We start from the raw sequence: 53,666 nt of genomic DNA on the forward strand, positions 1-53,666 counted from the left end.
TAAGGTGCTTCGCTTCCTTCCGCCGCTGAATGTGGAGCAGGCGCATTTGGAAGAGGCTCTGGAGATAATCAAAAAGACATTATGAGAAGCTTTTTTAAGAGTTCATGATTTTTCGCGGGACGAAGCCTATGAGATATTCCGGCTCGCCAAGCAGTTCAAAGTGCAGCGGGGCCGGTTTCATGCCGATTTGCTGCGGGGCCAGACCTACGCCTTGATTTTTTCAAAAAGCTCGACGCGCACCCGCGTTTCATTCGAGGTCGGCATACGCGAGCTGGGCGGGCAGACGATTTTTTTGAATGCGGGCGACATCCAGTTGGGGCGGGGGGAACCGATCATCGATACCGCGCGTGTGCTGGGCCAAATGGTCCACGGCGCGGTGATCCGCACCTTCGCGCAGGAGGATGTGGATCTTTTTTCGACGTACTCGGGATTGACAACCATCAATGCGTTGACGGATGAAGAGCATCCCTGCCAGATCCTGACGGATATTTTCACCTACGAGGAAAAGCGCGGCACGATCCAGGGAAAAAAGGTGGCGTTTATCGGCGATGCGGATTGCAATGTGGCGCGCTCATTTGTACATGCGGCCAGGATTTTCGATTTCAATCTGGTTTGCGCGGCGCCGGAAGGCTATCAAACGCGAGTTACGAATTCGCACACCGGATTGACAGACGACGTGCATGAAGCGGCAAAGAATGCGGATCTGCTCTACACGGATGTGTGGATTTCCATGGGCAAGGAAAGCGAAGCCGAAAATCGGATCAAGGCCTTCCAAGGTTATCAAATCAACGAGGGCCTGTTGAAGCTCGCGAAGAAAGACTGCATGGTGCTGCATTGCCTGCCGGCGTACCGCGGCAAAGAGATCACGGAAGACGTACTGGAAAGCCACGCGACGGATATTTTCGAGCAGGCCGGAAATCGTCTCCCGGTCCAGCAGGGTATCATTGCCTATCTTAAAGGCGTCCGGCCTTAGCAAGTTTTGTTGTCCGAATGCCATAAAATCCATTTCGCGCCAAGGGCACAAAGCCCGCCAAGAAACAAAAACATTGGAAGTTGGCCACAAAAAGACGCAAAAATTAAAAAACTGGTTTTCAAACCACAAAATACACGAAAATCACGAACAAAAATGCGGATTAGTTCCAGTTTGAAGTCTTCCGCATTCTGCATTTCCCATCTGTGTTCTCCGTGGCTCCGTGAGAGAAACGTGCTCTGCCTTTCACCCGCGCTCATCTGTGTAATCTGCGGTTAAACCTTTCCGTTCTTTGCGAACTTTCTGTAAAACTGTGTTCATCCGTGGTTAAGGAAATGCGTTTTTTTGTGTCTTGGCGTCTTATTTGAATTTCTTGTAAAAACATTAAAAATGCCAATCCTTATCTTATGAAGATCGATCTCTCGGGAAAAACGGCCCTGGTCACGGGCTCTGCAGGTGAATTGGGCCGGGTTATTTCCCTGACCCTGGCTGAATGCGGGGCCGACGTGGTCCTCCATTACATGAGCAAAAAGGAACGGGCACTCGAAGTGCAGAAAAAGATCAGGAAGCTGAGACGCCGCGCCTGGATCGTGCAGGCCGACCTGGGTCAGCCTGACGGTGTGAAATCCTTGCACGCCCAACTGAAAAAGGCCGGTGTTTTTCCCGACATCCTTGTCAATAACGCTGTGAGCCAATATCCGTGGAAACCGGTCTTGAAGCAGTCGCCGGAAGATTACGAGAGCCAGTTCCGTACCTGTGTGATGCAAAATGTACTCATGGCGCAGGCGTTCGCGCCCTCGATGATCAAAAAGAAATGGGGCCGCATCATCGCGATTTCAACCGAGTGCGCGATGCAGTGCCTGCCGACCCAATCGGCGTATGTCGCGGGCAAGCGCGGATCCGACGGGGTCTTGCGGGTGCTGGCGCGCGAAATCGGAAAGCACGGAGTGACTGTCAACCAGGTGGCGCCCGGTTGGACGATCAGTGAGCGCGACCGCCTGAGCGGAACGGAAAGGCAGAAGGCTTATGAACGAAATGTTCCGCTGAACCGGCGGGGTGAAGACCGGGAAATCGCACAGGCTGTCGCCTTTCTCGCGTCCGATCTGGCCTCGTTCATCACCGGGGCTTGGCTTCCGGTCTGCGGCGGGAATGTCATGCCGGCGATTTAGCAGGACATTGGAGGAGTGGACCGAGCATTTCTGTCAATGTCAAGCCGCCTGCTCGCGACGGATGTCGGAGTTGACTCCATTAAACTCAGCAGATCTTACCATCGTTCACCGCGTCCTCTGCTCCCCTCTGTCCTCCCCCGAAGAAAGTAAAACCGCATGAAAAAACGGAATACCAGAAGTGTCTCAACCCTTGACAATAGCAGCCATATCAACGAAAAAAGCTGAGCCACCGCCGACCCGCGGCGTGAACCGCGACCGCGGAACTGACCGCGCCAACGGCGGTTGGCTCCGGCGACTTGTTATGTGGCATCGTCATGCTTGGTCATCTTTCGGTTCAGTGGGAAGCTGCGTATAAAAGCTAACGCTACCCAAATGATAACAATGTCAAAAATGATATGAGCCAGACTGCGTGGGCCGACCCAAAGCCGATACCCGGTATCCACAAGCATAACTACGCCAATGCAAGCAAAGAAAAGCTGACACCACCTCGACCCACGACTTAAAGCAAATATCGCGCAGAAAGTAAACGACCATCCCAAAATGCTCAAGATGTAGCTCATCGTGGAAACGTGGTAAGGCAAATCTCCACGAAGCTGGCTAGGCAGTCCAGCCAACAACATCAACACCGGAATCAGAAGCAGCCAAGGTGTGAATGATTTCATAAGCGTGTGCTGCCGCCTAACGATGGAACTCACACACGCCGGGCCAAATGACGCTGCCCGCGAAGCGGAACTGCGACGGCCATCCGGCGTTGTGTGCAGTGATCTGGTTAGGCCACATTTGGCGTCTCCACATAGTATGGTGGAAATAATCTTCCGACTGGCTTCTTCGGTAAACGCCCTCGCTGCTGTATGGACTCAATGTGATGGTCACGACAAAACACACTAAGTCGTAATGCACGCTGCTGGCAACCTTCGATTCGGCATGGTGAGTCGCCAACCTCGAACTTGGAACGAGCGAACAAATCGCGCATGACGGCTGAATAAATCATCATGGCTGCGGGTTGCTGATACGGTTCGCGCTCCCACTCCGCGACCTCAATCGGTGGAACCTGAAACAAATACTCCTGATCCGCGAAATTCCACTCATGACCGCTCTGCCAAAGCTGGCCGCAATCAGGGCAGCGAAACAGATAAATCCGCAGCTCGGTGTTCTCTGCAATCTGGGTAAGACGCTTGCGAATTGCCGGCGACTGTTTGATGCGCCGAGTGATGCTCTGGCGATCAAGCTCGATGGGCTGAAATTGGGCGCAATCGCAAGGCATGGTGTGTTTTGTGGCCTAACGACATCGATGACTCAAGACCACTTGGTTCTGGCACTGGCCATGCTTCCGCATGGACTGTGACAGAACTTCGAGCGTAGCGAGAATGGTCTTTGAGTCCATCGACTGGTTCGGTGTTTTATTTCAAGGCTTCCCCTTTTGCATTGACCTTCGACAGTGATAAAACAATAGAAAGGCCGTCGCCCAAATCCGTTTTTACATCCTTTCCGGCTTCACTCAAGCCGGACAACATAAATTCTTGTGTTTTAAAGAAAGAAACGGATTGGGTTGCCTCATCCTTTGTCTTTTGACGCTCCCGAAGAGTCAAGAGACATGAGTACTTTATCTTTCCGTCTTTGAAATCGGCAATGGAATCAAAAATGATGCCAACGGGTAAAGATCGGTTTCCTGGATCTTTATAATCCTGGGTCACGGCGAGCTGACTGGCCTTCCCGGGAAGCACAATCACAGAAGGTGTTTGCATGGTATTGCCGTCACGAAGGACCTTTAGGGCAATACGAATGTGGTCAACTTCGGCATGTGCTGTGACAAGCGAAAGGGATGCCAAAACAATGGTTAGTATAATTTTCATATTTTACACCGAACGACCAGGATGAGCCATGACGAGGAGAGCGTCACTGGCGTTCGATTGAAACCGTGACCTGACCGCGCTCCTCGTAATTGGCTCGATCCGCTGGTTAGCTTTTTTTCCGAATACCTCATCATAAACTTTCGCCTGGTAGATGTCGTGCAACATCTCCCCGTGGGTGTTGTTCAGGCGTACAACGCCACTGGCATCTTCGAAACTCAAGACAAGCTGCCCCTTTTCTTCGCGGCTCTCGATAGCACGCACACCGTCGAGAACTCCCAACATCCCGAAAATGGCCGCATGGACAGATCGCGTGACAATCGTCCGAACAATCTCTTGCTCTTCTTGCTTAAGGCCGCCGAACCATTGAGACGCCGCAACAAGGCTAGCTCTCGGCTGCCGCCCACTTGGCTTTCGCAGCGACGACTCGATACCGATGATGGCGGAATCGTGAACCACGATCTTGAGGGCGTCGATGAACTCGTCAGCGTTCATTTCTTTTGGCTAACAGTTTTATTGAACCACCGGTGCTTGTATCCTGATCAAGCGCACTAGTGCTGTATCACGGATCAAGGCAACCTGTAAGGGCAGGCTTTGCTTATGGCATTGCATTCCTGAAACTTACACCCGCATGCACCTCCAAAACAAGGTGAAATTGGGTGTAAACTCCAGGTTTAAAGTTCGCTCTGGCGAATCCGTCCGGTGCCGGATTTTCAGTGTTGAGTTTCAAGTTGGCTGTCAGTTATCTGCATGAATCCGCGTTCAGCTGCGGTTGAAACGGATTCCTTTGCGGGGTGGGCGAGCTTGGCGCGAAACCCAATCCCTTTTTCTTCCCACTTGTCAGTTTTGATGGTGCAAACGCTCTGCCGGGTGGTAAAACGGAGCGGGTGTAAAATGCAGATCCTGAGAAAAATACTGAACCACGTTCCAGGTCTGAAACGCCTGTTGAGGCCGCTGTATTACCATCTGCACTGCCTTTTTTATGGAATACCACCCGTGTCCGACTCCGGAATCAGCAGGGAACTGATTCGGGACTGCGTCGGCAGGGAAGACCCCACGATTCTTGAGATTGGCTGCAATGACGGGACCGACACCCTCAGGTTTCTTGAGATGTTCAAAAACCCGAAAATTTATTGCTTCGAACCCGATCCGCGCGCAATCGCCCGCTTCAAGGCGAAGGTCGGAGAGCGTTCCAATGTCCACCTCTATGAGATGGCCTTGAGCGACCGCAATGGTGAGGCCACATTTTACCAAAGCGGCGGCCGGAAAAACGTGGAATCGGCCCAGGCAATGCCCGAAGGATGGGACATGTCAGGATCAATCCGCCCACCCAAGGAACATCTCAAGGTAAACCCATGGGTTACATTTGACCGGAAAATATCCGTTCGCACATCGACTTTGGATTCCTGGCTCAGAACGCAGGGCATCGCGACTGTTGATTTCATCTGGCTGGATGTCCAGGGTGCGGAGATGGACGTATTTCGCGGCGGCAGCAACACCCTGGCAAGCACGCGTTTTATTTACACCGAATACAGCAATCAGGAATTATACAAGGGCCAGCCGAATTTGAGGCAGTTGATGAAGTATCTAAGGGAATTTAATTTTGATATCCTGGCCCGATACCGCAATGACGTGCTGTTTGTGAACAAGCGATTTGCGTGAGACCCTGTGTTAGTGCGCCAGCCATGCCGCGTGGGCGGCTTCCTTGACAACTTCCGACATGGTCGGATGCGTGTGAATGGTGCGGGCCAGGTCTTCGGCACTGCCACCGAATTCCATGAGCAACACGCACTCAGCGATCAATTCCGACGCGTTGCTCGCCAGGATGTGGGCGCCCAATACCTTGTCCGTCTTGGCGTCGGTGATGATTTTGGCGAAGCCTTCCTTCGTGTCGCCTGCCAGGGCGCGGCCATTGGCCATGAAGGGGTATTTGCCCGTCTTGATCTCCCGGCCTTGCTCCCTGGCCTGTTCCTCGCTCAAGCCGACGCTTGCGCCCTCCGGCGCGGTGTAGATCACACCCGGGATGGCGTTGTAGTTGACCTGTCCGGCCTGCCCGGCGATATGTTCCACGATGGCATTGGCCTCGGCCTCCGCCTTATGGGCCAGCATGGGCCCTTCGATGACGTCGCCCGCCGCATAAATGTTGGGCATAACGGTCTGCCAGTTTTTATTGACGGGGATGCGCCCTTTTTCTGATAGTTTGATGCCGGCATTTTCCAGCCCCAGGCCCGCGGTGTAGGGCTTGCGGCCGACGGCCACCAAAACTTTTTCAGCTTCCAGCGTGATTTTCTTTCCGTCCTGTTGCGCTGTGAGAGTGACGCTGCCTTTACCGGCCTGTGCCGACTGCACCTGGGTGCTGAGGAAAAACTTGAGACCCTGCTTTTCCAGGGAGCGCTGGAGTTGTGTGGCCAGTTCCAGGTCAAAACCGGTGGCGATGCGCGGCAAAAATTCGACAATGGTGACTTCCGAACCCAGGCGCGACCAAACGGAGCCCAGCTCCAGGCCGATTGCGCCGGCACCGATGACGAGCAAGGATTTTGGGACCTCTGAAAAAGCAATGGCATGGTCGCTGGATACGACGCTCCTGCCGTCGAATTTGAGGAAGGGCAGTTCGATGGGAACGCTGCCGGTTGCGATGAGAATGTTTTTCGTCTCGAGAACCTGTTCCTTGCCGTCGTTGCCGGTTACCACCACCTGCTTGGGGGAACGAAGCGTGCCGGTTCCCTCAAAGCGGTCCACCTTGTTCTTCTTGAACAGGAACTCAATGCCCTTGCCGAGTTGGGAAACGACGTCGTTTTTCCGCTTCATCAACGCGGCCAGGTCGAGTGAGATATTGGAGGCAACGATGCCGTGGGAGGCAAAGCGGTGTTTTGCAAAATGATAGTGTTCGCTGGAAGCCAGCAGGGCTTTGCTGGGGATGCAGCCGACATTCAGGCAGGTGCCGCCGAGGGGTTTTGATTTTTCAATGCAGGCGGTTTTGAGGCCGAGCTGCCCGGCGCGCGCGGCGGCGACGTAGCCCGCAGGTCCGGAACCGATGACTATCAGGTCGTAGTTCATGATGGTATTAAGTTTTAAGTCTTTCTGATGCCGTCAGCTTTCAGCTTCTGAATCCTGAATTCCTCAGTTTTCCCCTGCGCGCGGTACTACGTTAGATTAAGATTAAGATTAGGATTAAGAGTTAGAGATAGAGTTTGAGCGGGAGGTTTAAGCTAGACTTCAAGCTGGAGGAGGGCGGGATTTTCAATGAATTCCTTGATCCGCACGAGGAAGGTGACGGCGCCCTTGCCATCCACGAGCCGGTGATCATAGGACAGCGCAAGATACATCATGGGCCGGATCACGACCTGGCCGTTGAGGGCGACCGGACGTTCCTGGATGGCGTGCATCCCAAGAATGGCGCTTTGCGGTGGGTTGAGAATCGGCGTGGAGAGCAGGGAACCAAATGTTCCGCCATTGGTGATGGTGAATACGCCGCCTTCCAGATCGGGCAATGTGATTTTGCCTTCGCGCGATTTTTTGGAGTAATTGATGATGGCTTGTTCGATGGCGGCAAGGCTGAGCTGCTCGACACCGCGCAGAACGGGAACCAGCAGGCCCTTTTCGGTCGAGATGGCGATGCCGATGTCGTAAAAATGATTTTCAACGATCTCATCGCCCTCGATCCGGGCATTGACGGAGGGAACCTGCTGCAGGGCATGGACGGCGGCTTTGACGAAAAAGGACATGAAGCCGAGCTTGATGCCGTGTTTGGCCTGGAAACGTTCCTGAAACTTGGAGCGCAGCGACATGATATTCGACATATCCACCTCGTTGAAGGTGGTCAACATCGCGGTTTCCTGCTTGGCGCTCAGAAGTCGGTCGGCGATTTTTTTGCGCAACGGGCTCATGCGCTTGCGCGTGACCGACGTTCCAGACTGGGTTGTGGCCGGCGCAGGAATGGTTTCCTTTTCGACCACGGAGGCAATGCGTTTGGGCTGGCTTTCCAGGTGGGTAATGATGTCTTCTTTCAAAATACGCCCGCCTTTGCCTGTGCCCGAGATTTGGGCGGGAGTAAGGCCTTTTTCCTCAATCAGCTTGCGTACCGCCGGGGACAATTCCCCGGCTGCGGGTTCCGGCTTGGCTGCCGCAGGTTGGGGTTGCGGGGCAATGGCAGGAGCGGAAGCGGCAGGCGCTTTCGCTTTATCATCAATCCTGCCGACGACCTGGCCGATTTTGACCTCAGCGCCTTCCTGGGCCATTTGCTGCAAAGTTCCGGAGGCCTCGGCAAAGACTTCGGAGGTTACCTTGTCGGTTTCAATTTCCAGCAGGGAATCGCCTTCCTTGACATATTCGCCGGATTTTTTACGCCAGGCGCCGAGAACACCGGAAGTGATGGATTCGCCGACAGAGGGGACTTTGATTTCAATCATGGAGAGTTATGAGTTGCCAGCGAGTATTCAGCAATCAGTTGGGGCACAGATCAAGCCTTAAATGCCTGCAAAACCAAATCGGCTTGTTCGAGGTTGTGGATGGCGCTGGAACCGGTGGCGGGGCTGGCGGAGGCATCGCGCCCTGCGTACTGGATTTCCCGGCTGAAAGCCTTGCGCAGCACCGGCTCGATGTAGGTCCATGCGCCCATGTTTTGGGATTCCTCCTGGCACCAGACGATACTGGAGGCGTGTTTGTAGGCGTCGCAGAGGGCGCTGAGTTGCTTTACATGCATCGGGTAGAGCTGTTCCACGCGGGCGATATGGGTGTCCGTGATCTTTTCCTTTTGGCGGTAGGCGTCGAGATCGTAATAAACCTTCCCCGAGCAAAGAATAAGGCGCTTGGCCGCTTGCGGCCTGGACGCGTCCGGGATGATCTCCTGGAAGCTGCCGTTTGCGAGGTCCTCGAGAGTGGACGCGCATTCCTTAAGGCGCAGCAATTTCTTGGGCGACATGTGCACCAACGGTTTCCGGATCGGGCGCAAAACCTGGCGGCGAAGCATGTGAAAATAATTGGCCGGCGTGGTGCAGTTGGCCACCTGGATGTTGTCCTCGGCGCAGGACTGCAAAAAGCGTTCCAGGCGCGCGCTGCTGTGTTCGGGGCCCTGGCCCTCCATGCCGTGCGGCAACAGCAGGACGATGCGGGAGGTGACGCCCCATTTGGATTCGGAACTGGTGATGTATTGGTCGATCATGACCTGGGCGCCGTTGGCGAAGTCGCCGAACTGGGCCTCCCACAGGCAGAGCATGTCGGTGAAATCGAGGGAATACCCGAAATCAAAGCCGAGGATTGCATTTTCTGACAGCGGGCTGTTATAGACGCAAAAGGTGGACTGTTTGTTGGAAATATTTCGCAGGGGGATGTACCGCTCGCGCGTTTCCAGGTCGTAGAGCACCGAGTGCCGGTGGCTGAACGTGCCGCGGCGGCTGTCCTGCCCGGAAAGGCGGATGGGGATCCCCTGATCAAGAATGGTTCCAAAAGCGAGGGCTTCCGCGACGGCCCAGTCGATGGGGACTTTTCCTTCGATCATGTGGCGCCGGTTTTCCATCATTTTGGCGACCTTGGGATTGAGTTTGAAATTTTTCGGTTGCTCTGTGATTGCGAGGCCGACCCGTTTCAGCTCTTTCATGGGCAGGCTGGTCTGGACGGGTTCCTGCAGGGCGGGGGTGGAGAGGGGGGGCTTGATTTTCGGGGCCAGAACCTTGGCGGCTGCGCGGGATTCCACCAGGGCGGCGTTCAGGGTTTCCTCGAATTTTTTGACATACGAATCCGCCTTTTCCTGCGTGATGTCGCCTGCTGTTATAAGTTTGGGAATCAGCAGCTCGCTGACAAGCGGATGTTCGTCAATGGTCGAGTACAGGGTGGGCTGGGTGAAATTGGGTTCGTCGCCTTCGTTGTGGCCATGGCGGCGGTAGCAGGACAGATCGATGATGATGTCGCGGCTGAAGTGCTGGCGGTATTCAAGCGCCAGTTCGATGCAAAGCACGGCCGAGACCGGGTCGTCTCCGTTGACGTGGAGAACGGGGATGCCGTTCATTTTGCCGATGGATGTGCAATAGATGCTGGACCGGGCGTCAGCCGGGACAGTGGTGAAACCGATCTGGTTGTTGACGATGATGTGCAGTGTGCCGCCGGTTTTATAGCCGGGCAACTGCGACATGTTGATGGTTTCCTGCACGATGCCCTGCGCGATAAACGCGGCGTCGCCATGAATCAATATGGGTACCACCTTTTTCCTCTCGTCCATGTCGTTGAGAATGCGCTGCCAGGCGCGGACCTTGCCTTCGACGACGGGGTTGACGGCTTCCAAATGGCTCGGGTTTGGAGCCAGTGAGACGTTTATTTTTTCGCCGGAGCAGGTCGCAACGGTGGCCTCGTAGCCGAGGTGGTATTTGACATCACCGTCGCCTTGCACGGTGTCAGGGGCGTAGTTGTCGGCAAATTTGTCGAAAAGCGATTTGTAGCTCATTCTCAGGATGTTCGCCAGCACGTTGAGGCGCCCGCGGTGGGTCATGCCCATCACAATCCGCTGTATGCCGTTTTTCGGGCAGTCTTCGACGATGGCGTCGAGCATCGGGATCAGGCTTTCGCCGCCTTCAAGGCCGAAACGCTTTTGCCCGACGTAGCGGGTATGGAGGAATTTTTCAAACATCTCCGCCGAGAGGATGCGGTTGAGGATGCGCCGCTTTTTCCGGCTTTCAAAATTCGGAGTGTTCTGGGTGGTTTCGAATTTATCCCGAAGCCAGCGGCGGATTTCAAAATTCTGAATGTGCATGTACTCGACGCCGATATTGCTGCAATAGGTCCGGCGCAGGATGGCGAGGATTTCGCGAAGGCTGCGTTGGCCGCCTCCGGCCAGCTTGCCCGAGTCAAATACGGTATCGAGGTCTTCCTCGCCCAGTTTGAAATATTTCAAGTCGAGTTCGGTCTGGATGGGCTTGGCAATTTCCAAGGGGTCCAGATGCGCCAGGTGATGGCCGAGCGTACGATACGCGAAGAGGAGATTGTAGATGGCAGCTTGCTTGAGACGATAGATGCGTTCGTTCCCATCCGTTGAACCTGATGTCTGGGGAAGACCTGCGGCATGTCTGATTTCCGGGACTTGCTGGCAACCGAGTTCGAAGCCTTCAAAAAACGCGCGCCAGACGGGATCGACGGTGAGCGGATCTATTTTCCATTGCTCATAATATTCTTCCAGGACGGGAGCATTGTCGGCATGTGCAAGTGAACCACGGGGCTGGGCGCCATTTTTTTGGATTTTTCCCAGTTCGGAGGGATCGATTGAAGGGAGAGTGGAATGTTGGTGCATGGGAAGTTAAGAGCATTTAATAACTTTGCCGCCTATCTGTCAAACCACCACCAAGAGAAGCATGAATTTCGGCATCCTAGGATTAGAAATACTAATGATATGTAAGTCGTTTGCTTAAAATTGGATAGCTAGAGGTTCAGAAAAACAAGAGCCGTACTTTATCAGTTTTATGCTGGCGTGAAATAATAGTTCAGCCGGTATGAAATAAGCCGACTGAAATGAACACCGCTTCCGGCGGGGGCAGGCATTTCGAATTATTTCGAAAATGATTCGGCAAATCTTCGGGCGAAATAAGTGAAAATCAAATCCGCCCCGGCCCGGCGTATGGCCAGCAGGGATTCCAGCATTGTGGCACCCAGATCGAGCCAGCCATTTTGCGCGGCGGCGTGGATCTGGGCGTATTCGCCGGAAACCTGGTAGGCGGCGAGAGGCAGCAGGGTGCGCTTGCGCAATTCACACAGAATATCGAGATAAACGCCCGCAGGCTTGACCATAAGGATATCGGCGCCTTCCTCCTCGTCGAGCAGCGCATCCAGGATGGCTTCGCGCGGATTGGTGTAATTGAGTTGATAGGTGCGTTTGTCCAGATAGGTTCCGGCGGGGAGCCGGCTGCCCACGGCGTCCCGGAACGGACCGTAATACGCGGAGGCAAACTTAGCGGAATAGGCCAGAATGCCGGTGTCGGTCAGATTTTCGCTGTCGAGCGCCTTTCGGATCGCGAGCACGCGCCCGTCCATCATGTCGGACGGGGCAACGTAATCCACACCGGCGCGAGCCTGCAGAACGGACATCTGGGCCAGGACATCGACGGTGCGGTCATTTTCCACATCGCCTTTTTCATTGAGCAGGCCGTCGTGGCCGTGGGTGGTGTAGGGGTCGAGGGCGACATCCGTGATGACGGCCAGTTCCGGCAGGCGTCCTTTGAGCTTCCGGACGGCGGTGTTTAGCAGGTTGTCAGGTTTCAGGGCTTCGGTCCCGCTGTTGTTTTTAAGAGCCGCGTCGATGCAGGGGAACAGGGCGACGGCGTTGACGCCCAGTTTCAGCAATTGCTCGCATTCGCGGAGGAGATCGTCCGGATTGAGTCTGCGGTTGCCGGGAAGGGACTCGATGTCTTCCGGAGGGCCGTTTTCCTTGACGAAGAGCGGCGCGACCAAATGTTTTGTCGAAAGCGCGGTTTCGGCCAGCAGAGCGCGGATGCCTTTGCTTCGGCGGTTGCGGCGCGGGCGGCGAATTGGGCCGACGAGGTGGCTTGTTTTTGTCATGTGCTTGGGATCAATGGTGGCCCATGGCCGCCATTTGGGTCATGATGTTCCCCATGCTAAGGATTAGGGCGAGTCCGATATTCAAGACCATAATCACGATCGAGAACCAGACGGCATGGCGCTGGGGCTTAAAGTAACGGCTTTCATTGCGCAGATGCATGAACAGCGGATAAAACACAGCCATGCAGCAAATCAATCCGAGGGTCATCAGGGCAGGATGGATGTCCGAGTAGGAAGAACGCGCCAGGGCGCCCTCGCTTATTTTTTTTCTCACGGCCACGAGTTCCAGGATGTGAAAGACGATCAGCGTGATAAACGCGCCGATGCCGAGGCAGGGGATCATGATGAGAGCAATGCCCCAGCACAGGAAGTCGCCGTAGTCGGGCAATGCGGAGGATTCTGACGAAACATCGCCAGGCAGGGTGGAGCTTGGTGAGCCGGAGGTGGTTACGGTGAACACGGTGCCTGCGGTAATCCACTCGGGCATGCCTTCTTCCCACACAAGGTCTGATGGCGCCAATTCGCCCTTGCGATAAAGTTCTTCGAGGATCGGGCGGTCAATCGGGCCATTCTGCTGGCCGTTTTTTGCATAATACCATTGTTTCATATATTGTCTTTCATGTTAAAGCAGGTGTCTGTGCCCTGTGAAGAGGGGATTTTTTAATGACCATCCGAGCCAACCCAACAGGGCAATGGCGATGACCAAATAGCCGATAATCATTCCAGCCAGCGCAATTTCGCGGCCTTTCAGGTTTGGGTTTTGGCTGAGGCGGTAAAGTGAGAGGTGTCCCAAAATCACTCCTGGAATCGCAAGGATGGGAGCGCCGCAGCAGCAGGCAAGACCGATGAAGGAACAGCAAAGGGAAAGAATGGCCAATCCACAGGTTTCGGCCGCAGTGCCGGGAGCGGGGGTTGATGCAGGAGCGGGAGATGGGGGTGATGGAGCAGTTTCAAGCACAGCACCAGCCTCCAGCCACTCGGGTGTGCCTTGTTCCCAAACAAGGTCTTTGGCCTTGAGTTTGCCTTCGCGGTAGAGTTTTTCAACCGCTTCGCGTGTTGTCGGGCCGTAGCGGCGGCCTGCCTTTGCGTAGTACCAAATCTTCATCTGGATTGGGAGTTGGGTTGGGTGAGGCTGGATGCGTGTGCGACGCCGGGGAGCGGTTGTTTCAAGACCGGACTGTATCGTTTTTCAGGAAAACTGACAAATTGGAAGAACAAGCCGCGGGGGTTCAGGAGTTCAGGCTTGGGCGTGAAGAGCGCCTGGCCAATCTGCAAGCCCCAAAGCAGCACCAAGGCGGCTGCGAAGACGGAAATCCTGCGCGGGTTTATGTTGATCCATTTTAAAATCCGGCGGTTGGAGGCCAGCTCATAAATAATGATGGCCACCAGCGGCCCTCCCAGAAACAGTACCGGAAAAACGATCCAGTTGAAATAAAGAGCCCCGTGCCAGTCGCCATGCAGCAGGCAGGACATGGCGCGGGTACCGCCGCAAAAGGGGCAGGGCAAGCCCACCAGATCACGCATGGCGTCGGAACTTGGAAGGCCGGGCAAGTGCGGCAAAAGCCAGGCCTTCAGCGCCAGCAGGGAGGTAATGGACAGAAAGATCAGGCGGAACGTTTTGCCGTCAGGAGCGAGTGGCAGAAACGGCTTTTGCATGATCTGTTTTAGCGGCAACCGGGAAGGCCGCACAATGGAAAAAGCAGGGGAAGCCTTTAACGGCGGATGCCAGATTTAGGCCAAATACATTTTGTTGGCCGCAAAAGGTCACAAAATACGCAAAGAGAACTTTCATCAATAACGCATAAAAATTTAAAACCTGGAGTGTCTGCGTTTTAATCGGAGAAGTATTCCTCCTTTTTGCGGTTCCTTGTGCTCTTTTGTGGCGAATCCATTTGCCTTGGATGCCGTTCCCCTCACTCTTGACCCGTCCTGTCCTTTCCATAAGATGATTCCTTCGCATTATGAAAAAAATGACCCCCTTGGAGGAGCTGCGCCACTCGGCTTCGCACATTCTCGCCACTGCCGTTTTGAGGCTTTTTCCCGACACACAACTGGACATCGGCCCGCCGACCGACACGGGATTTTATTACGACTTTGACACGGAGCATCCCTTCACCCGCGAGGACCTGGACAAGCTGGAACGCGAGATGGAAAAGATTGCGTCTGAAAAGCAGGCTTTCGAGCGCAGCGAATGCAGCCGGGCGGAAGCCGAGGCGCTGATCAAAAAGATCGGCCAGGACCGTTACAAACTGGGGCGGTTGAAGGACATTCCGGAAGGGGAGGCCATCAGCTTTTACCGCAACGGCGAATTTGTGGACCTTTGCGCGGGCACGCATTTATCGAGCACTGCGGAACTCAAGGCTTTCAAGCTGTTGAGCGTGGCGGGCGCCTATCATCGCGGTGATGAGAAAAACAAGCAGCTCCAGCGCATTTACGGGACCGCATTCCCCAGCGCCGAGGAATTGAAGCTTCACCTGGAACAGTTGGAGTTGGCCAAACAACGCGACCACCGCAAGCTCGGCAAGGAACTGCAACTTTTTACCTTTGAAGCGGAAGAGGTCGGCCCGGGACTGCCGCTCTGGCTGCCCAACGGAACCGTTCTTATCGAAGAGTTGGAAAAGCTGGCCAAGGAGACCGAATTTGCGGCGGGTTACCAGCGCGTCCGCACGCCACACATCGCGCGCGACAGCCTGTATCACCGGAGCGGCCACCTGCCGTATTATGCCGAGTCGATGTTCCCGCCGATGGAATTTGAGGAGGAGGCGGGCGGCGAAAAAGTCCGCTACTATCTCAAGGCGATGAATTGCCCCCATCACCACAAACTGTTTGGGGCCGTGCCGCGCAGCTACCGCGACCTGCCGTTGCGCTTCGCCGAGTACGGCACCTGTTACCGTTACGAGCAGTCGGGCGAATTGTTCGGGCTGATGCGCGTGCGTTCGATGCAGATGAACGATGCGCATATTTACTGCAGCGAGGAGCAGTTTGCCGCGGAGTTCAAGGCGGTGAACGAGATGTATTTGAAATACTTCAAAATCTTCGGCTTCGAAAAATACCGGATGCGTTATTCCACCCATGACCCCGCGCAACTGGGCAAAAAATTCGTGGACCAGGCGGAGTTATGGAAAAAGACGGAAACGATGGTGCGTGAGGTGCTGGTGGCTTCGGGCATCGACTTTGTTGAAGTGGCCAATGAAGCGGCGTTTTACGGTCCCAAAATTGACGTGCAGGTCTGGAGCGCCATCGGGCGGGAATTTACCATCGCCACCAACCAGGTGGATTTTGCCGTGCCCGCCCGTTTTGGACTGGAATATACAACCGCGCAAAACAGCAAGGCGACGCCGCTTTGCATTCATCGCGCGCCCCTGGGTACGCACGAACGGTTCATCGGATTTTTGATCGAACATTTTGGCGGGGCGTTTCCGGTCTGGCTTTCGCCGGAGCAGGTTCGTTTGATTCCGATCACCGACAACCAACTTGCCTACGCACATGGCTTGCGAGCGAAACTGCATGACTTGGGAATTCGCTGTGCTGTGGACGATCATCCGGACAAAATGGGCGCCAAGATACGCCGGGCCCAGGTTGAAAAGGTGCCGTACATGCTGGTGATTGGCGCCAGGGAAATGGATGCCGGGAAAGTTGCGGTCCGCTCGCGCGGAAAGGGTGACGAGGGATCTGTTTCCTTCGAGGAATTCCTGGCGCGGATCCAGCGTGAAATCCAGGGCCGCGAACTCGCGCCGGTTGCGACGACTCCATAAGGTTGAACCACGAAAAGCACGAAAGACACGAAATGAAGTCTATCTGCAGATTCAGGGGATGGACGCGGATTTTGGGAGCAAAGGATTGGCCGCGAAAAGGCGCAAAATACGCAAAAAGTGACAAGAATGTTTAATCGCAAGTAACGCAAATAACCATGTATAACGCAGATGGGTGTAGATGTTCGGATTTATGAGGAAGCATAAAAAATTTGAACCTCTGCGCTCTCGGCGGTGAAAACTGTCTTTAAAGCTTTTTGAGGACTTCCTGGATCGCGGTAAAATTGGGCAGGTCTTTGGGGGTCGGGGTCTGCTCGCTGTATTTGATGAGGCCCTGTTTATCGACCACAAAAGCCGCGCGGGCGCTGACTGAGCCCAGACCGATGAGGTCCGGCAGCAACACGCCGTAGGCTTCGGCGGTCTTTTTGTTCAGGTCGCTCAGGATCGGGATCGTGATGTGCTCTTTCTGCGCCCAGGCTTCCTGCGCGAACGGGCTGTCCACGCTGATGGCATAGACTTCCGCATTCAGGCTGCTGTAAGCGCTGATGCCCTGGGTGATGTCGCACATTTCCTGGGTGCAAACGCCGGTGAAGGCGAGCGGGAAAAAGAGAATGACGGTGTTCTTCTTCGAAAAATTGTCGCTTAATTTAACGTCCACAATCCCATCGCTGGTCTTGCGTTTCAGGGTGAAGTCAGGGGCTTTGGAACCGGCTGCAATGGCCATATTTTCTCCTAGGTTGGTTGATATCCGTAAGGATTTAAAATGTTTCTCGAGACTCTGATTTGTCAACTCCCGGCCGGGCCGGAACTCCAGGAGTCCCGGCTACAGCCAGAAAATGTTTATTCCTTCGTAGCGGCAGCCTCTTCGCCCTGTGGGGCCTGGGGTTGCTCGCCCCGGTCGCGCATGGCGGCTTTGCGGGAAAGTTTCACACGACCCTTGTCATCGACGCCGATGCACTTGACCCAAAGTTCCTCGCCCATGCGGACGACGTCCTCGGTCCTGCGCACGCGGGTGTCTGACAATTCGGAGATGTGCACCAAGCCGTCCTGGCCGGGGAATATCTGCACAAACGCGCCAAATTCCTTGATGCTGACAACCTTGCCGCGATAGAGCTTGTCCACTTCGATCTCGCCGGTCATGCCGGAGATGATTTCCAGCGCGCGCGCCATGCCATCGCCGCTGTTGCAGTAAATCCGAACCGTGCCGTCGTCGTCGATATTGATCTCGGCGCCGGTCTCGGCGCTGATGCCCTTGATCGTCTTTCCGCCGGGCCCGATGAGCAGGCCGATCTTGTCGGGGTTGATCTTCAGGACTTCGATGCGCGGGGCGTATTCCGAAAGTTTTTCGCGGGGCTGTTGGATGACGCCCTGCATGAAATCCAGAATGCGCTGGCGGGCCGCAGCGGCCTGCAATACTGCGCGCTGGAGGGTTTCGAGCGGAACGCCGGCGAGTTTGAGGTCCAACTGGAAGCCGGTGATGCCGTCGCGGGTGCCGCAGAGTTTGAAATCCATGTCGCCGAAATGATCTTCGCTGCCGAGAATGTCGGTGATCAACATGTGGCGTTTGAGCGCACCCGTGTTGTCGTCGAATTCGGTCACCAAGCCGACGGAAATGCCCGCCACCGGTTTGGAGATCGGCACACCGGCATCCATGAGGGCGAGACAGCCGCCGCAGACGGAGGCCATCGAGGTCGAGCCGTTGGATTCCATCACTTCGGAGGAAATACGGATCGCGTAGGGGAACTTGGTTTCCGGCGGGACAACAGCGAGCAGGGAACGCTCGGCGAGCGCGCCGTGGCCGATTTCGCGGCGGTTCAAGCCGCCGGTGCGGCCGGTTTCGCCCACGCTGAAGGGCGGGAAGTTGTAATGCAGGATGAAGCGCTTGGTGTCCTCGCCGCCGGTGTAGGCGTCGAGAGTCTGGGCTTCATCGACCGGGGCCAGTGTGGCGTAGCACAGGGCCTGGGTTTCGCCGCGGGCGAAGAGGGACGAGCCGTGCGAGCGCGGGATGAGGCCCACTTCGCCGGTGAGGGGGCGGATTTCATCCGCGCCGCGTCCGTCGCAGCGCTGTTTTTTGTCGAGAATGCTGAGGCGGAAGGCTTTCTTTTGGAGGTAATCAAAAGCCTGGCTGATTTCAAAGCCGGTGGCTTCGGGAAATTTTTCAACGATCTTGGCGCGGACTTCATCCTTCAGGAGGCCGACGGCCTTTTGGCGGTCCACTTTGCCGGGGGTGTAAATCGCGGCCTCGATCCGGTCACCGGCGACTTGATAGGCAATTTCCAGCAACTCCTGCTTGGCCAGCATCAATGGGGCCTGGCGCTTGGTTTTGTTGACGCGGGCAGCCAGATCTTTTTGGGCGGCGACCAGGAGCTTGACCTGGGCTTGGGCGAACTCGAGGGCTTTGTTGAATTCGTCCTCGGTCAATTCCAGCGCGCTGCCTTCGATCATGATCGGCTCGGTCTCCGTGCCGGCATAAACGAGGTCGAGGTCTGAAACTTCGATTTGCGCATGGGTGGGATTGGCGACCCACTGGCCGTCCACGCGGGCGACACGGACTGCGCCGACGGGACCGGCGAAGGGGATGTCGGAGACCATCAGGGCGGCTGACGCGCCGTTGATCGTCAGGATGTCGGGTTCATGCACGCCATCGGCGGAAAGCAGGGTGGCGATGATCTGGGTGTCGTAGAAATAACCTTTCGGGAACAGCGGGCGCAGCGGGCGGTCCGTCATGCGCGCGGTGAGGATTTCCTTTTCGCTGGGTCGGCCTTCGCGTTTGAAGTAACCGCCGGGGAAGCGTCCGACCGAGGCGGCTTTTTCACGGTAATCGACCGTCAGGGGGAAGAAATCCTGCCCTTCCTTGACCGTCGTGGCCGAAACAGCGGTGACGAGCATGATGGTTTCACCGATGCGGACCGTGACGGCGCCGTCGGCGAGTTTTGCGAGTTTGCCGGTTTCGAAGACGACGTTCTGGTTTCCGACGAGGGCCGGGACTGTGTGAATGGACATGATAGGTACTCCTTTAATTCAATCCTGAGATTGAAGGGTGGCGGCGTGCCGGGAGATTCCGAAAGGACAGAGTACAAAACAAATTTCCGCGTGAGACCTTTGTTTTGTTCTCTGGTGCCTTCGGGTGTTCCGGCCTGCCTTGTTTATTATTTTCTGATTTTCAATTTCTTGATCAGGGAATCATACCGGCCTTTGTCGGTCCGGTTGAGGTAATCAAGAAGGCGTCTGCGTTTGCTGACCATGAGGATGAGGCCGCGGCGCGAGCTGTGGTCCTTCGTCGCTATCTTCAGGTGTTCCGTCAGGTAGTTGATCCGTTGGGTCAAAAGTGCGATTTGAACGTCTGCGGAGCCGGTATCCTTGTCGTGCAGACGATTTTCCGTAATAGTGGGTGTTTTCTCGATCAATGCCATAAATGAGTTGAAGAATCTGCCGTTGCTGCGGCGGATCGTCAATCCTTTTTTCGAAAGGCGGATTTCTGGCTTTGTGTGGGCCAGTTCACGGTCAAGTATAGGGAACCGAATAGCCAGAGGGCCAGCAGGGGGGCGGAGAGGGAAAATTGCATGCGCAGACCCAGAAGTGCGACCACGCCGACGCACCAATACAGGCTCAGGAGGAGTATCTCTGACCAACGCCACTGAAAACGAACCAGCAATGTCATCCACCAGGGCAGGCCGAGAAGCAGTTCATAGTGTCCGACATAAGGTGATGCCAAAATCCACGCCACAGCGGCGATATAAAGAGCGTATGCGGGCTTCCATTCGATTTTCTTTTCTCCGACGCGCAGCCACAATGGGGAGAGGGTAACGGTGGCGAGGCTGAAAAGCAGGGGCAAAGCCTCCGCCCAATTTTTGACAGGAATGATGCCGGGCAGAAAACCGCGCCACGACTGGTTGAGGCCGGGTTTTTGGAACTGCCGCCCGGCGGCCATGTCTTGCAGGCTTTCGAACCAGAGTCGGTTCGCTTCCCAGCCCGTTGCGAGGATGCCGACGCCGAATATCCAGAAAATGCCGCCCAGGGCCAGTGCCATGCAGAAACGCCAGTTGCCGGTGAGCAGCATGAAAAAGCCGATGTAGGGCATGAGTTGAGGTTTGTAAAAAGTCAGGCTCATGACAAATCCGGCGGCCCAGTCGCGCCGGAGGTTCAGCAAATGTCCGGCGGCAAGCAGGATGGCCAGCGTGATGACCGTATTTTGGCCGGGGATGAGCGTGTAATAAAAACTGTGAAACCCGGCAAACCAGAGGAGGGGAAGGACGGCTAAATAACCCGGATGCGGATCAGAGCGGTATAACAGCCAGCCGCAGAAGGCGTAGAGCGCAAAGCTGGAATAAAACCAGAAAGAGACCCAGGTGCCGTAGGAATAACCGGTGAACCAGGATGCAATTTTTGCGATCAACGGGCTGTACACATAATTAAACCGCTCCATTTTGGTTTTGCCCTGCTTGGGATCGACGCTTTTGTTCCAGTCATTCATCCAGTCGCCGAGCTTGTAATCGCGATAGAGCGGTTGGACCCAGCCTTTTTTCCAGAAAATCCCGCCGGCGTAGTGCTGGCTCAGGTCGCCGGCTTTCAGTCCGCCCCATTTCCAGGTGGGGCCGTGTCCGAGCCAGTAGTTCGCGCCCACGATTCCGAAAAACAAGACAAAGGCCAGCAAGGCCCAGAATCGCGCGAGCAGGGAAAGCGGGCGTCGCCACTGCAGCGTGACTGTGCCGGTAGCGGTGGGGGTGGATTCCTGCGGCATTGATTGGATACAAGCGCGCAGTTGGAGTGCTGTCGAGCCGGAGTTGGCAGGTAGGAAGCATTACCGCAGTCGCTGAGAGCGCGGAGGAGCACATTTTAACGCGAAGTCACAATGCGCCTGCGGCGCACGCAAAGGGGCAAGGGAAAATGAGGAATGTGGAATGCAGGATTCAGAAACTCCCCCCTCAAACTCGATCTCTCACTCTAACTCTTGCTCATAATCATAATCATAATCTGACCATGTATTTCACACGAGGCGCGAACTTAAGATTCGAACTGAACCACGGATAAACACGGACTGACACGGATAAGAAACCAGTTTTCGAGCCAAGATCGCCCGCCAGAGGAGGGATTTGTCCGGAGTGCGAACAAAGCTACACCAGCGAAGGCGAAAAGATCTTTTTATTTGACATAACTGTATTTTCAGTATTTATTGAAAATATGGACACAAAGACCAAAACCCTTGATCCTTTGGCCGCTGCGCGGGACGAGTTTATTTCACAGTGGGGTGCAATGGGCGGCGCCTGGGGAATTAACCGTACCATGGCTCAGGTCCATGCGCTCTTAATGACCAGTGAGAAGGCCCTTACAACGGACGAGGTCATGGCCGAACTCAGGATCAGCCGTGGCAATGCCCATCAAAATCTCAGGGAACTCGTCGGGTGGGGCCTCGTTCGCAATGTCATTCGCAAGGGCGAGCGCAAGGAATACTATGAATCGGAAAAGGATGTCTGGCGGATGTTCTGCACAATTGCCCGTGAACGCAAACGTCGCGAAATTGAGCCTGCGCTTCGTGCCTTGCGGGCCTGTGAGGCGCTGACCCGTTCATTGCGCGGGGAGAAGGCTGCTGCCTTTAATCGCCAGATCAAGTCGCTTTCGGAATTTCTTGCGCAGATGGATGCTGTCATGGATCGGATGTCAAAGTCGGAGCAAAGCGCCATCATGCCGCTTTTGCTGAAAATGTTTGCCAAAACCTCGAAACAACCCAGGGAACATTCATGAAAAGCCGCAGAGGAAATACCCGCCGCAAGGCATTCAATTTGTCGTCGGCCATTTCTTTTTGATGGCGTTGTTTATGGCGCTGGCAGCGACTTATTGGGGCGTATTAATCTGGAGCTTTGTGAAATGAAGTCATTAGACCAATGGCCGTATTTCTGCTGGGGCTGCGTTTTGATCGCCGTTAAGTACAACCTTGACCGGGCCATAGCCTGGTTCGGATTCCATCATACATGGTACTTTTGGAACTATATCAAGCCGCATGGCTTTGCGAGGATCGATGCCATCCCGCCAAATGAGCAAGCCTTCTATGTTGTGCTTTTGCTGACTGCGTTACCGTTTTTGATTCTCGGCATTGTTTTGACCCTGCGCCGACTCCGTTCGGCAGGTTTGCCGACGGGACTATGCCTGCTGTTTTTCGTGCCGCTCATCAATCTGCTCTTCTTTGCCACTCTCAGTCTTCTTCCGGCCAAACAAGCCGCGTCGCCTCAACCAGGCAAATCCACCTGGATTTCATGGCTCCCGATCAGTGCGGTCGGAAGTGCCCTGGCCAGCATGGCCATCGTGGGCTTGACCGGAGTGGGGCTCGCTTATTTCTCGATTAAAGCGCTGGGTACTTATGGCTGGGGTCTTTTCGTCGCACTCCCATTCGCCATGGGTTTGGTTTCAGTCTTGATCTACGCGGGACGCGAAAAACGGAGCTTCGCCAGTTGTATGTTGGTTGCGATTCTCCCGATCCTCTTTGCCGGGCTTTGCCTGTTTGTCATGGCAGTGGAAGGGATCATCTGCCTTATCATGGCCACTCCCATCGGACTTGCGCTGGCATTTTTTGGTGGAATTGTGGGCTATTTCATTCTCCGCAGTCGAACGATGCCTCTCAATTCGACATACATGATGCTGGTGCTTGCAGCCGCCATCGCCACGATGGGCATGGAGAAACAAGCCGATGAAGCCCCGCCGCTTCTTTCCGTCACGACTTCACTGGTGATCGACGCGCCGCCGGAAAAGGTCTGGCCCAATGTGATTTCGTTTTCACCCATTCCATCTGAACGCGACTGGATTCTGCATACCGGAGTGGCTTATCCCACTCAAGCGCGGATCGTGGGGCACGGTGTCGGAGCGGTGCGTCATTGCATTTTTACCACAGGCGAATTCATTGAACCCATCGAGGTCTGGGATGCGCCGCACCGGTTGCGCTTTTCCGTTGCAGATCAGCCGGAGCCGATGGTGGAACTTTCACCCTATCCACGCCTCGAGACGCCTCATTTGCACGGTTACCTTCAATCCCACGAAGGCGAATTGCGGCTCACTGCCATGCCGGGAGGGAAGACCCTGCTCGAAGGGACGACTTGGTACACCGATCGGATCTGGCCGAACCACTATTGGCAGGTCTGGTCGGATCTCATGATCCATCACATCCATCTTCGCGTTCTCAATCACATCAAGAATCTCTCTGAGCAGAACAGTAGTGAGGCTTTGCATTGAGAATCATTTTTATTGCTCGAAACCCGGGCTTCGGGTGTTAATGTTCAACCTCTCCATGCCGCCGGAAGATCGCTGGTGGACCGGAAGGAATTTTATCCTATGAAAATCGTATTGAGCTGGCTGCGCGAGTATTGCTCCTGGAACTGGAGTGAGGACGAACTCGTCGAAAAACTGACCCTGAGCGGCACCGAGGTGGAGTCGGTCTCCCGGACCGGCTTTTCGCGCGAAAATTTCGTGGCGGCCAAAGTTTTGGTCCGCGACAAGCACCCCAATGCCGACCGCCTCAGCGTTTGCCAGGTGGATGACGGCAGCGGCTCGCGCCAGATCGTGTGCGGGGCGCAAAATTTCAAGGCGGGTGATATCGTGCCCCTGGCGTTGCCGGGCGCGAAAGTGCCCGCGGGATTTGAAATCAAGGAAAGCAAGCTGCGCGGCGAGAAGTCGAGCGGGATGTTATGCTCATCCAAGGAACTGGAATTGCCGGGCGACGAGGACGGACTGATGATCCTTTCGCCGGACACCAAGCCCGGCACGCCCTTGAGCGAATTGTTCAAAGGCGAAACGGTTTTTGAAGTTGAGGTGACACCGAACCGGCCCGACTTGCTGAGTTACACCGGCCTGGCCCGGGAATTGGTCGCGCTCGGGGCCAAGCCCATGGAGCGCAAGCCGGTCCGGCCCGAGGGTTTTGCCGCAAGCGGCGGCTTTACCGTTGAATCGCGTGATGCCGAAGCTTGCCCCCGTTACACAGCGCGGCTGCTGGAGCATGTGAAGGTCGGAGCCAGTCCGGCATGGTTGAAGGCAAGACTCGAAGCGCAGGGCCTGCGTCCGGTCAACAACGTGGTGGATATCACCAATTATGTTTTGTTCGAGCTGGGACAGCCGTTGCATGCGTTTGATGCGGATTTGTTGCAGGGCAAGACCGTTTATGCGCGCCGCGCGGCAACGGGTGAAAAAATCAAGGCTTTAAACGACAAGGAATACGAATTGCAGGCCGGGGACCTTGTGATCGCTGATGCGGGCGGTCCAGTGGCGATTGCGGGTGTCATGGGCGGCGAACGGAGCGGGGTGACGGAAAAGACGAGCCGGGTGCTGTTGGAGAGCGCGCGATTCAAGCCCGGAGACGTGCGCCGCACCTCGCGGCGTCTGGCATTGATCAGCGACTCCTCCTATCGCTTTGAGCGCGGGATTGATCCCGTGGCGGTGGATTTGGCGATGCAGCGCGCGGTGGAATTGCTGGTTGAACTGGCAGGTGCGAAACCCGCGGAGTTGGCTGTCCAGACAAGCGCAGATGTTGAGAAGCAGAATGTTGTGCCGTTGCGCGCCACGGCCATTCCACGCTTGTTGGGGTACGATGTGGCGGAGTCGCGTGTGGCGGAAATCCTGCAGGCCTTGGGTTGCCGGAAGACGCAGCAGGGCTGGGAAGTGCCGAGTTACCGGCCAGACCTGACCCGTGAAGTGGATCTGATTGAGGAAATCGCGCGGATTGAAGGAATGGAAAAGGTGAGGGGACGGCTTCCCGGCGGAGTGGCGCCGGCTTCTCCGGCGGATGAGCGCCATGACCGCGAACGCAAAATTGCGTCGGCGCTGGCGCAATGGGGTTATTATGAAATGTCCACCAATAGTTTGTTAGCAAAACAGGAAGACATTGAGACGGGCGTGAACCTGTTGAATCCGCTCACGGCCGACCATGCGGCCCTGCGCGCGGATTTGTTGGCCACGGTGCTTCCGTGCGTGCGGCACAATCTGGCCTACGGGGTGGAGTCTGTGAAGGGATTTGAGATCGGAACGGTCTATCATCGCGAGAAGGGCCGGCTTGCTGAAGAGCGCCATTTGTTGATTGTCGGCGCGGGCGCGGACCGGCAGGCCCATTGGTCTCAGGCCGGGCAGGAGTATGATTATTTTTCGCTCAAAGGTGTGCTCGAATCCCTGGCGTCGCATTTTCCTGAAATCAAGGTGCCGGAGAAATTCGGCGCAGTGGATCCCACGCTTGCAAGGAATCACGGAATCAAGGTTCCGATTTATGCGGCGGAATTGGCGTTGTCGGCGTTGAAGCGCGGGGAGGACCGACCCTTTTCCGGATTACCGGCCTATCCGAGCGTCAAGCGCGACCTGGCGTTCGTGGTGGATCGCAAGGTGGCCCATGCGGAGCTGCTGCAGGCCATCCGTTCGGCGGGCGTTGCGGAGCTTGAGGCGGTGGAATGTTTTGACGTTTTTTCGGATGCCAAGGATGAAAAACTGGGAACAACCCGGAAGTCGCTGGCCTATGCCTTGACTTATCGCTCCCGGGAGCGAACATTGACTGAGAAGGATGTGAGCGGATGGGAGCGGCAGATTGTCGAAACAGTCCGCAAGCAAGTGGGGGCCGAGCTGAGGACCTAGAGTTTAAAGGTTGGGTTGCCTGGCCCGATAGAGACGGAAACGGTTCTTTGAAAGATTTCGGGGCCATGCCGATTCTCAAACCGGCGTGATCCAAAAAATTTCCCTGCAGTGTTCGTGTACCGGATGTTACGCTTTCGACCGATATAACAATAATGGGACACAAGCGCGGAACCTTCTCCGATGCCATGCCTTTACTGGAAGGCAGCACGGGAACGCGCCGTCCCCCCTTTAACGGAGGGTAGAAAGACCTCATCCTAACGGCACAGGCGGGGATTTTTTTTAGAGGTTCGTGGCGTCCTGGCCGTTGAGCTTTTCCGCGAGGTTGGTCACGGGCTGGTCCAGGCTGCCGTTGAGCTTGAACGTGATCGTGCGGCTGCCGTCGTCCAGCTTGCTGAAATGTTGCTCCGCCTCAGCCGGGATTTGCTTGGCCAGTTCGGGGCTGAGAATCAGCAAAATGTCAAAATCCAGGTTGCGGTCAAATTTGATCGAGCCGGTGCCTGTCATTTTTAAATTGGGTGAAATCGCCTCCAGGCTGTAAAAAGTCAGTTGTTCGTCCGATAGCTTGTAGGTTCCCTTGATGGAATCGAACTTGGTGTAGCGGAGTTCCGGCAGTTTCAGCATCGTTCCGAGCGCATCCAGGGCCTTGAGCCCCGTCAGTTGCGTGCCCTGGGATTCGAGAGATCCTTTGCCCGACATGACCCGCGGCTGTTTGAGGTTGCCTTCCATTTCACAAGACAGGTTGATCTTGCCCTGGATAAACTCGGGGTTTGCCTCGAAATCCTTCATCAGCGATCGCAGATCAAGGTCGGTTAGTTTTAATGAAATGTTGTAGGTGGGGTCGGTTGTCCCGTTCCCGGTATTGATCACGATTGCCCCCTCGGATTTTCCACCGTACGCGTCCCCCGTAAGATCCCGGAGCGTCAGGACATTGTCGCGAAATTCGATCTGCGAACGAATGTTACGCAGGCAGAGATGGGGGCCAAACCTGATTGCCTGGACGCGGATCGCGCCGTCGGCGGAGGCATTTTGATCAACCAGGTGAAGGCCGCCTTTTACACTGACGTCATCGGCGTGGAGAAGGATTTCGTTGGAAGCTGTTCGGACCTCCACACCGCCGTGCCGGAGGTCAAAGTCCCTCAACAGAACCTCGAATTTCAGAAAGCCGGTCTCAAACGTCAGGGTTTCCTTTGCGGCATCGGGACTGGGATGCGGAATGTTCCAGGTGCCGTCGTTTTGCTGGATGAACAGCAGCCGGGGGTCCTGGAGCCGGATGATGGTGAGTTCGATGCGATGGCGGAGGAGGCTGAGAGGCGCGTATTTTAATGTGGCGCTTTTCAAGGCTAAAAAGGGCGAGGCATCCTTGAGGGATGTGCTGAGCTTGAGATTTTGCAGCTTCATGCCGCTGAGCAGGTTGATCTCCGGCTTTTCAAAGTTAAGTTCTCCTCCAACGCGGCGGGAGATGAGAATGCGAATGTTCTCGATAATTTCCGGGCTGCCAATATATGACTGAACCCACCAATACGCGAAGCATCCAAAGAGCAACAGCCCCGCAAGTAAAATTGACAGCACCTTTTTCATTTCCATGAATCGAGCAAATTCAGAGATTTGTATCATACTGAACCCGTCTGCCAAGGGAGAACGTGCGCGTAATCTTGCGGACAAGCTCCGGCGCAGCCTCCCTGAGGCGCGGGTGCTGCTGACCCGCTACAGGGGCCACGCGGAGGAATTGGCGCGGCAGTCGGTCCGGGCTGAATATTCCAAAATCGTGGCAGCCGGCGGCGATGGGACCATTAATGAGGTGGTGAACGGCATCGCGGGCGCACGCGGGGTCGCGCTTGGAATCCTGCCGGTTGGCACGGTGAATGTTTTTGCCATGGAACTGGGGATCCCGTCGCGGATGGAGGCGGCGCTGGAAATTGTTACCAACGGGCATACCCGGAACCTGGATTTGGCGCGGGCGAACAACCGTTATTTTGTCCAGTTGGCCGGGGTTGGATTTGACGCGGAAGCGGTCAAGGCGACGGATCTCAATTTCAAAAAAGTGGCGGGCCCCTTGAGTTATTTGCTGGCTGCGACGCAGGTCGCGGCGCAGAAACCCCCGCTCCTGCAAATCCGCTGGGACCAGGGCCATGTGGTGGAGGGGTGTTTCATGCTGGTGGGCAACGGACGTTACTACGGCGGCCCGTTCCAATTTTTCCCGGAGGCGGACATGCAGGACGGGAAGCTGGACGTTTGCGTGTTCAAGAAGCGGACCCATTTCGACCTGCTGCGTTATTTTCAGGGGATTGTCAGTGGGACGCACACGAAGTTTGACGATGTGGCGTATTTCAAGGCGCGACATATCAGCGTGACGGCGGACCGGCGGGTTCCGCTGGAAGTGGACGGCGAACTGGCGGGCGAGATACCGGTGGAATTCAGCATCAAGAAGCAGGCGTTGAAGGTTCTTGTGCCGGAGTAGGAAGTCATTTTACAGAAAGATCGCGGAGAACGCGGAGAGAATTTTGCTGCCAATTTTCTGATTATGCCAAAATTCCTCATTCCACATCCCGCATTTTTATCTCCGTGCTCCCCGTGACTTGTGAGAGAAAAGTATTCTTTTGCGTCCTTTCGCGTCCTTCCTGTAAAAATGTGTCCTGTCTTAAATCCTTTTTTCTTCAGCTATCCGACTTGCCAGTTTTGATAAAAACAGGCATCACAGAGCCCCTGTGTTTGAACTTTTGGCGCAAGACCCCGGCAGCAAGGCCCGTTTGGGCCGCCTGACCACCCCGCATGGCGTGATTGAAACCCCCGTGTTCATGCCCGTCGGCACCCAGGCCACGGTCAAGGCCGTCTCTCCGGTCGAATTGAGGGAACTCAAGGCCTCGATCATCCTTTCCAATTCCTATCACATGCTGATCCGGCCCGGTCTTGAAGTGATCCGCGAAATGGGCGGGCTGCACCGTTTCATGGGCTGGGACGGGCCGGTTTTGACCGACAGCGGAGGGTACCAGGTTTTCAGCCTGGCCAAACTCCGGAAAATCACGCCGGACGGGGTGAAGTTTCAATCGCACATCGATGGCGCTAATTTATTCATCGGCCCGAAGGAGGCGGTGCAAATCCAGCGCACCCTGGGCTCGGACATCATGATGGCCTTTGACGAATGCCCGCCCTGGCCTGCGGAGAAGGAAAAGGTGCGCGCCGCCGTGGACCGGACGCTGCGATGGGCGGAGTTGTGCCGGCAGGAGCAGGAATTGCAGCCCCCGGGACCGACACCGGGGCAGAAGCTTTTTGCGATTGTCCAGGGCGGGGAACATGCGGACCTGCGGAGGGAATGCGCGGAACGGCTGACGGCGCTGGATTTTCCGGGTTATGCCATTGGCGGGGTCAGCGTTGGCGAGCCCGAGCCCGAGATGTTGAAAGCCATTGAAGTGACCGAGCCCTGGCTGCCCGCCCACAAACCGCGCTATGCGATGGGGCTGGGGCAACCGCACCAAATTGTCAAAATTGTCGCCCGCGGGGTGGACATGTTCGACTGTGTTTTGCCGACACGGGTGGCGCGCAACGGTACGGCCTACACCCGGCAGGGGACGTTGAATTTGAAGAGGTCGGGTTTGCGCTGCGAAAAGGGGCCGATTGAAAGCGCTTGCGGCTGTTATGCTTGCCAAAATTTCAGCCGGGCGTATATACGGCATTTGCTAAAAGCGGAGGAAATACTTGGCTTGCGCCTTGTAACACTCCATAATTTGCACTTTTACATCAATATGATGCGGGAAATGCGCGAAGCGATCGCCCTCGGCTCGTTTGGCGTGTGGTCCCGTGAGTTTTTAGAACAGTACAAACCAAGGGAAGAACATGAACATGTGGATGAGCAGTCTTGAACAGGTATTAATCACCGCCCAGGCGGCCGCACCCGGCGCCCCCGCGGACGCCGGCAATTTTTTCAGGCAGATGCAACCCATTGTCATGATGGGCCTGATGCTTGTGGTCCTGTATTTTTTAATGATCCGCCCGCAGATGAAACAGCAGAAGGAACACCGCAAACTGGTCGAAGCCGTGAAAAGCGGCGACAAGGTTGTGGCTGCCGGCGGCATTTACGGAATCATTTCCAATGTGAAGGACAAAACCGTCATCCTGAAAGTGGCGGACAATGTGAAATTTGAAGTCGATAAGGCCAGCATCACCGTGGTGATGAAGGACCCCGACGCAGGCCAGGCTTCCTAAACCGGCCTTATCCGCCAACTTCACCCACAGGATGTTATGAATCAAATGTTAGTCTTTGCGGCCTCGCTGGCCTTTCTCGTGTTTTTTGTCTGGTATCTTGCGACCACGCACGACAAGAACCGGCGCTGGGTCTCGTTGGCCCTGATCGGTACGATGCTGCTCATTTGCGCCCTTTCCCTGTTCGTTCCCAAGAACGGGAAATTCGGGGTTCCCATCGGCAGGAATTTTGGAATCAATATCAAGCCCGGCCTGGACTTGAAGGGCGGAACCCAGTTCACGGTACAACTGGCCGGAACCCCGTCCGCCTCCGCGCTCGACCAGGCGGTCGAAGTCATCCGCAAGCGCATTGACGCGCAGGGCGTCGCGGAACCCGTCATCCAACCCGCCGGCGGCAACCGCATCCTGGTACAGATTCCCGGCATCAACGAGGCTGACAAACTCAAATACCGCCAGCAACTGGAGCGGGTGGCCAAGCTCGAATTCAAGATGGTTCACCCTGAAAACCACGCGCTATTGCCCGACGTCCTCGCCGGAAAAGCCCAGCTTCCGTTTGACTATGAGATACTGCCGTTCAGGGACAACGAGGGCAACGGCGCGCCGAAAAAATCTTCCATTATCGTCAAGAAACGCGCTGGATTGTCCGGCAAACATGTGAAAAGCGCATGGGCCAGCGCCGATCAACTCGGGCGGCCCGAGGTGAACCTCGAGTTTGACGGTGAAGGCGCTCAGTTGTTTGAGAGGCTAACCTCCGTCAATGTCAACAACCAGATGGCGATTGTGCTCGATGGAGAGGTCTATTCCGCGCCGGTTATCCGCCAGGTTTTGAGTTCACGCTGCAGTATTTCCGGCGGGAACATGAACCGCGTCGAGGCAATCGAACTCGCCAGCGTCCTGGAAAATCCGCTGGAAACACCGGTCTCCATCGTGGATGAACGGGGAGTTGATCCGACACTCGGCGCCGCCTCCATCCAGAGTGGGTTTCACGCCGCATTGCTCGGCATTCTCTTCGTTGCCGTATTTACACTTCTTTACTATCGCATTGCCGGCGTCATCGCCGTTATTGCGCTGTTCATCAATTTGTTTGTCCTGCTAGGCCTGCTGGCCCAGTTCGGATTTACCCTGACCATGCCGGGCGTTGCGGGCATTATTCTGACCATCGGCATCGGCGTGGACGCCAACGTGCTGATCTTCGAGCGCATTCGTGAAGAACTCGATCTTGGCAAGCCCCTGCGGAATGCCATCCAGGCCGGGTTTGAAAAGGCCTTTTCCTCCATTCTGGACGCCAACGTCACTTCGCTGATCGCTTCAGTCATCCTCTTTTGGCAGGGAACCGGAGCCGTTCAGGGATTTGCCATTACGTTGTCGCTCGGCATTCTTTCCAGTTTGTTCGCGGCACTGGTTGTCACGCGCACCGGTTTCGACTGGCTGTTGAATGTCGTTTCGCTGGAAAATCTCAAGATGATGCGGCTCCTGCACCGGCCCACCTTTGATTTTATGAAGATCAAATGGCCGGCCATGGCGGTTTCTGCAGCGCTGATTTTGATTTCGATTTACGGCGTTCATTACAAGGGCGACAAGGCCTACGGCGTCGATTTTGTCGGCGGCGATCTGCTGACGCTCTCCTTCAAACAAAAAATTTCCGACGAAGCCGTGCGTGAAGCCGTGAAGGGAACCGGCGCCATCCCGCAGTATCAGCGGGGATCGGGCGACAATCCGGAAGTGCTCGGCATTCGCAGCGCCTTCGGGCAGGGCGAACGGATTGAGCAAACCCTGACGGAGAAATTCCCGCAGGCGGAATTCAAGCGCTTGCAACTTGATAAAGTCGATGCTGTCATTGGCGGCGAATTCAAGCAAAAGGCCGCCATCGCCCTTGGCCTCGGCATCATCGGCATCTTTATTTATGTGATGTTGCGCTTTGAAACTTCCTATGCCTTGGGAGCCATCATCGCACTGGTCCATGATGTGATCATCACCTTGGGGCTTTTTGTTTTGATGGGCAACGAGCTGTCGCTTGTGACCGTCGGCGCCATCCTCACCATTGCGGGTTATTCCATCAACGACACGATCATCGTTTTTGACCGGATTCGCGAGGGGTTGAAGCACGACAATCGCACCTCCTTGGCTGTGATTTTCAACCAGTGCATCAACGCGACGCTCAGCCGTACCCTGTTGACTTCCGGCACGACCCTGCTGGCCGTGTCGGCGCTGTACGGGTTTGGCGGAATGGTCATCCATGATTTTGCGTTGATGCTTTTGTTGGGCATCGTTGTGGGAACCTACTCGTCGATCTTCATTGCCAGCCCTGTGGTGTTGCTGTTTGGCGACAAGGCCCGCCAGACCGCATCAGCCTCGGCGCCCGCTTCCGCTGCGAATTAGCAACTTGTGAAAAAATAACATGGCGATAATCCGGGAAAAGCATTGGAAAGTCGCAGTCGGCGATCACATCAATGCGGAACGCCCGGATGAAATCATCGGACACCTTCTGTCGCGCCGCGGGCTGGACACTGACGCGGAGCGCCAGCGTTTTCTGAACCCGCGCCTGCAGGATCTGGCTGATCCCCTACGCCTTCAGGATATGGACCGCGCCGTCGAACGCGCGCAACAGGCGCTTTTAAAGCGCGAAAAAATCCTCATCTACAGCGATTACGATGTGGATGGAATGTCGAGCAGCGCGCTTTTGTACCGGTTTTGGGCCGGGCTCAACGGCGAGGCTCGTGTTTTTATTCCGGAGCGCAAGTCAGAAGGCTACGGGCTTTCGATCCAGGGTTTGCAGAGGGCGCTTTCGGACGGGCCGGTCTCCCTTTTGTTTGCCTTGGATTGCGGCACCACCAGTTGCGAAGAGGTTGCCTGGCTCAACAGCCGGGGCATTGACGTCATCATCATCGACCACCATGAGCTGGGCTCTGAATTGCCGGCTGCGCATGCCTTCATCAATCCGCAGCGCGGCGAGACCGACCGCATTCTGTCCACGGCCGGACTGGTCTTTAAATTTTGCCATGCATTTTTGAAAATACGGAGGGACCCAAGCCTGTTTAATTTGAAGGAGCATTTGGATTTTGTCGCGCTGGGTACCGTGGCGGATTTAGTTCCGCTGCGGGACGACAACCGGATTCTGGTGCGGCACGGGCTTGAACAGCTCAATGGAACCAATCATATCGGGTTGCAGGCGCTGATGGACGTGGCGGGGGTGCAGCGCGATCCCACGCCGTCCACGGTCGGATTCGTGCTCGGCCCGCGCTTGAATGCCAGCGGGCGCCTGGCAGAAGCGCGGTCCGGATGGGAATTGTTGACAACGGAAGACCCCGGCAGGGCGACTGACCTGGCGCGGGATTTGGACCAGTTGAATCGGGAGCGGCAAAAGCTGGAGCAAACGGCATTTGAAGATGCGGATGCTTTGCTGGCATTGCAGCCGGAATCGGAAAATAAATATTGCATCGTAGTGGCTTCACCCGATTGGCATCAGGGGGTTGTGGGAATCGTGGCCTCCCGCCTGCAGCGCAGTTATTACAAGCCTGTGATTGTCATTTCGCTGTCGGAAAAAGGCGGCAAGGGGAGCGCGCGCTGCATCGAGGGATGTTCCATCATGGACGCGTTGCGCGACAACGCCCATTTCCTCAAGGGTTTCGGAGGCCATGCGATGGCCGCCGGGCTTGAGATTGAGCCGGATAAAATTCCCGATTTTCGAAAAGCCCTCAACGCATGGTTTTGCAAATCCGTCGATTGCGGGGTTTATCTCGAGCAATTGCGGATCGATTTGGAATTGCCAGGAAGAGCGTTGACTGAAAATCTCGCGGAGGAAACCTCCAGGCTGGAACCTTTCGGCAAACAGAATGAATCGCCTGTGTATATGGTCCGGGGCATTCGGGTATTGGGCGCGCCGAAAATTTTTGCCCAGCGCCATATTCGTTTCACAGGCCAGGCTGCTGGGGTGCGCTTCGCGGCGGTTGGGTTTGGGATGGCCGGGAATTTTGCTTCGTCGGCTGCCTTGGACCTTGCCGGGCACTGGGAGGTGGACGGCTTCACGCAGCGACCGAGCTTCCGCATCCTGGACTGGCGCCGCGCGGCTTGAAGCAGATAGATCCCCCTGACAAGGAGGAGGGAAAGGGGGTTTGTGTTTCCCGCGAAAAGGAACAAAGCACAGAAAGAAGCACATTTTTAACCACAAAGGCACGAAATCACGATATGGAAGAGGCAATATTACAGGATGTACAGAGTGGAAATGATATCTGCGTATGTGAAAACCGGTGTGAGTCGTGGGTAAAATTTGCCGAGGAGGTTATGTGTTTGAGTGGTGGATTGGCGATCACCCTCCACGTCCTGTGCATGTTTCAAAGACGGACGGACGCATCCTTGGACGTGTCGTTATTGCCACGAAGCAATCGATGGACGCTTGGAATCCGCCACGAAAGGTGCTAGAGATCATTGAGGAATTGAAAAAAGAAGGCCGCCTATGAAATCGAAGACGCAGAATCCGCTCAAAGTACCGTTCGGAGCCGCCAAGGGCGTTGCCATTCGAAACGTCCGCTACCTTCAGTGGGAAGATGCCTTTGATGTGAACTTCGAGGATGGCGTCAGTTTCCTCGAACCCCATGCCACTATTCGCAAGGCCAACAAGATTGTCCCAACTGCCACGCTGCAATCGGTAGAACTCGAGGCAGAATCCCATCACGGCTTTTTTGTCCATTATGACAACGGGCAAACTGCCGAAGTCTCGTGGGCCTTCATCCGCGAACTTCCTCCGAAGCCGACCCGGAAGTGATTCCCCGTTTCTTCTTTACGGGGGCGGATGGTCGTAGTGGAAAGTGGCGCCATACCGCCGCACTTCATATCGAACCTTTCCATAACTAGAAAATTTTAATGGACGAAACGCCTAAAACACATGTCAGAAAGCCGAGAGCTGTCGCGCCGGTTTGGAAAAAACTGGGCCTCGCCACCGCAGAGGAGTTGTTGTTCCATTTCCCGCGACGCTACGAGGACCGGGCACGCTGGCTGAATCCGTTCGAGGCAAGGGAAGGGGAGTCGGTCACGGTGCGCGGGAAGATCGCCACTGCGCGTTTCGCCCGCTGGCGCGGAGGGCGCAACTGTTTTGAAGCCAACTTTCAACCCGACAGTCAGTTCGAGGTGCTGCAGTTGGCGTGGTACAATATGCCGTTCCTGAAAAATTACCTGACCGAGGGCAAGGAACTCATCATTCATGGCAAGATCGTTGTCTCGGGCAAAAAAAGGAAAATCATCCATCCCGAATTCGAGCTGGTGGCCCATGATGCGAACGACAGCATCCATCTGAACCGCATTGCGCCGGTTTATCCGAGCACGAGCGGGCTCAACCAGCGCCTTATCCGCAACGAGATTTACGGGTTGTTGTTCCGCGAAAAAGTGCATTTCGAGGAAATCCATCCCGTGCCGCCGGGTTTCAAGGAGATCGGTGAAGCCATGTGCGGCGTGCATTTTCCGGAAACATGGGAGCAACTGGAAGAGTGTCGCCGCCGTCTGGCATTTGATGAATTGCTCGCCATGCAGGTTTTGCTGGCGCACCGGCGACGCCAGGCCAAGTCGTGGCATAAAGTCCGCGTTAAACCGAAATTGGAGCTTTGCACGGAGCTTTTAAAGTCGCTTCCGTTCGAGCCGACAAAGGCCCAGCAGCGGGTTTTTGCCGAGGTGGACCGCGATCTTGAACGGCCCCAGCCGATGAACCGGATGCTGCAGGGCGACGTGGGGTCGGGAAAAACCCTGGTGGCTGCGCACACGTTGCTGCGCGCTCTTGAGAGCGGAAAGAATAGCGCGTTTCTAGCGCCAACAGAGACGCTGGCCGAGCAGCATTATCAGAATCTGACCCGGTTGCTGGAACCGCTGGGCGTGTCGGTGCGGCTCTTTACTCGCAGCCGGAAATCCACCGACGCGGCGCTCTTTGGCCGCAAGGGGGTCGTTTATGTGGGTACCCATGCTCTGTTCCAGGAAAAGGTCGAACTCCCGAACCTGGGTCTGGGGATCATCGATGAGCAGCACAAGTTTGGCGTCCTGCAGAGGCAGGCCTTTTTGGGAAAGGGCGATCATCCGGATTTGCTGGTTATGACGGCCACGCCGATCCCGCGCACGCTGTGCCTGACGCTCTATGGCGACCTGGATATTTCGATTCTGGATGAAATGCCGCCGGGCCGGAAAGCGATTCGGACGGTGCTGCGCTCCCGCCCTGAACTGCCCAAGGTCTGGAAATTCATCCGCAAGGAAATGGCTCTGGGTCGGCAGGCGTATATCGTGTATCCGGTACTGGAAGAAAATGAGCAGAGTGAATTAAAATCCGTGCAGGCGGCCTTTCGCGAGATGAAACAATTGTTCGGCGACAAGGAAGTGGTGATGTTGCATGGGCGGATGGACGCGGACGAAAAGGCCGAAAAGATGCGGGCTTTTCGGCAAAAGCAAAGCCATGTCATGGTGGCGACTTCCGTCATCGAAGTCGGCGTGGATGTGCCGGATGCCACGCTGATGGTGATTGAACATGCCGAACGGTTTGGCCTGGCCCAGCTCCACCAATTGCGCGGCCGCGTGGGGCGAGGGGATGCGCAGTCGTATTGCGTGCTGGTTGGCGAGGCAAAAAGTCCTGAAAGCTGGCAGCGCCTGAAGATCATGGAGGAGACCCAGGATGGCTTTGTGCTGGCGGAGGAGGATTTGAATATCCGTGGGCCGGGGAATATTCTCGGAACGGAACAGAGCGGACTGCCGCCGTTGCGGGTGGCGAATCTTGCGCGCGATTTAAAGATTTTGGCGATGGCGCGGGAGGTGGCGGCGGAGCTGGGCGCGAGCGACCCGGATCTGGCGCGGCACCCCGAATTGAAAAAGCGGCTTGAGATTTATTGGTCGGCGGCCGGCCCGCAGGCTGCGAATTAGCCCGAATGCGTTGAATTTCTGATTTTATTTTCCGTTGACTGCTTTTTTCCAGCCTTCATACCTTTACGATGCAACTCTTAATACTGGCGGCAGGTTATGCCACGCGTTTGTATCCTCTCACCCTGAACCAACCCAAACCTTTGCTTCCTGTTGCCGGGAAACCGATGATCGACCATGTGCTGGATCATCTGGCGCAGATCCAGGGCATTTCGCGGGTGCTGGTGGTGACCAACCACAAATTCATCACGCATTTTGAAAAATGGGCCGCGGGCTATGACCGCAAGCACGGCAATTTTGATTTTAAAATCATCGATGACGGTTCCACGTCCGACGACGACAAGCTGGGGGCGATTGGAGATATCAATCTGGTCATCAAGAAGGAAAATTTGCAGGAGGATTTGATTGTGGTGGCGGGCGACAACCTTTTTGACCATTCGCTGGCCGGGTTTGGCGATTTTTGCAAAAAACAAAACGCGCCGGCTGTTGGAATTTATGATGTGGGCGATATGGAGCTGATCAAAAAATATAACAGCCTGACTTTGGACGACGCGGGAAGGATCACTTATTTTGAGGAAAAGTCGCCCAATCCGAAAAGCAGCCTGACTGCGATTGCGCTTTATTATTATCCGAAGTCGATGATTCCCATGATCCGTCAATATGTGGACGAAGGCAACAATCCGGACCAGCCCGGACGCCTGGTGCAATGGTTGTACACGCGGACCCCGGTTTATACCTGGAAGGTGCCGGGCCAATGGTTTGATATCGGCGGCAAGGAAAGCCTGGAAGAGGCGGATCGCATCTTTCGGAATAAAGCTTGAACGTCCGTGCAGCCATTTTTGTTGGCATGCTTGTGTGGTATGTCGGCGCCTTCTGCAGCGTTGGAGCGGAGTTGCCAGCCTCCTCCATCTCCAAGTCCAAGTGGGTCGTCCTGCAAACCGGAACAGACGGGAAGACTTGGGTCGAGGGCGATGCAGCGCTTGCAGACCAGCCCTATACTCCCGCCTCGACTTTCAAGGTTCTGATCGCATGGGCAGGGTTGGAGGAAGGCAAAGCGAATCCTTCAACCTTGCATCGCGTCGCCGACAAACATGTTCCCGGCGCGCCACGGGAGCTCTCCATGACCGAGGCGATGTTTTATTCCAGCAACGACTATTTTATATGGCTTGCCGGACAGGTGGGGCGGGATAGGTTGGATGCCTATTTACTGCGCAGTGGCTGGGTGAGGGGAGCCTTCCCGAAGGATTGGTTGGGCAAGGAATGGGATCGGGTTGAACGAGGCGGTAATCTGACCATCACACCCCGTCAAAATCATGATTTCATGCGCGGGGTTGCGTCGGGACATTTTGCTTCTTCAAGCCGTGTGCAGGCGGATTTATTGGCCGCAATGCGCTGGCCGTCGGATCGGGAGGATTTGAGGCTCTACGGCAAGAGTGGAACGGCGGGCGGGGCGGTGTGGTTTAATGGATTTGCAGACACAGCGAAGGGTCGGCAGGTCGTGACGGTTTTTATGCCGGGCGGACTGGAGCTTCGTGTGCAGGTCATTGGAAAATTTTATGAGTGTTTCGGGTTGCATTTTAAAACGGAATGGCTGGCATCGCCTGATTTGACGCCGGATATTCACAAGAAATGATGTTGAATCTGGCATGAATATGGCTAGATATTTTGGCTTATGTTAAGGAAATACCAAGTGTGGTTGGCTGTTTTTTTACTGCCTCTGGCGGCGTTGAATGCCCAGCAGGCGCAACCGACGCAGTACAAGGCCAATGTCGCGGTTGAGCCCTTTCATGAAAACAAGATCGAGATCAGCGTTGAATCGGCAAACCTGTTTGATATCGGAAGCACGCACACCTATCACCTCGCACCCCAGACCGTGTCGCTTCACTGGCAATTGGATGATGTTGGAAATCAAGGCTGGCTTCGCGGCAACACCGAGTGGATTTTCAGCGGCTATTACACACCTGTGATTGAGGGGCCCGAGAACCGCTTTACAGGCGCGTTGTTTGGACCGCGTTATAATTTTGTACAGCCGGGCTGGAAATGGGTGCCGTATGTGGGCAGCCGGGTCGGCTTTGGCTTTACGGACAGCACCGGGGTGCTGGGAGCTCAGGGCCAGGACTTTTGCTTTTCCTTCGCCGTGGATGTTGGCGTGCGGTATATCATCAACGATACGGTCGATATTTCCATAGGCGGCATGTATGAACATTATTCCAATGCGGGCTTGTCCGAGCCGACGCATCAAAATAACGGTCTCGACTCCGCCGGGCCGAATGTGGCGCTGAATTTTAAGTTCTAAGGAACGCGCTTCACGCGTTCCTATATTTCCAAGACGGAAGCGTGGAGGGTTGAGCTTGTCTCGATCCAAGCATAAAACCTGTTTCGCGCAAAGTTCGCCAAGGACGCCAAGGGAGAACAAATAAATTCTTTGGGTCAAAAGCCGCAAGCCGGACAAATACATTATCTGCGCTTGTTTTTTCGAATGACCATTCGCTCTCTCCACACGGGCAGAAGCAGAATCAGTCCGAGAATGAGCAGCAGGACAAATAAAACCAATAGGGCAGGGCCGGCCCAAAGCATGCCTGGAGACCAGTCAGTCGATTTTTCTAAGAGAAACTTAACGCCTGCCCCTACACCCAGAACGGCAATGCAAACCGCTAGAAAACACACATAAGCGAGTCCAAAGCCGATTGCGATAAAGAAACCGGCGCGAATCAGTGCAGTTGGTTTGTCTTGGAGGTTCATGTTTTCCACCGTCACGATGGCCGCAGGTTAGAGGCAGTGCAAGGGAAAAGTTCGGCAGCTATGGAGGGCTGAGCTTGTCTCAGCCCAAATATATGGGATGTGACAAGCACATCCCACCATCCAGGAAAACCCTTTGTTAGCTCTTTTTCTTGTATTCAACAGTGCCTTTGCCCTTTAACGGCTCGGAGACAAAGATTTCTTTGCCATCTTCGCGTATGCTCAGGGTTACGTTCGTGTCATCGCTTGTGCTTGTGACGGTTACCGATTCAAAATACTGCCCCAGGAAATTTGAGGACGGTGATTTGAAAAAGCTCTCTTGTTTGACTCCGCTCGCATTCCATTTTGCTTTAATCTGAACCTTATCCTGTCCTTGCCCTATGACCATGAAGGTAATTGTTTTATCCGGCGGGCCAGTCCAACCCAAATCAGTGCTTTTCGTGGATACCAGAAAATAGCCGCCATCAATGACAGCGTAGGCTGAAAATAAAGAATCCATCCCGTTTCCGGTTTTTTTGTATTTGATAGTGATAAGGCCGGCTGGCGGATATGTCGGTTCCAGCTTCTTGCCTCGCATGACGTAAACCAACTGAAAATCATCAGGAAGTGGTGCCAGTGAAATATCCAGAATCTCCTGATTGGAGAACATCATCTGCTGCACCCTGGCCGCCGCCTCCCTGTCCGATTGGGACATTCCAAGCAAAATAGGAAATCGCATTGAGCTTCTCAGGGCTTTTTTCCTGGATGGCAGTTTTGAAGGCGGAAATAAACTCCTCCGGCGTTTTGGACTGTCCGTGCGAAACGGCAGGAAGCATTCCAATGGCGACTGTGATGATAACGGACAGGAATTTCATATTTCTCTGAATTCAAAATTCTGAATTCTGACTTTTCTTTTGCGCTTTATTTCCTGTGTTTGAGCTCGGACTGCATGTAGTCCAGCTCCGTGTTGAGCTCCTCGATCCGCAGCCTGCCGGTGTAGCGGTTCACAAGTCGCCAATCGGGATCGATGATCAGGGTGCTCGGAATGGCGTCAATGCCTCCGAATTGCTCGTAAAAGGAGCTTTCCACAACCGCGACGGGATAATTGAAGTTCATGTCATGGGCAAACGCCTGGATGTTCTCTCCGCTTTTACTGGCCACGCAAATTCCCAGAAACACGACATTTGGATTTTTAATCTCGTGTCGCAGGCGGATGAGCTCGGGTATTTCGCGGGCGCTGCCGGGCGACCACGTGGCCCAAAAATTGAGCACCACGATCTTGCCTTTGAGGTCCTGGCTCGACATCTGCGTGCCGTCCAGCGCTTTCAGGGTGAAGTCCGGGGCTGGGAGGGGCGAAATACTGCGCTGGGGGGGCTGTCCTGGGCCTGAACAACCGGTAATGCAGGCCACCAGCCATGCGGTGGACAATAAGAGGCAGCAAATTCTCATCCGCATAGGTGACTGGTTTCGAGTCTAAAACACAATCAAAAACTTTAATCCGTCTGAGATGCTGTTGCCTTGTGGACACTACTGAAGAAAAGGACAGATTGTCATAAGCCTACGATTATATAGACTGCAGACTTATGGTGTTCTATTTCCTCGTCCTAGGTGTTGGGGGTTTGAAGGGCCCGCCACCGACCTTAGAGAATATGATTCATCAAGTCGCTTCTGTGGTGATTGTTCTAGGGCTGTATTTGATATGGCGCACTTACATCAAACGGAGATGAAGTAGTGTTATTTGCAATTTAATATAACATATATTGTGCGAAGTAATTATTCAATCCAGCCCCAGCGCTTGCTAAACGGCCAGTACACCATCAAGGCCGTTCCAACCAGGTTTTCTCTCGGCACATATTTCCAATACCGGCTGTCCAGGCTGTTCCGGCTGTTGTCGCCCATCGCCCAATAGGAATTCTCCGGAATGCTTATCTCATCGTCCGGCACCACAAGATAATTTGCCCGCTCAGCGTGAACATAACCGTTGTAGCCGCCCTGCTTGGCGTAGTTCCTGTCAAACGCCTTGGAGTGCAGAATCTTCCCATTCGAAAGGAGATAAGGCTCCTCGATCTTTAGCGTCACGCCCGGTACGCCCACGCAGCGTTTGATGTAATATTCCGTCACACCTGCGGTTTGGCGTTCCAATCCCGCGATGTCCTTGGTCGTGAACACGAAAACCTCGCCCTGCTTGGGCAGCCTGAAGTTGTAGGCCATTTTGTTGACAAAAATGTGGTCGCCCGCCTCCACTGAAAAATTGGCGACGTCCTCTCCGGCCTTGAATTTTCTGCCCTCACGGATTTCAGGAGCGCCCTTCAACACATTTTCAGGCTCGGTAAACAAATGATAATCCTTATCGTTGAAACGCAGCGTTGTAAATGTCAGCAAGGGTACCGGCCGCCATGGGTTGACAGCTTCCACAGTACCGTCCGAAGGCGCCACGAAGCGATGGTACGTCTTGCCGAAAGCGGCATAATCCAGAACCTGGTAAAAAATATTCGGCGTCGGACCCGTATGTGACTCTTGTGAAATACCCCACAAGGTCGGCATCATCGAACCTGTCGGGATTTTGAAGGGCTGGACAAAATAAGTACGCAGTGCCAGGGCGATCACCAGCGCTACAAATATGACTTCAATATTTTCAGCCCAACCATCCGCTCTCGTCGCGCCCGGAAAGAGCTTCTCAATCTGCTTCGGTGTCTGGTCCAGGACCTTCTCTGCGTGGCCGTCCTGAATGCGATTTGCGGCAACCTCCTCCAACTCACTTTTGAGGCTTTCAAACCTCTCTAAGCTTTTCTCACTCAATAGATCACGTGAGTAATTCCATTTTTTACGTAACAAGTGAAGATACTCTTTCGCGAGCTTGGATAGGTTCATAAAAAGTTATGTAAGTTGTTTAATTGGAAGACTTCAGCACCTGTAAAAAGGCTTCCTGCGGGATGTTGACCTTGCCGAATTGCTTCATCTTTTTCTTACCTTCCTTTTGCTTTTCCAACAGCTTGCGTTTCCGGGTTATATCGCCGCCGTAGCACTTGGCTATCACGTTTTTCCCAACAACCTTGACATCCTCGCGAGCGACAATTTTTCCACCAATGGCAGCCTGCAAGGCCACCTTGAAAAGCTGCGGCGGGATCACTTCCTTGAGTTTCGCGGTAATTTGACGACCCCTCTGGGCCGCCTTTTCGCGATGCACAATGGTTGAAAAAGCGTCCATCGGCTCGCCATTGACCATGATATCCAATTTGACCAGATCGTCAGCCCGATAAGGCCCAAACTCATAATCCATCGATCCATAACCCCGGGTCATGCTTTTGATCTTGTCATTAAAATCCACCAGAATCTCGTTCAGCGGAATATCAATCGTCAACATCACGCGCTTGCTGTCGAGCGACTCGGTGTGCAGGCAGTCCCCTCGCCGATCCCGGACGAGTTGCAGGATATCGCCGATATACTCGCTGGGGACCATGATGAAAGCCTTGACCATGGGTTCGCGGACCTCCTCGATCACCGTGGGATCGGGCATGTGCGTCGGGTTGTCGATTTCCTCCATTTCACCGTTAGTTTTGAGGATCTGATAAACCACGCTTGGATAGGTTGAAATGATGTCCATTTCGTACTCGCGGCGGAGGCGTTCCTGCACGATTTCCATGTGCAGGAGGCCGAGGAACCCGCAGCGGAAACCGAAACCGAGCGCCACGGAATTTTCCTGGATATAAGTCAGGGCGGAGTCGTTGAGCTGCAACTTGCTCAGGGCTGTTTTTAACCCCTCGAAGTCGGCGCTGTTGATCGGGTAAATGCCCGCAAAGACCATGGGATGGATTTCCTTGAATCCCGGAAGCGGTGTTTCCACCGGAAGCATTGCGCTCGTGATGGTGTCGCCGATTTTCAGTTCCGCCGTGGTTTTGATGTTGCCCACCACATAACCGCTGTCGCCATCGCGCAGGACATCGGTTTTGACCGGTTTGGGAGTGAAGATGCCCACTTCCTTGACGTCATATTTTTGGTTGCTTTGCATCAGCAACATTTGCGTGCCGGCCTTGATTTCACCGGAAAAAACGCGCGTGTAGGCGATGACACCGCGGTAGATGTCGAAAACGGAATCAAAAACCAGGGCGCGCAGCCGGTTGTCGCCCATGTCTGTCGGGGCCGGAATGCGTTTCACGACGGCTTCCAGGATGTCCTCAATTCCGATGCCGGACTTTGCGCTGGCCAGAATGGCTTCATCCGCCGGGATGGCCAGGATCTCCTCCAATTGCTGTTTCACCACCGGAATATTGGCATTGGGCAGGTCGATTTTGTTGATGATGGGGATGATCGTCAGCTTCTGTTTCATCGCCAGATGGACATTGGCCACAGTCTGCGCCTCCACACCCTGGGCTGCGTCCACGATGAGCAGCGCGCCCTCGCAGGCGGAAAGGCTGCGTGAAACTTCGTAGGCAAAATCGACGTGTCCGGGTGTGTCGATCAGATTGAGGCGGTACTCCTGCCCGTCTTTTGCGGTGTATTGCATCGTGACCGGGTGGGCTTTGATCGTGATCCCACGCTCGCGCTCCAGATCCATGGAATCGAGCAACTGGTCCTGCATTTCGCGAACGGCGACCGTGCCCGTCGATTGCAGCAAGCGGTCTGACAACGTGGTTTTTCCGTGGTCGATATGGGCGATGATGCAAAAATTGCGCGTGAACTGGATGGACATACGTTTTTAAAAAAGACCGGCAGTTTTTAACCTGCAGAGGTCACCTCGGTGGCCTTGCGGCGTAAATTTGCGATAGCCTCGCCCATGTCCTTCTTTCCAAAAAGTGAAGTGCCCGCCACGAGCACATTGGCTCCGGCGGTCACCGCCGGACCGGCTGTGATTTCGCCGACTCCTCCATCCACTTCGATATCAACATTCAATTGGTGTTCCTGGATGAACTTGCGGGCTTCGCGGACTTTTTCGAGGACCTCGATGATAAACGCCTGCCCTCCGAAGCCGGGGTTGACTGTCATGCAGAGCAGCAAATCCACATGGGGCAGCAGCGGATAAACGTTTTCGATCAAGGTGAGCGGGTTGATGGCCAGTCCGGCGCGGCATCCCATGTCGCGGATCATTCGCAGCGTACGCGGCACGTTGTGATGGGCTTCCAGGTGGACGGTCAGGATGTCGGCCCCGTTTTCAATATAGTCACGCGCATAGCGGTCGGGCTGCTCGATCATGAGATGCACGTCCAGCGTGATCTCGTCCACCTCGCGCCGCAGCATTCGAAGCAGATCGACTCCAAAAGAGATGTTAGGCACAAAATGGCCGTCCATGATATCGACATGCAGCCAGTCGCCTCCGCCCGCCACCGCGCGACGCGCCTCCTCGCCCATGCAGGCCAGGTTTGCGGCCAAAATGGACGGGGCGATCACCAGTGGGCGCACCTCGCTCATGCAATTACAGTCCCCTGCCCTTTTGGATCAGTTCGATTTCGTAGCCTTCCGGGGCATCGATAAAGGCAATGATGCTGCCGGAACCGGTGGCCGTCGGCCCGTCCGAAAGTTTATATCCCTTGGATGCGGCGTGTGCGGCAAAAGCTTCCATGTCCTCGACCTCGAACGCCAGATGTGTCAGGTCGGGCTGTACCTGGACAGGGCCGCTGGCGGGGAAACTGCAAATTTCAATTTCCTCGTCCCCGGCAGGGGCCTTGAAAAAAACCAGTTCCGATCCGCGCGGGGATTTGTGGCGCCGGACTTCCTTGAGGCCGAGCACTTCCCGGTAGAAGAACACGGTTTTCTCCAGATCATTGACCCGGTAGCGGGTGTGCAAAAGGCGGGTGATATTGGCCATGATACGACAATCTAGTTATCCGAGGCGGACATGGAAGCTTTCATTTGCGCCCAAGCAGCCCGGAATTGTACAATTAAAGCGATTCTTATTCCTCGTCAACCCGGCGCACCATCAAGTCCTGAAAGCCCTCGGCCGGAGTTTTCCCCTCGTATAGAACCTTATACAATTCCCGAACGACCGGCGCCTTGATCTTTTCAGATTCCACCAGCTCAAAGACCGCCCTTGTGGTTGGTACGCCCTCGGCAGTCCCTCCCATGTGGCTCAGGATTTCCTGCAATTCACGCCCGCGCCCCAAGGCTTCACCCACCTGGTGATTCCGGCTGGCCCCGCTGTACGCGGTGAGAAAAAGGTCGCCCATTCCGCTCAACCCATAAAGCGTTTCCATGCGCGCGCCATGCAACGCGGCAATCCGGACCATTTCGACGAGGCTGCGCGTCATCAGTCCGGCCAGGCCGTTTTCCCCAAGTCCCAGTCCGTAACAAATTCCACCGGCCAGGGCGTAAACATTTTTCAACGCGCCACCCAGTTCCACGCCAACCACATCCGTGCTGCGGTAGGTTCTGAACATTTTTTGATGTACGATCTGCTGCATCGCCTTTGCAAGTTCTTCGTCATCGCAGGCCAGAACAACGGCCGTGGGAGCCTGGATTTGCACCTCCGACGCCAGGCTGGGGCCGGAAATGGCGCCAACGCGGTTTTCCTTCCAGACTTCACGGATGATTTCGGTCACCCGCAAATGTGTCGTGACTTCAATACCTTTGATCAGGCTGAACACGGGCGCTTGTGGCGCCGGCAGCGTTTTCATGCGTTCCCGGGCAGACTGGCATGGAATGGCCATGATTACGTAATCTCCCGCCGTGCCATCGGGCCACGCCGTGTCATAACGATGCACATAGCGGACCTCATGGCTGTTCCGTTGCAGGATTTTTCCAAATGCGCTGCCCCATGCCCCTGCGCCAACAACCGATATTTTCATGCTTTCTTGTCTCCAAATCTGTGTTCAGTTCCCTGCGCAAGGCGGACTATATTGGTGCGGTGCCGCCAAATCCCGAGCGCGAACAAAATAATTCCAAGGCCCAGATATTCAGGTTTTTCCCTATAAAAAAACCAGGTTGCGATAGGTACGGAAAGCGAGGCCATCATCGATGCCACGGACACATAGCGTGTTGCATAGAAAAACAGCAGCCAGGTCAGGAAGCATGTGAGAAAGACCCAGGGCATCAAGGCCATCAAAAATCCCGCCGAAGAGGTCATCCCCTTGCCCCCCTTGAAGCCGAGGTAGGGGCAATAATTATGCCCCAGCACCACCAGCACACCGCAGAGAATCAACAGGCTTTCATTTGAAAGCGGCGGCGCATGGATCCAATTCCGATACAGCAGGTACCGGAGCGCCAAGACCGGCAGGAAGGCTTTTAAAAAATCGAGGGCGAACACGGTGTAGCCCCAGCCTCGCCCCATGACCCGGAGGACGTTTGTGGCACCGATGTTGCCGCTGCCCTCATCCCGGATGTCGAGCCCCTTGAGCTTGCCTGCGAAAAAGCCAAACGGCAGCCCCCCGATCAGGAAACAGGCAAGAGCCATTGAAATGACCGTAAAACTCCCCGCCGGAAACAAAGCGAGGCAGAATAAGTGATGAATGCTGGGCATAATGCAAATGAAGCCGCAATTAAGAGTGCGATTTCCCGATGACGCAAGCACATTTCGATGTGATTTATTCCAAAAAAGCCTTGGCTGAATTTCAGAAATCAATTTAACTTGTTCTTTATGTCCGAATCGCCTGCCGACCAGTTGACGGGGTCTCAACTCGAAACTTTTCAAAAAGCCAAAGAAGCTTCCAATCGCAATAATCCCGCGTACGCCATCACCCTTTTGCGCCAGATCGTGGATGAGACCCCGGGCCATTTGGAATCCCGCCGCCTCCTGCGTGCCAATGAGATGATGAAGGTCAAGTCCGCTTCCGCGCTGGACAAATTAAAAATACAGCCGCTCATTCTGCGCGGCAGGGGCGCCCTGAGTAAATCCCCAAAGGAAGCCATGAACCTGGCCGAAGACGCGCTGGAGAATGATCCTCGCAGCGATCAGGGCAACCAGCTCCTTTCCGATGCGGCGCTGGCCTTGAATCTCTTGGACGTGGCCATTCTGGCGTTGGAAACATTGCGTGAAGCCAAGCCGTCCAACCTTGATAATTTAAAGGCCTTGGGAAAATTGTACCTGGATCGGAAATTGCCCGAAAAGGCCCAGGCTGTTTTTGACGCCGCCCTCAAGATCAAACCAAACGATGGCGAGGCCCTCAAGGGAATGAAAGATGCCAGCGCCGTGCACGCTTCCCAGCAGGGCTCATGGGAGGAAAATCTCGATTATCGTGCTTCACTTAAGGACGAAAAGCAATCAGCCGAACTTGAGCAGGAAAGCAGGGTCGTCAAGTCTTCGGAGGCCATCGACCAGCAATTGGAGAAACTGCTGGAGCTCTATGGCCAGAATAACAACAACTTGAGCGTCGTCATCAAGATTGCCAGCCTTTACGAGCGCAAGGAAGATTTGATCTCGGCAACGAATTTTTTGAATTGGGCCAGCCACCTGACCAATCAAGGCGATCCTGAAATCGAAAAGCGCCTCGATAAAATAAAGACCCGCCAGCAGGAGGAATCCATGGCGGCCAAGCGCCATGCGATCGAAGCCGCCCCGGCGGACCAGCAACCCGCCCTGCTGGAAGAACTCAAGGCGCTGGAAGCGCAATTTGCCGATTATCGACTACAGAGCGCCAAAGAAAGCGTGGCACGGTATCCGAACGACAACATGCTGCGTTACGAACTCGGAAAAGCGCTGGCAGAAGCCGGGCAATACAAGGAGGCCATTCCCGAGTTGCAACAGGCCGTCAAGCACCCCAACGTGCGCTATCAGGCCTTTAACATGCTGGGATTCGTATTTTGGAAACGCAACATGCTGGACTTCGCCGTCAAACAATTTCAGACCGCAGAGTCCGAGATGCTGGTCATGGACGACCTGAAAAAGGAAATCATTTACAACTTGGGCTGCGTTTATGATGAGGCCGGGAAGAAAGATCTGGGGTTGGAGCAGTTCAAAAAAATCTACGAAGTCGATTCCCAGTACCGGGATGTCGCACAGCGGGTGGAATCGTCCTACGGCCATTGAGCCGCTCTCCATCTTAAAAGCTGCGACCCACTCAGATCCATTTACCTGTGGAATGAGTTCCACAGGGCTCCTGAATAACGCCATATTTCATATTTGTAAGTCCTTCCATATTAAGGATTGATATCATAAGCCTTTTATGTTTATGTGAATGCATATCTCATGAAAAAGGAACGCATCATTCGGAAGTATTTTTCTACAATTGGCCGGCGCGGTGGCTTGCGCAGTCGGCGCGTGCTCAAACCTGAAGACGCGCGCCGCATGGTCCGTTTTCGCGAAGCGAAAAAAGCCTACCGCCAATTTTATGCCCGTTGTTTTTGGTCCTGGCCGCAAAATCAAAAAATCAACTCTGAAGAAACCATACTGGAAATCATCTGCGGCTTGCGGGAAAATGGCGGGCGTGAAGGCTGGGACCAGGCAAACACAATCGAAAAATGCCGCTAACCGAATTCCAAAAACAGACGCTTATCCTGCTGGCTGCCAACCGCTCCCCTGACAGCTATGTGGCTGGAGGAGTCGCCCTGCATGCGTCCCGCCCGGAAGGCCGCTACAGCCGGGATGCCGATATATTTCACGATGCGGAGGAAAGCGTCATCCTCTGCAGCCGTCTCGACGAACAAGCCCTTGCCAAAAACGGTTACTCAATTGAATGGCTGTTGCAGGAACCCGCTTTCCGCCGCGCACTTGTTAGCAAAGGCGGCGAATCACTGCGGATGGATTGGGCACATGATTCGGCCTGCCGTTTCTTTCCCGTGGAAGCCGATCCAATTCTCGGCTGGCGGTTGCACCCTGCCGATCTGGCCACAAATAAGGCACTGGCATTGGCGTCACGGAGCAAGACGCGCGATTTATTTGACATTGTCATGCTCGACAAATCTTACCTGCGGCTCGAGGCAATTATCTGGGCCTCCTGCGGAAAGGACGAAGGATTCAACCCGGTGATGATGCTGGAAATGATGGCCCGGCATGCCCGAATCCATGGGCCCGAACTTGAGGCATTGACAACCCCTCCTGCAGACCCTGTCCAACTGAAAAGCGACTGGTTGAATATTCTTGAACGCGCAAGAAGCGAGCTTCTCAAGGTTGCTTCCGAAAATTACGGATTTCTTTTGCTGGACGCGACGGGCCAGCCGCGCTGGCCTGAAAATTGGAGCCAAGTCGTTCGGCACTATCCAACAGTGGGCGGCGCATGGCCTGCCGTTTCCAAATAGCAAGTCCCTATAAGAGAAGGGCGCCTGGTTTCCCAAGCGCCCTTCATTCAACTGAGGCGATAAGCCGAATTCTGTCCGCCGGTTTTCACCGGCGTGATGATCATTTATCTTGCCCCGCCTTGCGGCTGGACATCCGGCTTTTGCCGGATGCGGCCTACCCGGAAGCTCCCCGCCTTGCGGCGGAAACGACTGGCCGCCATGCTTCCTGTTCGGCCTTGCACCATCCGGGGTTTATCGTGCCTCCTCGATTACTCTCGGAGCGGTGGGCTCTTACCCCGCCGTTTCACCCTTGTCACGCCTCTGCCTTTCGGCTCGGGCGGACGGTTTGTTTTCTGTGACACTGTCCGTCATCCCCGGTTTTCACCAAGGATGCCCGCGAATTCTTCGCGGCGGATTGCCATGTGGTGTTCGGACTTTCCTCCCGCAAAAGCAGTACACTTCAGCGGGCGATCATCTGCCTCAAGAAACAGTCTGCCTGTTTGCGCGGAAAAAAAAAGCCAATTCGATTGGGAAATATCAGGACACGTCACCGATGAGTTTGTGAAACTCTTCCTCTGTAAGAATCCTGAGCCCGATTTCCTTCGCTTTTTCAAGCTTCGAACCCGCATCACTTCCGCACAACAGATAATCGGTGTTCTTGGTGACCGCGCCCGTCACTTTTCCGCCGGACTCCCCGATTTTAGCGGCAAAGACCTCGCGCGGCTTGGAGAGGGTCCCGGTGATCACAAAAACCTTTCCGTCCAGCGCGCCACCCCCGCCATGTGCCGGCCCTGATGGCAGGGATGGCGTGATGTGCAAGCGCTTCATTTCGGATAATGCCAATCGACCCCTCTCCGAATCAAAAAAGTCCAACAGGCTTTTTGCGGCAACAGGGCCAATCACTGTGAGAATTTTTTCCTGCCCGCCCTTCTTTCCAAAGCCGCTTTCCAGCAGTTCAGATTCCAGTTGCTGAATCTGACTCACAACGAGTTCATGCTGTCCGTCCCGCGCGGGTTTGTCTGTCAGAGCAAGCTGCTGCTGGCTGTTTCTGCCTCTGGGATTGGTCCGTTTCGCCTCTTCCCGCAATTCGTCCAGTTTGCAGGTTTTCCTCAACAATTCAGAGGAAGCCAGCTCGGAAACACTCTTGTGAAATCGCGCCAGCTCCCGGGCCGTTGCGTCCCCGATTTCCGGTATCGCGAGGGCAAATATCCATTTTGAAAGAGGCTTATGCTTTGATGCCTCCAGCGCATCGATAAGCTTACGGGCGTTTTTGGATCCGAACACCCTCGGTTCCTGTGCCGTGCCCAAATTCAATCCTGACAACTTGTCGATGTTCAGCCCGTAAAGATCCCAGGGTTCGCTGACCCAGCCGGACTCCACCAGTTTGTCCGCAACCGCCCCTCCGAGATTTTCGATGTCCAGCGCCGCACGTTGCGCGAAATGCTCCAGTCGTCGCGTCTTCTGCGCGGAGCAATCCAGGTTTTCGCAACGCCAGGCGACAAATTGTTCGTCCCGGCGGATGGGGCCGCCACAAACGGGGCATTTCCCGCCCAAAAATGCCGACAGATCGAAGGGTTTCGTTTCCTTTGGCCTTTTGCCAGTTACAACCCTGATTACCGCGGGGATTACTTCTCCTGCCTTTTCAATCACCACCGTGTCCCCGACACGTATATCTTTTGCCTTGATTTCGTCTTCGTTGTGCAAGGTCGCCCTGGAAATGGTGCTGCCGGCAAGCAGGACGGGCTCAAGCTCGGCGACCGGCGTTAAAACACCGGTACGCCCCACCTGTATCGTGATGGCCTTTAAAGCAGTTTCAGCCTGGTCGGGGGCAAATTTGTAGGCGACAGCCCAGGGCGGCGATTTTTTCAGAATCCGTTCCGAGCTCTTTTCCAACTTGTCGCGCAAGGCGAATTCATTGACTTTAATGACAGCGCCATCGGTTGGGTAGGCGAAGTTTTTGCGCAACTCATCGATTTTTGTCACAGCATCCAGCACTTCCCGTCCGGATTTGCAAACCGCATGCCACTCCGGTGTTGGGAAACCCATGCTTTTCAAGAATTTCAGGGCTTCCGCCTGGCTGGCCAGTTCAACACCGTTCAGTTCCCCTGTTCCATAGAGAACAATCGACAGAGGTCGTTTCGCCACCTCCCGTGAGTCCAGCATCTTCAATGTGCCGGCTGCGGCGTTGCGGGCATTGGCAAAGAGCGCCTGTCCGGCAACTGTCCTGGCTTCGTTCATCCGCGCAAAAGCCGCATGCGTCATGAACACCTCGCCCCTGACTTCAAGCACCTTTGCTTTCCCGCTGATGTGAATCGGGATTTGTCTCAAGGTCCTCAGATTGTCCGTGATATCGTCCCCTGTCTCGCCATCTCCCCGTGTGGCGCCCTGCACAAAAGCTCCTTCTTCATAACGCAGGGTCACCGCGACGCCGTCAATTTTGGGTTCCACGACAAATGAAATTTCTTCGCCCGGCAGTGATTTTTCGATCCGGGTGATGAAGGCCCTGACTTCATCCGTCGAGTATGTGTTATCGAGGCTTTGCATCCTCCGCTGGTGGCGGACTTGCTTGAATTCCTCCAGCGGTTTACCGCCCACTTTTTGCGTCGGGGAATCCGGAAGCGCCGCCTCGGGATATTTTCCCTCGAAGTCTTTCAATTCCCGGTAAAGGCCGTCATATTCAAAATCGGAAATCCTGGGGCTGGCCAGCGTGTAATAGGCAATGTCATGGCTGCGAACTTCCTCCACGAGGCGGTGGTAGTGCTTCAGCTCGTCGGGTTTGGGAATCGCCTTCATGGCCTTTCGCGATGCGGAATCATCCGCCTATGAGTCCGGTGAGGTCAAATAACACAGGCATTTTGCATTCAAGGCAGCATGCCCCTGGACAGCACAACATCGGGGTCATGGGCTTCCGACAGTAAAAACACATGGGCCTTGAAAACGGGTTCCTGGGCTTTGAAAGCGCTTTCAATAAGCCCGGCATCGGTGGGTGTAAAGGTTTGACACAGAACCAGTTTTTTTGAGTCCTGGCCAATCCAGAGTGAATAGGAGTGTCCGTTGACGGGGACGTTCTCGACATGGATAAATCCGCCCTGCAACACCTTGTCCCAGACCAGCTTGCCATTGGTTTTGCCTTCGGTCCCAACGGGGCCCAAAATGACCACATCGCCTTCCACCTGCCCCAGCATTTTTTTGAGCAGTGTGTTTTCGGCCTTTAACGCAAGGTAATCCGGTCCATAGGCGGGGCTTGCAACCTGCGATGAGAACACGCTGTGCTTTTGGCCCTTCATATAGAAATATCCTGCAAGCAGCGCTCCAATCACCAGAAGAACCGCGACAATTTTGATGTTATTTATTCCCATTGCCATACGAGACGACCTTTCAGTTCAATCAATTTCCATAGACACGGCCCCAGTGGACATCGAGCCTGTTTTTCAAATACAAACTCAGTGCCTTGACCAGGCACTTCGCTTCCGCTGTCTTGCCGCGTTTTGAGATGGAGTGCAGGGGCTCGTCAGGTTTTGCCTGGAAGGCTTCCTGCCAGATGATCGGCCCCTGGTCGAGATCCGGCGTCACGAAATGGGCCGTCACTCCCACAATCCGTACGCCTTTTTCATAGGCCTGGCGGTAGGCGGAGGCGCCCGGGAAAGCCGGCAAGAGCGAGGGATGGATGTTGATGATCTTGTTCTTCCAGCGCCATACAAAGTCGGGTGAAAGGATCTTCATGAACCGCGCCAGCACGATGAAATCGATTTTTTCCTTTTCAAGAATCTGCAGCGTCCTGTGTTCGGCCTGGATTCTTTCAGTGTAATCCACCCGGTAAAACGGCAGGCCGTATTCCCGGGCCACG

General features: G+C 55.0%; 47 protein-coding genes, 2 other RNA genes and 1 pseudogene. 21 read left to right on the top strand and 29 right to left on the bottom strand.

Annotated features, from left to right (window positions below; all coding sequences use genetic code 11):
- Positions 1–103 precede the first annotated feature (103 nt).
- Both argF and PHD76_08580 read left to right on the top strand, forming a co-directional pair.
- Positions 104–973, top strand: a pseudogene (argF, locus tag PHD76_08575) (ornithine carbamoyltransferase).
- A gap of 404 nt (positions 974–1,377) precedes the next feature.
- Positions 1,378–2,139, top strand: a complete 762-nt coding sequence (locus tag PHD76_08580) for an SDR family oxidoreductase (GenBank protein ID MDD5261887.1) — start codon at positions 1,378–1,380, stop codon at positions 2,137–2,139.
- A gap of 769 nt (positions 2,140–2,908) precedes the next feature.
- Here PHD76_08580 and PHD76_08585 read toward each other — a convergent pair.
- The 3 genes from PHD76_08585 to PHD76_08595 form a co-directional block, all read right to left on the bottom strand.
- The gene (locus tag PHD76_08585) at positions 2,909–3,403 is read right to left on the bottom strand and encodes a hypothetical protein (GenBank protein ID MDD5261888.1); all 495 of its coding nucleotides are present in this window, start codon (positions 3,401–3,403) and stop codon (positions 2,909–2,911) included.
- A gap of 136 nt (positions 3,404–3,539) precedes the next feature.
- Positions 3,540–3,992, bottom strand: coding sequence for a hypothetical protein (locus PHD76_08590; GenBank protein ID MDD5261889.1), 453 nt, complete (start codon positions 3,990–3,992; stop codon positions 3,540–3,542).
- A 3-nt stretch (positions 3,993–3,995) separates the two neighbouring features.
- Positions 3,996–4,484 carry a hypothetical protein gene (locus tag PHD76_08595; protein ID MDD5261890.1) on the bottom strand — a complete coding sequence of 163 codons (489 nt, stop codon included), beginning with the start codon at positions 4,482–4,484 and terminating at the stop codon, positions 3,996–3,998.
- Between the two features lie 501 nt (positions 4,485–4,985).
- On the opposite strand from PHD76_08595, the gene PHD76_08600 reads away from it, so the two are divergent.
- Positions 4,986–5,651, top strand: a complete 666-nt coding sequence (locus tag PHD76_08600) for an FkbM family methyltransferase (GenBank protein ID MDD5261891.1) — start codon at positions 4,986–4,988, stop codon at positions 5,649–5,651.
- A gap of 9 nt (positions 5,652–5,660) precedes the next feature.
- On the opposite strand, the gene lpdA is transcribed toward PHD76_08600, so the two are convergent.
- From lpdA to PHD76_08640, 8 genes are all read right to left on the bottom strand, one after another.
- Complete coding sequence (lpdA, locus tag PHD76_08605; protein ID MDD5261892.1) at positions 5,661–7,046, bottom strand: dihydrolipoyl dehydrogenase; 1,386 nt, start codon at positions 7,044–7,046, stop codon at positions 5,661–5,663.
- Between the two features lie 152 nt (positions 7,047–7,198).
- Complete coding sequence (gene odhB, locus PHD76_08610) at positions 7,199–8,398, bottom strand: 2-oxoglutarate dehydrogenase complex dihydrolipoyllysine-residue succinyltransferase (protein ID MDD5261893.1); 1,200 nt, start codon at positions 8,396–8,398, stop codon at positions 7,199–7,201.
- A gap of 50 nt (positions 8,399–8,448) precedes the next feature.
- The gene (locus PHD76_08615; protein ID MDD5261894.1) at positions 8,449–11,265 is read right to left on the bottom strand and encodes a 2-oxoglutarate dehydrogenase E1 component; all 2,817 of its coding nucleotides are present in this window, start codon (positions 11,263–11,265) and stop codon (positions 8,449–8,451) included.
- Positions 11,266–11,519: 254 nt separating this feature from the next.
- Positions 11,520–12,527, bottom strand: a complete 1,008-nt coding sequence (gene hemB, locus PHD76_08620; protein MDD5261895.1) for a porphobilinogen synthase — start codon at positions 12,525–12,527, stop codon at positions 11,520–11,522.
- Positions 12,528–12,537: 10 nt separating this feature from the next.
- The gene (locus tag PHD76_08625) at positions 12,538–13,134 is read right to left on the bottom strand and encodes a DUF4339 domain-containing protein (GenBank protein ID MDD5261896.1); all 597 of its coding nucleotides are present in this window, start codon (positions 13,132–13,134) and stop codon (positions 12,538–12,540) included.
- A gap of 15 nt (positions 13,135–13,149) precedes the next feature.
- Positions 13,150–13,632 (bottom strand): DUF4190 domain-containing protein, encoded by a 483-nt coding sequence (locus PHD76_08630; GenBank protein MDD5261897.1) that lies wholly within the window; start codon positions 13,630–13,632, stop codon positions 13,150–13,152.
- Complete coding sequence (locus PHD76_08635; GenBank protein MDD5261898.1) at positions 13,629–14,183, bottom strand: DUF2752 domain-containing protein; 555 nt, start codon at positions 14,181–14,183, stop codon at positions 13,629–13,631. The genes PHD76_08630 and PHD76_08635 overlap by 4 nt, the downstream gene beginning before the upstream one ends.
- Positions 14,152–14,469 (bottom strand): hypothetical protein, encoded by a 318-nt coding sequence (locus tag PHD76_08640; protein MDD5261899.1) that lies wholly within the window; start codon positions 14,467–14,469, stop codon positions 14,152–14,154. Before PHD76_08640 ends, PHD76_08635 begins: the two co-directional genes overlap by 32 nt.
- A 19-nt stretch (positions 14,470–14,488) precedes the next feature.
- Here PHD76_08640 and thrS point away from each other — a divergent pair, with 19 nt between their 5' ends.
- The gene (gene thrS, locus PHD76_08645; protein MDD5261900.1) at positions 14,489–16,282 is read left to right on the top strand and encodes a threonine--tRNA ligase; all 1,794 of its coding nucleotides are present in this window, start codon (positions 14,489–14,491) and stop codon (positions 16,280–16,282) included.
- Between the two features lie 244 nt (positions 16,283–16,526).
- Here thrS and PHD76_08650 read toward each other — a convergent pair whose 3' ends face one another.
- From PHD76_08650 to PHD76_08665, 4 genes are all read right to left on the bottom strand, one after another.
- Positions 16,527–17,003, bottom strand: a complete 477-nt coding sequence (locus PHD76_08650) for a redoxin domain-containing protein (protein MDD5261901.1) — start codon at positions 17,001–17,003, stop codon at positions 16,527–16,529.
- Between the two features lie 116 nt (positions 17,004–17,119).
- On the bottom strand, positions 17,120–19,282 hold the full coding sequence (locus PHD76_08655) for a polyribonucleotide nucleotidyltransferase (protein ID MDD5261902.1): 2,163 nt from the start codon (positions 19,280–19,282) through the stop codon (positions 17,120–17,122).
- A gap of 146 nt (positions 19,283–19,428) precedes the next feature.
- A complete protein-coding gene (gene rpsO, locus PHD76_08660) occupies positions 19,429–19,692 on the bottom strand; it encodes a 30S ribosomal protein S15 (GenBank protein ID MDD5261903.1) in 264 nt (87 codons plus the stop codon).
- Between the two features lie 38 nt (positions 19,693–19,730).
- The gene (locus tag PHD76_08665) at positions 19,731–21,020 is read right to left on the bottom strand and encodes a glycosyltransferase family 87 protein (protein MDD5261904.1); all 1,290 of its coding nucleotides are present in this window, start codon (positions 21,018–21,020) and stop codon (positions 19,731–19,733) included.
- A 440-nt stretch (positions 21,021–21,460) separates the two neighbouring features.
- Between PHD76_08665 and PHD76_08670 the strand changes: the two genes are divergently transcribed.
- From PHD76_08670 to ssrS, 4 genes are all read left to right on the top strand, one after another.
- A complete protein-coding gene (locus PHD76_08670; protein MDD5261905.1) occupies positions 21,461–22,021 on the top strand; it encodes a hypothetical protein in 561 nt (186 codons plus the stop codon).
- Positions 22,022–22,144: 123 nt separating this feature from the next.
- Positions 22,145–23,500, top strand: a complete 1,356-nt coding sequence (locus PHD76_08675) for a hypothetical protein (protein MDD5261906.1) — start codon at positions 22,145–22,147, stop codon at positions 23,498–23,500.
- Between the two features lie 99 nt (positions 23,501–23,599).
- Positions 23,600–25,876: a phenylalanine--tRNA ligase subunit beta gene (pheT, locus tag PHD76_08680; GenBank protein MDD5261907.1), complete on the top strand. Its 2,277-nt coding sequence runs from the start codon at positions 23,600–23,602 to the stop codon at positions 25,874–25,876.
- A gap of 97 nt (positions 25,877–25,973) precedes the next feature.
- A non-coding RNA gene (gene ssrS / locus PHD76_08685) (6S RNA) lies at positions 25,974–26,153 on the top strand.
- A gap of 2 nt (positions 26,154–26,155) precedes the next feature.
- Here ssrS and PHD76_08690 read toward each other — a convergent pair.
- Positions 26,156–27,454 carry an AsmA-like C-terminal region-containing protein gene (locus tag PHD76_08690; GenBank protein MDD5261908.1) on the bottom strand — a complete coding sequence of 433 codons (1,299 nt, stop codon included), beginning with the start codon at positions 27,452–27,454 and terminating at the stop codon, positions 26,156–26,158.
- 4 nt (positions 27,455–27,458) lie between these two features.
- Between PHD76_08690 and PHD76_08695 the strand changes: the two genes are divergently transcribed.
- From PHD76_08695 to PHD76_08740, 10 genes are all read left to right on the top strand, one after another.
- Positions 27,459–28,334 (top strand): diacylglycerol kinase family lipid kinase, encoded by an 876-nt coding sequence (locus PHD76_08695; protein MDD5261909.1) that lies wholly within the window; start codon positions 27,459–27,461, stop codon positions 28,332–28,334.
- A 259-nt stretch (positions 28,335–28,593) separates the two neighbouring features.
- Complete coding sequence (gene tgt, locus PHD76_08700; protein ID MDD5261910.1) at positions 28,594–29,733, top strand: tRNA guanosine(34) transglycosylase Tgt; 1,140 nt, start codon at positions 28,594–28,596, stop codon at positions 29,731–29,733.
- Positions 29,720–30,076: a preprotein translocase subunit YajC gene (yajC, locus tag PHD76_08705; protein MDD5261911.1), complete on the top strand. Its 357-nt coding sequence runs from the start codon at positions 29,720–29,722 to the stop codon at positions 30,074–30,076. The genes tgt and yajC overlap by 14 nt, the downstream gene beginning before the upstream one ends.
- Positions 30,077–30,112: 36 nt before the next feature.
- Positions 30,113–32,452 carry a protein translocase subunit SecD gene (gene secD, locus PHD76_08710; GenBank protein MDD5261912.1) on the top strand — a complete coding sequence of 780 codons (2,340 nt, stop codon included), beginning with the start codon at positions 30,113–30,115 and terminating at the stop codon, positions 32,450–32,452.
- A gap of 19 nt (positions 32,453–32,471) precedes the next feature.
- Positions 32,472–34,145, top strand: a complete 1,674-nt coding sequence (gene recJ, locus PHD76_08715; GenBank protein ID MDD5261913.1) for a single-stranded-DNA-specific exonuclease RecJ — start codon at positions 32,472–32,474, stop codon at positions 34,143–34,145.
- A gap of 381 nt (positions 34,146–34,526) precedes the next feature.
- Positions 34,527–34,835, top strand: a complete 309-nt coding sequence (locus PHD76_08720; protein ID MDD5261914.1) for a hypothetical protein — start codon at positions 34,527–34,529, stop codon at positions 34,833–34,835.
- A 98-nt stretch (positions 34,836–34,933) separates the two neighbouring features.
- The gene (recG, locus tag PHD76_08725) at positions 34,934–36,961 is read left to right on the top strand and encodes an ATP-dependent DNA helicase RecG (protein ID MDD5261915.1); all 2,028 of its coding nucleotides are present in this window, start codon (positions 34,934–34,936) and stop codon (positions 36,959–36,961) included.
- Positions 36,962–37,029: 68 nt separating this feature from the next.
- Positions 37,030–37,779 carry a nucleotidyltransferase family protein gene (locus PHD76_08730; protein ID MDD5261916.1) on the top strand — a complete coding sequence of 250 codons (750 nt, stop codon included), beginning with the start codon at positions 37,030–37,032 and terminating at the stop codon, positions 37,777–37,779.
- Positions 37,776–38,591: a penicillin-binding transpeptidase domain-containing protein gene (locus PHD76_08735; GenBank protein ID MDD5261917.1), complete on the top strand. Its 816-nt coding sequence runs from the start codon at positions 37,776–37,778 to the stop codon at positions 38,589–38,591. The genes PHD76_08730 and PHD76_08735 overlap by 4 nt, the downstream gene beginning before the upstream one ends.
- 63 nt (positions 38,592–38,654) lie before the next feature.
- On the top strand, positions 38,655–39,254 hold the full coding sequence (locus PHD76_08740) for an acyloxyacyl hydrolase (protein MDD5261918.1): 600 nt from the start codon (positions 38,655–38,657) through the stop codon (positions 39,252–39,254).
- 161 nt (positions 39,255–39,415) lie between these two features.
- On the opposite strand, the gene PHD76_08745 is transcribed toward PHD76_08740, so the two are convergent.
- The 9 genes from PHD76_08745 to plsY form a co-directional block, all read right to left on the bottom strand.
- Entirely contained in the window at positions 39,416–39,700 is a 285-nt protein-coding gene (locus tag PHD76_08745) for a hypothetical protein (protein ID MDD5261919.1), read from the bottom strand.
- 136 nt (positions 39,701–39,836) lie between these two features.
- Entirely contained in the window at positions 39,837–40,391 is a 555-nt protein-coding gene (locus tag PHD76_08750; GenBank protein MDD5261920.1) for a hypothetical protein, read from the bottom strand.
- A gap of 206 nt (positions 40,392–40,597) precedes the next feature.
- Complete coding sequence (locus PHD76_08755) at positions 40,598–41,125, bottom strand: redoxin domain-containing protein (GenBank protein MDD5261921.1); 528 nt, start codon at positions 41,123–41,125, stop codon at positions 40,598–40,600.
- Between the two features lie 324 nt (positions 41,126–41,449).
- The gene (gene lepB / locus PHD76_08760) at positions 41,450–42,475 is read right to left on the bottom strand and encodes a signal peptidase I (protein ID MDD5261922.1); all 1,026 of its coding nucleotides are present in this window, start codon (positions 42,473–42,475) and stop codon (positions 41,450–41,452) included.
- 91 nt (positions 42,476–42,566) lie between these two features.
- Positions 42,567–44,366: a translation elongation factor 4 gene (gene lepA / locus PHD76_08765; GenBank protein MDD5261923.1), complete on the bottom strand. Its 1,800-nt coding sequence runs from the start codon at positions 44,364–44,366 to the stop codon at positions 42,567–42,569.
- 26 nt (positions 44,367–44,392) lie between these two features.
- Complete coding sequence (rpe, locus tag PHD76_08770; protein MDD5261924.1) at positions 44,393–45,082, bottom strand: ribulose-phosphate 3-epimerase; 690 nt, start codon at positions 45,080–45,082, stop codon at positions 44,393–44,395.
- A gap of 4 nt (positions 45,083–45,086) precedes the next feature.
- On the bottom strand, positions 45,087–45,479 hold the full coding sequence (locus PHD76_08775; GenBank protein ID MDD5261925.1) for a VOC family protein: 393 nt from the start codon (positions 45,477–45,479) through the stop codon (positions 45,087–45,089).
- An 85-nt stretch (positions 45,480–45,564) separates the two neighbouring features.
- A complete protein-coding gene (locus tag PHD76_08780; GenBank protein MDD5261926.1) occupies positions 45,565–46,455 on the bottom strand; it encodes an NAD(P)-dependent glycerol-3-phosphate dehydrogenase in 891 nt (296 codons plus the stop codon).
- A complete protein-coding gene (gene plsY / locus PHD76_08785; GenBank protein MDD5261927.1) occupies positions 46,452–47,126 on the bottom strand; it encodes a glycerol-3-phosphate 1-O-acyltransferase PlsY in 675 nt (224 codons plus the stop codon). Before plsY ends, PHD76_08780 begins: the two co-directional genes overlap by 4 nt.
- Positions 47,127–47,243: 117 nt before the next feature.
- Between plsY and PHD76_08790 the strand changes: the two genes are divergently transcribed.
- The 3 genes from PHD76_08790 to PHD76_08800 all read left to right on the top strand — a co-directional run bounded on the left by PHD76_08790 (position 47,244) and on the right by PHD76_08800 (position 49,840).
- Positions 47,244–48,632 (top strand): tetratricopeptide repeat protein, encoded by a 1,389-nt coding sequence (locus PHD76_08790; protein MDD5261928.1) that lies wholly within the window; start codon positions 47,244–47,246, stop codon positions 48,630–48,632.
- 159 nt (positions 48,633–48,791) lie between these two features.
- Positions 48,792–49,073, top strand: coding sequence for a hypothetical protein (locus tag PHD76_08795; protein MDD5261929.1), 282 nt, complete (start codon positions 48,792–48,794; stop codon positions 49,071–49,073).
- Positions 49,064–49,840, top strand: a complete 777-nt coding sequence (locus tag PHD76_08800) for a hypothetical protein (GenBank protein ID MDD5261930.1) — start codon at positions 49,064–49,066, stop codon at positions 49,838–49,840. The genes PHD76_08795 and PHD76_08800 overlap by 10 nt, the downstream gene beginning before the upstream one ends.
- Before the next feature lie 44 nt (positions 49,841–49,884).
- Here PHD76_08800 and rnpB read toward each other — a convergent pair.
- From rnpB to PHD76_08820, 4 genes are all read right to left on the bottom strand, one after another.
- Positions 49,885–50,306, bottom strand: an RNA gene (gene rnpB, locus PHD76_08805) — RNase P RNA component class A.
- A gap of 50 nt (positions 50,307–50,356) precedes the next feature.
- A complete protein-coding gene (gene ligA / locus PHD76_08810; protein MDD5261931.1) occupies positions 50,357–52,612 on the bottom strand; it encodes an NAD-dependent DNA ligase LigA in 2,256 nt (751 codons plus the stop codon).
- Positions 52,613–52,680: 68 nt separating this feature from the next.
- A complete protein-coding gene (locus PHD76_08815) occupies positions 52,681–53,184 on the bottom strand; it encodes a hypothetical protein (protein MDD5261932.1) in 504 nt (167 codons plus the stop codon).
- 22 nt (positions 53,185–53,206) lie between these two features.
- Positions 53,207–53,666, bottom strand: a 460-nt coding sequence (locus PHD76_08820; GenBank protein ID MDD5261933.1) for a formyltransferase family protein, incomplete at its 5' end; no start/stop codon positions are given.

The sequence above is a fragment of the Candidatus Methylacidiphilales bacterium genome (assembly GCA_028713655.1).
In the GTDB taxonomy this organism is placed as follows: domain Bacteria; phylum Verrucomicrobiota; class Verrucomicrobiia; order Methylacidiphilales; family JAAUTS01; genus JAQTNW01.

Coding starts and splice junctions, on each gene's coding strand:
- PHD76_08580 (MDD5261887.1), top strand. CDS start 1,378: ATGAAGATCGATCTCTCGGGAAAAACGGCCCTGGTCACGGGCTCTGCA.
- PHD76_08585 (MDD5261888.1), bottom strand. CDS start 3,403: ATGCCTTGCGATTGCGCCCAATTTCAGCCCATCGAGCTTGATCGCCAG.
- PHD76_08590 (MDD5261889.1), bottom strand. CDS start 3,992: ATGAAAATTATACTAACCATTGTTTTGGCATCCCTTTCGCTTGTCACA.
- PHD76_08595 (MDD5261890.1), bottom strand. CDS start 4,484: ATGAACGCTGACGAGTTCATCGACGCCCTCAAGATCGTGGTTCACGAT.
- lpdA (MDD5261892.1), bottom strand. CDS start 7,046: ATGAACTACGACCTGATAGTCATCGGTTCCGGACCTGCGGGCTACGTC.
- odhB (MDD5261893.1), bottom strand. CDS start 8,398: ATGATTGAAATCAAAGTCCCCTCTGTCGGCGAATCCATCACTTCCGGT.
- PHD76_08615 (MDD5261894.1), bottom strand. CDS start 11,265: ATGCACCAACATTCCACTCTCCCTTCAATCGATCCCTCCGAACTGGGA.
- hemB (MDD5261895.1), bottom strand. CDS start 12,527: ATGACAAAAACAAGCCACCTCGTCGGCCCAATTCGCCGCCCGCGCCGC.
- PHD76_08625 (MDD5261896.1), bottom strand. CDS start 13,134: ATGAAACAATGGTATTATGCAAAAAACGGCCAGCAGAATGGCCCGATT.
- PHD76_08630 (MDD5261897.1), bottom strand. CDS start 13,632: ATGAAGATTTGGTACTACGCAAAGGCAGGCCGCCGCTACGGCCCGACA.
- PHD76_08635 (MDD5261898.1), bottom strand. CDS start 14,183: ATGCAAAAGCCGTTTCTGCCACTCGCTCCTGACGGCAAAACGTTCCGC.
- PHD76_08640 (MDD5261899.1), bottom strand. CDS start 14,469: ATGGAAAGGACAGGACGGGTCAAGAGTGAGGGGAACGGCATCCAAGGC.
- thrS (MDD5261900.1), top strand. CDS start 14,489: ATGAAAAAAATGACCCCCTTGGAGGAGCTGCGCCACTCGGCTTCGCAC.
- PHD76_08650 (MDD5261901.1), bottom strand. CDS start 17,003: ATGGCCATTGCAGCCGGTTCCAAAGCCCCTGACTTCACCCTGAAACGC.
- PHD76_08655 (MDD5261902.1), bottom strand. CDS start 19,282: ATGTCCATTCACACAGTCCCGGCCCTCGTCGGAAACCAGAACGTCGTC.
- rpsO (MDD5261903.1), bottom strand. CDS start 19,692: ATGGCATTGATCGAGAAAACACCCACTATTACGGAAAATCGTCTGCAC.
- PHD76_08665 (MDD5261904.1), bottom strand. CDS start 21,020: ATGCCGCAGGAATCCACCCCCACCGCTACCGGCACAGTCACGCTGCAG.
- PHD76_08670 (MDD5261905.1), top strand. CDS start 21,461: ATGGACACAAAGACCAAAACCCTTGATCCTTTGGCCGCTGCGCGGGAC.
- PHD76_08675 (MDD5261906.1), top strand. CDS start 22,145: ATGAAGTCATTAGACCAATGGCCGTATTTCTGCTGGGGCTGCGTTTTG.
- pheT (MDD5261907.1), top strand. CDS start 23,600: ATGAAAATCGTATTGAGCTGGCTGCGCGAGTATTGCTCCTGGAACTGG.
- PHD76_08690 (MDD5261908.1), bottom strand. CDS start 27,454: ATGAAAAAGGTGCTGTCAATTTTACTTGCGGGGCTGTTGCTCTTTGGA.
- PHD76_08695 (MDD5261909.1), top strand. CDS start 27,459: ATGAATCGAGCAAATTCAGAGATTTGTATCATACTGAACCCGTCTGCC.
- yajC (MDD5261911.1), top strand. CDS start 29,720: ATGAGCAGTCTTGAACAGGTATTAATCACCGCCCAGGCGGCCGCACCC.
- secD (MDD5261912.1), top strand. CDS start 30,113: ATGAATCAAATGTTAGTCTTTGCGGCCTCGCTGGCCTTTCTCGTGTTT.
- recJ (MDD5261913.1), top strand. CDS start 32,472: ATGGCGATAATCCGGGAAAAGCATTGGAAAGTCGCAGTCGGCGATCAC.
- PHD76_08720 (MDD5261914.1), top strand. CDS start 34,527: ATGAAATCGAAGACGCAGAATCCGCTCAAAGTACCGTTCGGAGCCGCC.
- recG (MDD5261915.1), top strand. CDS start 34,934: ATGGACGAAACGCCTAAAACACATGTCAGAAAGCCGAGAGCTGTCGCG.
- PHD76_08730 (MDD5261916.1), top strand. CDS start 37,030: ATGCAACTCTTAATACTGGCGGCAGGTTATGCCACGCGTTTGTATCCT.
- PHD76_08745 (MDD5261919.1), bottom strand. CDS start 39,700: ATGAACCTCCAAGACAAACCAACTGCACTGATTCGCGCCGGTTTCTTT.
- PHD76_08750 (MDD5261920.1), bottom strand. CDS start 40,391: ATGTCCCAATCGGACAGGGAGGCGGCGGCCAGGGTGCAGCAGATGATG.
- PHD76_08755 (MDD5261921.1), bottom strand. CDS start 41,125: ATGAGAATTTGCTGCCTCTTATTGTCCACCGCATGGCTGGTGGCCTGC.
- lepA (MDD5261923.1), bottom strand. CDS start 44,366: ATGTCCATCCAGTTCACGCGCAATTTTTGCATCATCGCCCATATCGAC.
- rpe (MDD5261924.1), bottom strand. CDS start 45,082: ATGAGCGAGGTGCGCCCACTGGTGATCGCCCCGTCCATTTTGGCCGCA.
- PHD76_08775 (MDD5261925.1), bottom strand. CDS start 45,479: ATGGCCAATATCACCCGCCTTTTGCACACCCGCTACCGGGTCAATGAT.
- PHD76_08780 (MDD5261926.1), bottom strand. CDS start 46,455: ATGAAAATATCGGTTGTTGGCGCAGGGGCATGGGGCAGCGCATTTGGA.
- plsY (MDD5261927.1), bottom strand. CDS start 47,126: ATGCCCAGCATTCATCACTTATTCTGCCTCGCTTTGTTTCCGGCGGGG.
- PHD76_08790 (MDD5261928.1), top strand. CDS start 47,244: ATGTCCGAATCGCCTGCCGACCAGTTGACGGGGTCTCAACTCGAAACT.
- PHD76_08795 (MDD5261929.1), top strand. CDS start 48,792: ATGAAAAAGGAACGCATCATTCGGAAGTATTTTTCTACAATTGGCCGG.
- PHD76_08800 (MDD5261930.1), top strand. CDS start 49,064: ATGCCGCTAACCGAATTCCAAAAACAGACGCTTATCCTGCTGGCTGCC.
- ligA (MDD5261931.1), bottom strand. CDS start 52,612: ATGAAGGCGATTCCCAAACCCGACGAGCTGAAGCACTACCACCGCCTC.
- PHD76_08815 (MDD5261932.1), bottom strand. CDS start 53,184: ATGGCAATGGGAATAAATAACATCAAAATTGTCGCGGTTCTTCTGGTG.